Origin of the sequence: Adlercreutzia sp. ZJ176 (assembly GCF_011038975.1) — a bacterium.
In the GTDB taxonomy this organism is placed as follows: domain Bacteria; phylum Actinomycetota; class Coriobacteriia; order Coriobacteriales; family Eggerthellaceae; genus CAAEEV01.
In genome coordinates, this window is sequence record NZ_JAAKEC010000018.1 from 1 (window position 1) to 55,131 (window position 55,131).

General features: G+C 59.2%; 61 protein-coding genes and 1 rRNA gene (1 of these 62 only partly in view). 19 read left to right on the plus strand and 43 right to left on the minus strand.

All coding sequences use genetic code 11. From position 1 onward, the window contains the following. From rrf to G7Y50_RS09810, 8 genes are all read left to right on the plus strand, one after another. Positions 1–112: ribosomal RNA gene (gene rrf / locus G7Y50_RS09775) — 5S ribosomal RNA — on the plus strand; the annotation flags it as partial. 382 nt (positions 113–494) lie between these two features. Then, positions 495–1,073 (plus strand): HEAT repeat domain-containing protein, encoded by a 579-nt coding sequence (locus G7Y50_RS09780; protein ID WP_370458025.1) that lies wholly within the window; start codon positions 495–497, stop codon positions 1,071–1,073. 107 nt (positions 1,074–1,180) lie between these two features. Next, a complete protein-coding gene (locus G7Y50_RS09785) occupies positions 1,181–2,275 on the plus strand; it encodes an isocitrate/isopropylmalate dehydrogenase family protein (RefSeq protein WP_165054985.1) in 1,095 nt (364 codons plus the stop codon). Between the two features lie 12 nt (positions 2,276–2,287). Next, a complete protein-coding gene (gene acnA / locus G7Y50_RS09790) occupies positions 2,288–4,948 on the plus strand; it encodes an aconitate hydratase AcnA (RefSeq protein ID WP_165054987.1) in 2,661 nt (886 codons plus the stop codon). 104 nt (positions 4,949–5,052) lie between these two features. Continuing rightward, on the plus strand, positions 5,053–7,146 hold the full coding sequence (locus G7Y50_RS09795) for a Tat pathway signal sequence (protein WP_241156502.1): 2,094 nt from the start codon (positions 5,053–5,055) through the stop codon (positions 7,144–7,146). A gap of 300 nt (positions 7,147–7,446) precedes the next feature. Next, on the plus strand, positions 7,447–7,968 hold the full coding sequence (gene rplJ / locus G7Y50_RS09800; RefSeq protein ID WP_165054989.1) for a 50S ribosomal protein L10: 522 nt from the start codon (positions 7,447–7,449) through the stop codon (positions 7,966–7,968). Positions 7,969–8,067: 99 nt separating this feature from the next. After that, the gene (gene rplL, locus G7Y50_RS09805) at positions 8,068–8,445 is read left to right on the plus strand and encodes a 50S ribosomal protein L7/L12 (RefSeq protein ID WP_165054991.1); all 378 of its coding nucleotides are present in this window, start codon (positions 8,068–8,070) and stop codon (positions 8,443–8,445) included. An 82-nt stretch (positions 8,446–8,527) separates the two neighbouring features. After that, positions 8,528–9,247, plus strand: coding sequence for a ThiF family adenylyltransferase (locus G7Y50_RS09810; RefSeq protein WP_165054993.1), 720 nt, complete (start codon positions 8,528–8,530; stop codon positions 9,245–9,247). 98 nt (positions 9,248–9,345) lie between these two features. On the opposite strand, the gene G7Y50_RS09815 is transcribed toward G7Y50_RS09810, so the two are convergent. The 3 genes from G7Y50_RS09815 to G7Y50_RS09825 form a co-directional block, all read right to left on the minus strand. Continuing rightward, on the minus strand, positions 9,346–11,265 hold the full coding sequence (locus G7Y50_RS09815) for a heavy metal translocating P-type ATPase (protein ID WP_165054995.1): 1,920 nt from the start codon (positions 11,263–11,265) through the stop codon (positions 9,346–9,348). Between the two features lie 24 nt (positions 11,266–11,289). Beyond that, entirely contained in the window at positions 11,290–11,517 is a 228-nt protein-coding gene (locus G7Y50_RS09820; RefSeq protein ID WP_165054997.1) for a cation transporter, read from the minus strand. 187 nt (positions 11,518–11,704) lie between these two features. Continuing rightward, the gene (locus G7Y50_RS09825) at positions 11,705–11,989 is read right to left on the minus strand and encodes a helix-turn-helix transcriptional regulator (protein WP_165055110.1); all 285 of its coding nucleotides are present in this window, start codon (positions 11,987–11,989) and stop codon (positions 11,705–11,707) included. A gap of 628 nt (positions 11,990–12,617) precedes the next feature. Here G7Y50_RS09825 and guaA point away from each other — a divergent pair. Further along, positions 12,618–14,255 carry a glutamine-hydrolyzing GMP synthase gene (gene guaA, locus G7Y50_RS09830; protein WP_165054999.1) on the plus strand — a complete coding sequence of 546 codons (1,638 nt, stop codon included), beginning with the start codon at positions 12,618–12,620 and terminating at the stop codon, positions 14,253–14,255. Between the two features lie 270 nt (positions 14,256–14,525). Here the strand turns inward: guaA and G7Y50_RS09835 are convergent, their stop codons facing one another. The 4 genes from G7Y50_RS09835 to G7Y50_RS09850 form a co-directional block, all read right to left on the minus strand. Further along, on the minus strand, positions 14,526–15,326 hold the full coding sequence (locus G7Y50_RS09835; RefSeq protein WP_206214829.1) for a hypothetical protein: 801 nt from the start codon (positions 15,324–15,326) through the stop codon (positions 14,526–14,528). Between the two features lie 131 nt (positions 15,327–15,457). Further along, positions 15,458–15,931 carry a hypothetical protein gene (locus tag G7Y50_RS09840; RefSeq protein ID WP_165055001.1) on the minus strand — a complete coding sequence of 158 codons (474 nt, stop codon included), beginning with the start codon at positions 15,929–15,931 and terminating at the stop codon, positions 15,458–15,460. Positions 15,932–15,960: 29 nt separating this feature from the next. Beyond that, complete coding sequence (locus G7Y50_RS09845; RefSeq protein WP_165055004.1) at positions 15,961–16,263, minus strand: hypothetical protein; 303 nt, start codon at positions 16,261–16,263, stop codon at positions 15,961–15,963. 91 nt (positions 16,264–16,354) lie between these two features. After that, positions 16,355–16,600, minus strand: coding sequence for a helix-turn-helix domain-containing protein (locus G7Y50_RS09850; protein WP_165055006.1), 246 nt, complete (start codon positions 16,598–16,600; stop codon positions 16,355–16,357). Between the two features lie 137 nt (positions 16,601–16,737). Here G7Y50_RS09850 and G7Y50_RS09855 point away from each other — a divergent pair, with 137 nt between their 5' ends. Then, a complete protein-coding gene (locus G7Y50_RS09855; RefSeq protein WP_165055008.1) occupies positions 16,738–17,178 on the plus strand; it encodes an Arc family DNA-binding protein in 441 nt (146 codons plus the stop codon). Between the two features lie 35 nt (positions 17,179–17,213). Continuing rightward, entirely contained in the window at positions 17,214–17,504 is a 291-nt protein-coding gene (locus G7Y50_RS09860) for a hypothetical protein (RefSeq protein WP_165055010.1), read from the plus strand. A gap of 70 nt (positions 17,505–17,574) precedes the next feature. Here the strand turns inward: G7Y50_RS09860 and G7Y50_RS09865 are convergent, their stop codons facing one another. From G7Y50_RS09865 to G7Y50_RS10035, 34 genes are all read right to left on the minus strand, one after another. Next, on the minus strand, positions 17,575–17,823 hold the full coding sequence (locus G7Y50_RS09865) for a holin (protein ID WP_165055012.1): 249 nt from the start codon (positions 17,821–17,823) through the stop codon (positions 17,575–17,577). Between the two features lie 68 nt (positions 17,824–17,891). After that, positions 17,892–18,323, minus strand: coding sequence for a carbohydrate-binding protein (locus G7Y50_RS09870; protein WP_165055014.1), 432 nt, complete (start codon positions 18,321–18,323; stop codon positions 17,892–17,894). Between the two features lies 1 nt (position 18,324). Beyond that, positions 18,325–18,558: a hypothetical protein gene (locus G7Y50_RS09875; protein ID WP_165055016.1), complete on the minus strand. Its 234-nt coding sequence runs from the start codon at positions 18,556–18,558 to the stop codon at positions 18,325–18,327. Then, positions 18,558–19,694, minus strand: coding sequence for a hypothetical protein (locus G7Y50_RS09880; RefSeq protein WP_165055019.1), 1,137 nt, complete (start codon positions 19,692–19,694; stop codon positions 18,558–18,560). Before G7Y50_RS09880 ends, G7Y50_RS09875 begins: the two co-directional genes overlap by 1 nt. 375 nt (positions 19,695–20,069) lie before the next feature. Continuing rightward, positions 20,070–20,384: a hypothetical protein gene (locus G7Y50_RS09890; protein ID WP_165055023.1), complete on the minus strand. Its 315-nt coding sequence runs from the start codon at positions 20,382–20,384 to the stop codon at positions 20,070–20,072. A 9-nt stretch (positions 20,385–20,393) separates the two neighbouring features. Next, entirely contained in the window at positions 20,394–21,209 is an 816-nt protein-coding gene (locus G7Y50_RS09895) for an N-acetylmuramoyl-L-alanine amidase family protein (RefSeq protein ID WP_165055025.1), read from the minus strand. Positions 21,210–21,307: 98 nt separating this feature from the next. Further along, entirely contained in the window at positions 21,308–21,604 is a 297-nt protein-coding gene (locus G7Y50_RS09900) for a hypothetical protein (protein WP_165043655.1), read from the minus strand. Positions 21,605–21,633: 29 nt separating this feature from the next. Beyond that, positions 21,634–23,082, minus strand: coding sequence for a hypothetical protein (locus G7Y50_RS09905; protein WP_165055027.1), 1,449 nt, complete (start codon positions 23,080–23,082; stop codon positions 21,634–21,636). Beyond that, a complete protein-coding gene (locus G7Y50_RS09910) occupies positions 23,072–24,166 on the minus strand; it encodes a hypothetical protein (protein WP_165055029.1) in 1,095 nt (364 codons plus the stop codon). The genes G7Y50_RS09905 and G7Y50_RS09910 overlap by 11 nt, the downstream gene beginning before the upstream one ends. Positions 24,167–24,178: 12 nt before the next feature. Continuing rightward, complete coding sequence (locus G7Y50_RS09915; protein ID WP_165055031.1) at positions 24,179–26,476, minus strand: RICIN domain-containing protein; 2,298 nt, start codon at positions 26,474–26,476, stop codon at positions 24,179–24,181. Next, on the minus strand, positions 26,469–29,696 hold the full coding sequence (locus G7Y50_RS09920; protein ID WP_165055033.1) for a phage tail tape measure protein: 3,228 nt from the start codon (positions 29,694–29,696) through the stop codon (positions 26,469–26,471). The genes G7Y50_RS09915 and G7Y50_RS09920 overlap by 8 nt, the downstream gene beginning before the upstream one ends. 87 nt (positions 29,697–29,783) lie before the next feature. Next, the gene (locus G7Y50_RS09925) at positions 29,784–30,371 is read right to left on the minus strand and encodes a hypothetical protein (RefSeq protein ID WP_165055035.1); all 588 of its coding nucleotides are present in this window, start codon (positions 30,369–30,371) and stop codon (positions 29,784–29,786) included. Positions 30,372–30,381: 10 nt separating this feature from the next. Continuing rightward, complete coding sequence (locus G7Y50_RS09930; RefSeq protein ID WP_165055037.1) at positions 30,382–30,957, minus strand: major tail protein; 576 nt, start codon at positions 30,955–30,957, stop codon at positions 30,382–30,384. A gap of 84 nt (positions 30,958–31,041) precedes the next feature. Then, complete coding sequence (locus G7Y50_RS09935; RefSeq protein ID WP_165055039.1) at positions 31,042–31,377, minus strand: hypothetical protein; 336 nt, start codon at positions 31,375–31,377, stop codon at positions 31,042–31,044. Beyond that, entirely contained in the window at positions 31,370–31,762 is a 393-nt protein-coding gene (locus G7Y50_RS09940; RefSeq protein WP_165055041.1) for an HK97 gp10 family phage protein, read from the minus strand. Before G7Y50_RS09940 ends, G7Y50_RS09935 begins: the two co-directional genes overlap by 8 nt. Next, positions 31,755–32,372 (minus strand): head-tail adaptor protein, encoded by a 618-nt coding sequence (locus G7Y50_RS09945; protein ID WP_165055043.1) that lies wholly within the window; start codon positions 32,370–32,372, stop codon positions 31,755–31,757. Before G7Y50_RS09945 ends, G7Y50_RS09940 begins: the two co-directional genes overlap by 8 nt. A 9-nt stretch (positions 32,373–32,381) precedes the next feature. Continuing rightward, a complete protein-coding gene (locus tag G7Y50_RS09950) occupies positions 32,382–32,744 on the minus strand; it encodes a hypothetical protein (RefSeq protein ID WP_165055045.1) in 363 nt (120 codons plus the stop codon). A 99-nt stretch (positions 32,745–32,843) separates the two neighbouring features. Further along, positions 32,844–33,728, minus strand: coding sequence for a phage major capsid protein (locus tag G7Y50_RS09955; RefSeq protein ID WP_165055047.1), 885 nt, complete (start codon positions 33,726–33,728; stop codon positions 32,844–32,846). A 31-nt stretch (positions 33,729–33,759) separates the two neighbouring features. Then, positions 33,760–34,269, minus strand: a complete 510-nt coding sequence (locus tag G7Y50_RS09960; RefSeq protein ID WP_165055049.1) for a DUF4355 domain-containing protein — start codon at positions 34,267–34,269, stop codon at positions 33,760–33,762. A 164-nt stretch (positions 34,270–34,433) separates the two neighbouring features. After that, positions 34,434–35,816, minus strand: a complete 1,383-nt coding sequence (locus tag G7Y50_RS09965; protein WP_165057049.1) for a phage portal protein — start codon at positions 35,814–35,816, stop codon at positions 34,434–34,436. Next, positions 35,809–37,317 carry a hypothetical protein gene (locus tag G7Y50_RS09970; protein ID WP_165055053.1) on the minus strand — a complete coding sequence of 503 codons (1,509 nt, stop codon included), beginning with the start codon at positions 37,315–37,317 and terminating at the stop codon, positions 35,809–35,811. The genes G7Y50_RS09965 and G7Y50_RS09970 overlap by 8 nt, the downstream gene beginning before the upstream one ends. Next, positions 37,244–37,654 carry a hypothetical protein gene (locus G7Y50_RS09975; RefSeq protein WP_165055055.1) on the minus strand — a complete coding sequence of 137 codons (411 nt, stop codon included), beginning with the start codon at positions 37,652–37,654 and terminating at the stop codon, positions 37,244–37,246. Before G7Y50_RS09975 ends, G7Y50_RS09970 begins: the two co-directional genes overlap by 74 nt. 158 nt (positions 37,655–37,812) lie before the next feature. Continuing rightward, entirely contained in the window at positions 37,813–38,142 is a 330-nt protein-coding gene (locus tag G7Y50_RS09980) for a hypothetical protein (RefSeq protein WP_165055057.1), read from the minus strand. 135 nt (positions 38,143–38,277) lie between these two features. Beyond that, positions 38,278–39,597, minus strand: a complete 1,320-nt coding sequence (locus tag G7Y50_RS09985) for a site-specific DNA-methyltransferase (protein WP_165055059.1) — start codon at positions 39,595–39,597, stop codon at positions 38,278–38,280. 73 nt (positions 39,598–39,670) lie between these two features. Further along, positions 39,671–39,991: a hypothetical protein gene (locus G7Y50_RS09990; RefSeq protein WP_165043698.1), complete on the minus strand. Its 321-nt coding sequence runs from the start codon at positions 39,989–39,991 to the stop codon at positions 39,671–39,673. Positions 39,992–40,095: 104 nt separating this feature from the next. Further along, the gene (locus tag G7Y50_RS09995) at positions 40,096–40,425 is read right to left on the minus strand and encodes a hypothetical protein (RefSeq protein ID WP_165057051.1); all 330 of its coding nucleotides are present in this window, start codon (positions 40,423–40,425) and stop codon (positions 40,096–40,098) included. A gap of 221 nt (positions 40,426–40,646) precedes the next feature. Continuing rightward, positions 40,647–41,210 (minus strand): sigma factor-like helix-turn-helix DNA-binding protein, encoded by a 564-nt coding sequence (locus G7Y50_RS10000; RefSeq protein WP_165055063.1) that lies wholly within the window; start codon positions 41,208–41,210, stop codon positions 40,647–40,649. A 118-nt stretch (positions 41,211–41,328) separates the two neighbouring features. Next, a complete protein-coding gene (locus G7Y50_RS10005) occupies positions 41,329–41,691 on the minus strand; it encodes a hypothetical protein (RefSeq protein ID WP_165055064.1) in 363 nt (120 codons plus the stop codon). Between the two features lie 29 nt (positions 41,692–41,720). Then, a complete protein-coding gene (locus G7Y50_RS10010; RefSeq protein WP_165055066.1) occupies positions 41,721–41,951 on the minus strand; it encodes a hypothetical protein in 231 nt (76 codons plus the stop codon). A 34-nt stretch (positions 41,952–41,985) separates the two neighbouring features. Continuing rightward, complete coding sequence (locus G7Y50_RS10015) at positions 41,986–42,504, minus strand: hypothetical protein (protein WP_165055068.1); 519 nt, start codon at positions 42,502–42,504, stop codon at positions 41,986–41,988. A 34-nt stretch (positions 42,505–42,538) separates the two neighbouring features. Beyond that, positions 42,539–43,627, minus strand: a complete 1,089-nt coding sequence (locus G7Y50_RS10020; protein ID WP_165055070.1) for a hypothetical protein — start codon at positions 43,625–43,627, stop codon at positions 42,539–42,541. Between the two features lie 157 nt (positions 43,628–43,784). Continuing rightward, positions 43,785–44,033 carry a helix-turn-helix domain-containing protein gene (locus tag G7Y50_RS10025; RefSeq protein WP_165055072.1) on the minus strand — a complete coding sequence of 83 codons (249 nt, stop codon included), beginning with the start codon at positions 44,031–44,033 and terminating at the stop codon, positions 43,785–43,787. Positions 44,034–44,062: 29 nt separating this feature from the next. Then, positions 44,063–44,815 carry a hypothetical protein gene (locus G7Y50_RS10030; RefSeq protein ID WP_165055074.1) on the minus strand — a complete coding sequence of 251 codons (753 nt, stop codon included), beginning with the start codon at positions 44,813–44,815 and terminating at the stop codon, positions 44,063–44,065. A 172-nt stretch (positions 44,816–44,987) separates the two neighbouring features. Next, positions 44,988–45,371: a hypothetical protein gene (locus G7Y50_RS10035; RefSeq protein WP_165055076.1), complete on the minus strand. Its 384-nt coding sequence runs from the start codon at positions 45,369–45,371 to the stop codon at positions 44,988–44,990. A gap of 753 nt (positions 45,372–46,124) precedes the next feature. Between G7Y50_RS10035 and G7Y50_RS10040 the strand changes: the two genes are divergently transcribed. From G7Y50_RS10040 to G7Y50_RS10050, 3 genes are read left to right on the plus strand one after another with little or no spacing between them, the layout of a single operon-like run. Then, positions 46,125–47,312, plus strand: coding sequence for a site-specific integrase (locus G7Y50_RS10040; protein ID WP_165055078.1), 1,188 nt, complete (start codon positions 46,125–46,127; stop codon positions 47,310–47,312). Between the two features lie 2 nt (positions 47,313–47,314). Continuing rightward, positions 47,315–47,710: a hypothetical protein gene (locus G7Y50_RS10045; protein ID WP_165055080.1), complete on the plus strand. Its 396-nt coding sequence runs from the start codon at positions 47,315–47,317 to the stop codon at positions 47,708–47,710. Between the two features lie 21 nt (positions 47,711–47,731). Next, entirely contained in the window at positions 47,732–48,031 is a 300-nt protein-coding gene (locus G7Y50_RS10050) for a hypothetical protein (protein WP_165055082.1), read from the plus strand. A gap of 57 nt (positions 48,032–48,088) precedes the next feature. Here the strand turns inward: G7Y50_RS10050 and G7Y50_RS10055 are convergent, their stop codons facing one another. Next, positions 48,089–48,463, minus strand: a complete 375-nt coding sequence (locus G7Y50_RS10055) for a hypothetical protein (protein WP_165055084.1) — start codon at positions 48,461–48,463, stop codon at positions 48,089–48,091. Positions 48,464–49,065: 602 nt separating this feature from the next. On the opposite strand from G7Y50_RS10055, the gene G7Y50_RS10060 reads away from it, so the two are divergent. From G7Y50_RS10060 to G7Y50_RS10080, 5 genes are all read left to right on the plus strand, one after another. Continuing rightward, positions 49,066–49,689 (plus strand): SOS response-associated peptidase family protein, encoded by a 624-nt coding sequence (locus G7Y50_RS10060; protein WP_206214830.1) that lies wholly within the window; start codon positions 49,066–49,068, stop codon positions 49,687–49,689. A gap of 276 nt (positions 49,690–49,965) precedes the next feature. Next, complete coding sequence (locus G7Y50_RS10065) at positions 49,966–50,208, plus strand: helix-turn-helix domain-containing protein (protein ID WP_206214831.1); 243 nt, start codon at positions 49,966–49,968, stop codon at positions 50,206–50,208. An 861-nt stretch (positions 50,209–51,069) separates the two neighbouring features. Then, positions 51,070–51,675, plus strand: a complete 606-nt coding sequence (locus G7Y50_RS10070) for a DUF6088 family protein (protein ID WP_165055092.1) — start codon at positions 51,070–51,072, stop codon at positions 51,673–51,675. Position 51,676: 1 nt separating this feature from the next. Then, a complete protein-coding gene (locus G7Y50_RS10075; protein ID WP_165055095.1) occupies positions 51,677–52,687 on the plus strand; it encodes a nucleotidyl transferase AbiEii/AbiGii toxin family protein in 1,011 nt (336 codons plus the stop codon). A 553-nt stretch (positions 52,688–53,240) separates the two neighbouring features. Next, on the plus strand, positions 53,241–54,029 hold the full coding sequence (locus tag G7Y50_RS10080) for a hypothetical protein (RefSeq protein WP_165055098.1): 789 nt from the start codon (positions 53,241–53,243) through the stop codon (positions 54,027–54,029). Between the two features lie 850 nt (positions 54,030–54,879). Here G7Y50_RS10080 and G7Y50_RS10085 read toward each other — a convergent pair. Then, a protein-coding gene (locus tag G7Y50_RS10085; RefSeq protein ID WP_165055100.1) for a hypothetical protein crosses the window boundary here: on the minus strand, positions 54,880–55,131 show its final stretch. Its footprint extends 399 nt past the window's final position; the window shows 252 of its 651 coding nt (coding positions 400–651); the start codon falls outside the window, past its right edge; it ends in the stop codon at positions 54,880–54,882.

Here is a 55,131-nt window from a genome sequence, read left to right on the forward strand (position 1 = left end):
CGGAACCATGGAGCGGGGGATCACCCGATCCCATTCCGAACTCGGAAGTTAAGCCCCGCGTCGCCGAGAGTACTGCAGCGCCAGGCTGCGGGAGGCCAGGGAGTTCCGCTCATGAGGGGTGCTTTCTCTTTTGCGGGGGGCCTTGCGGGGCCCCTTCTTGCTTTGGGAGGGCCTTGCGGCCCCCTTCGTTCTTTTGGGGGAGGGCCGCGGGGTCCTTCTCGCTTTTACGGGGGCGGAGAGCCTCCTTGCTCCTTCATCGGCCCCTCGGGGCCTTTTCGCGTTTGGAGGCTTCTTTCCCTCCTCATGCCTCGGTCCTCGCATCGCCCCGCGGCCCGGGTACCTCTCGCGCCGCCGCTTGTCGGTTGCGGGGGTGTTAATTCTTCGTGCCTTCCCTTCGCGCCTCTGAACGGCACGTATAATGTGTGCGGACATATCTATCGCATGCAGAGCAGAGAGGGACGAGCACATTGACTGGAAAAGCGCAGGATTCGACGTTGTCGGCTGACGAGATCGCCGAGTATGAGAAGAAGGCGGAGAGCCTCGTCGAGGTGCTCTCGACTGGATCGCGAAGGGAGCGGCAGCAGGCTGCCCAGGTTCTCTCGGCGATCGGCAAGGCGAAGGCGGAGCTTCTCGTTCCCTATGCGAACGCGCTCGTCGACGCGCTCAACCGGCCTGAGGCCCAGACGCGCTGGGAGGTCCTTGACGCGTTGACCGAGCTCGTGCCGTACGAGTCGCGCACGTGTGACAAGGCGCTCGTCGGCGCCGAGACGGCGCTCTTCGACGAAGACAGCGGGCCTTTGCGCCTTGCGGCCATGCGCTTTCTGTGCAAGCTGGGCGCCACCACTGAGAACCGCTCGGAGAAGACGTGGCCCCTCATCGACGAGGGCATCCAGTGCTACCACGGCGACTTGGAGTTCCAGGACATGCTGCTTGCCGTGATCGACTTCTCGAACGGCAAGCTCTCGCCGTCGGTGAAGGAGTCGCTCGCGGCGCGCATGAAGTTCGACGCCGCGAACAGCAAGGGCTCGCTCAAGAAGCGCGCAGCCCAGATCATCGAGAACGTTTCCCGTTAGCTGTTGCTATAACGTGCCGGCGCGTGACGCGTGTCGGCTTCGCTGCCTCGGAATCGCCGAGGCGGGCATCTTTCGCTGAAAAGAGCTTAGAGGTTAAGGAGAGTGATATGGCTCGGCATACAGTGACCCTCATTCCCGGTGACGGCATCGGCCTGGAGACGTCGGCTGCCATGCAGCGGGTCGTCGCGGCGAGTGGCGCGGACGTCGAATGGGAGCTCGCCCCTGCGGGCGCGGCGTGCATGGAGGAGCATGGGACGCCCCTGCCGGAGAGCACGATCGAGGCGGTCGAGCGGAACAAGGTGGCCATCAAGGGCCCCATCACCACGCCGGTGGGCACGGGCTTCCGCAGCGTGAACGTGGCGCTGCGCAAGACGCTCGACCTGTACGTCTGCCTGCGTCCCGTGCTGTCCATCCCCGGCGCGGGAGGGCGCTACGAGGACGTCGACCTCGTGATCGTGCGCGAGAACTCAGAGGACCTCTATGCGGGCATCGAGTTCGAGGAGGGTTCCGAGGGCGCGCGCAAGCTCATCGACTTCGTGGAGGAAAGCGGCGCGGGCTCGATTCGCCCCGACTCCGGCATCTCCATCAAGCCCATCTCCGTCACGGCGACGCGCAACATCGTGGAGTACGCGTTCGAGTACGCGCTGAAGCACGGGCGGGCGAAGGTGACGGCGGCGCACAAGGCCAACATCATGAAGCACTCCGACGGGCTGTTTCTGCGCGAGGCTCGTGAGGTCGCCAAGCGCTACGAGGGCAAGGTCGCCTTCGAGGACAAGATCATCGACGCGTTCTGCATGAGCCTCGTGATGGACCCCTCCCAGTTCGACGTGATCGTGTTCCCCAACCTCTACGGCGACATCGCGAGCGACTTGGCGGCGGGCCTGGTGGGCGGCTTGGGCATCGCCCCGGGCGCGAACATCGGCAAGGACTGCGCGGTGTTCGAGGCGGTCCACGGCTCGGCGCCCGACATCGCGGGCAAGAACCTCGCCAATCCGACGGCGGAGATCCTCTCGGCGGCCATGATGCTCGACCACCTCGGCGAGCTCGAGGCGGCATCGCGCATCCGCCGCGCGGTGCGCAGCGTGTACGCGCGCGGGGAGCGCCTGACGGCTGACATCCGCCGCGCGACGGGTTCGGACGCCACCGTGGCAAGCTGCACCGAGTTCACCGAGGCGCTCATCGCCGCGCTTGAGGCCGAGTAGGGAGGACGTGGGATGATCGAGACGTTTCAGGCGCCGCTCGCCGCAGGCGAGGCGCGCTACACCTATGTGCCCGTCTCGGGCGTCGAGGGGCACGAGAAGCTCCCCTTCGCGCTGACGGTCCTTCTGGAGAACGTGCTGCGCAACGCAAGCGACGAGGCGCAGGCGCGCGAGCTGGCGCAGCGCATCGTGAGCGCGGGCGTGGCGGGGCACACGGGCGAGGAGGTCGAGTTCTCCCCAGCGCGCGTGCTGTTCCAGGACTTCACGGGCGTGCCGGTGTTCGTCGACTTCGCGGTGATGCGCGAGGCGTGCGCCGAGCTCGGCGGCGACGCGCGCAAGATCAACCCGCAGATCCCGTGCGATCTGGTGATCGACCACTCGGTCATCGCCGACGCGGCGGGCTGCGCGGGCTGCATGGACGAGAACATGCGCCTCGAGTTCGAGCGCAACGCGGAGCGCTACGACTTTCTCAAGTGGGCGCAGGCGTCGTTCGAGAACGTGCGCATCGTGCCGCCGGGACGCGGCATCTGCCACCAGCTCAACATCGAGCAGTTCGCCCACGTGTGCATGACCTCGCCTTCTGGCGAGGCGGGCGCCGACGGCACGCCGCTCGTGTACTTCGACACGCTCGTGGGCACCGACTCGCATACGCCCACGGCGAACGGCATCGGCGTTTTGGGCTGGGGTGTGGGCGGCATCGAGGCCGAGGCCGCGGCGCTCGGCCAGCCCATCACCACGCTCGTGCCGCAGTGCATCGGCGTGAAGCTCACCGGCAAGCTGGCGCCGGGCGTGTCGGCCATGGACGTGTCGCTCACGTTCGCCTCCATGCTGCGCGCCCGCGGCGTGGTGGGCTGCTTCGTCGAGTGCTTTGGGCCGGGCGTGGCGGAACTCTCGGCCACGCAGCGCGCCTGCATCTCCAACATGACGCCCGAGTACGGCTGCACCTGCACGCTGTTCCCGGTCGACGACAACACGCTCGACTTCTTGCGCCTGACGGGGCGCACTGACGAGCAGGTGGCGCTCGTGGAGGCGTACGCGAAGGCGCAGGGGCTGTGGAACGACCCCGACGCCGCGCCGCGCGTGTACGCCGACGTGCTCGAGCTCGACCTCTCGTGCGTGCTGCCGTCGGTGGCCGGGCCCTCGCGCCCGCATGACCGCATCGCGCGCGACGCGGCGGGCCTGCGCTTCCGCGAGATCTGCGAGAAGCGCGGGTTGGGCGACGAGCACGTGGAGGTCGAGATCGGCGGCGAGACCTACGCGTTCACGCACGGCACGCTCGCGATCGCGGCGGTGACGAGCTGCACGACGGCGACCGATCCCGCCATGATGCTGGCGTGCGGCCTGATCGCGCGCAACGCGGTGCGCGCGGGGCTCTCCACGCGCCCGTGGGTGAAGACCATCCTGGCCCCGGGCAGCCATGCCACCGAGCTTCTGCTCGCGCGCGCGGGGCTCCTTCCCGCGCTTGAGGCGCTCGGCTTCTACACCTGCGGCTTCGGCTGCATGAGCTGCATCGGCAACTCCGGGCCGCTCATGCCGGCCATGCACGACATCGCCGACGAGATCGAGCTGGCGAGCGTGCTGTCGGGCAACCGCAACTTCGAGGGGCGCATCTCGCCTGACGTGTCGCAGAACTACCTGACCGCGCCGGCGAACGTGGTGGCCTACGCGCTCGCGGGCACGATGGACATCGACCTGGCCGACGAGCCGCTCGGCTACAACGCGCAGGGCCAGCCGGTCTACCTGCGCGACATCGAGCCTGACGCAGACGAGCTCGACGAGCTGGTGCGCACCTACGTGACGGCCGACCTGTACGCCGAGGGCTCGGCGGGCCTGTACGAGGGCGACGCCGCCTGGCAGGCCCTCGGCGCGCAGCCGAGCGACGTCTTCACGTGGGACGAGGGCTCCACCTACGTGCGCCGCCCGCCGTACTTCGACGGCATGACGCGCGCGGTGACCGCTCCCGCCGCGGTCGAGGACGCGGCCGCCATCGGGTACTTCGGCGACTTCATCACCACCGACCACATCTCCCCGGCAGGCGCCATCGCGCCCGACTCGCCGGCGGCGCGCTACCTGCGCGAGCGCGGCGTGGCCGACGCCGACTTCAACACCTACGGGAGCCGCCGCGGCAACCACGAGGTGATGATGCGCGGCACCTTCGGCAACGTGAAGCTGGAGAACAAGCTGGCGGAGGGCCGCCGCGGCGGTTGGACGCTCGACGTGCTGCGCCATGAGGTGGGCAGCATCTTCGACGTGTCCGAGCGCTACGCCGACCATGACGTGCCGCTCGTGGTGGTCGCGGGCAAGATGTACGGCAGCGGGTCGTCGCGCGACTGGGCGGCGAAGGGTCCGGCGCTGCTCGGCGTGCGCGCCGTGATCGCCGAGAGCTTCGAGCGCATCCACCGCTCCAACCTGATCGGCATGGGCATCCTCCCGCTGCAGTTCAAGGAGGGCGAGGGCGCCGAGAGCCTGGGGCTCGACGGCACCGAGCGCTACACGGTGGCGCCGATCGACTTCTCCGCGGGGCTGCCCAGCCCGCGCGTGGTGGGCGTGCGCGCCTGCCGCGCGGACGGCTCGTGCGTCGAGTTCGACGCCGTCGTGCGCGTCGACACGCCGACGGAGGGCCGCTACTACGAGGGCGGCGGCATCCTGCAGTTCGTGCTGCGCAGCTTGGCGTAGTTTCTTCCAAAAGGGTGAAGAACGCGCCCGTCCCCGACGAGGGGGCGGGCGCGTTCGCGTATACTGGTCGGACAAGCTGAACTACGACGGAAGAAGGGGATGCCGTGAAGCAGACATCCGGATTAGAGGCCTTGCTCGAGGCGCTGAAGCAGTCAGGCATGAACACAGACGGCGTGGGAGGGTCGCCTTTCGGGGGGTCGCCTTTCGGCGGCGCGTCCGGTGGCGGCACGTCCGACGGCGACGAGGGGCCGGCGCGCCCCGCGGGCGGCGCGGGCGCAGGGCCGCACCGCGGCGGCGGGCATGGCGGACATGGCGGACACGGCGGCGGTGCCGCGCCGCACATCGACCTGTCGTTCATGGACAACATCAAGGGCCCGCAGAGCAAGGGCGCTGCCGTGGTGCTCGTCATCCTGGCGGTGGTCGTGCTGGCGGCGCTGTACTGGTGGTTCCACCCAGCGATCAACATCCACTCGGTTGACACCTGGACCTTCGTGGCCGTCTTCATCCTGCTGCCCATCTTCCTGTTTTTCGCGAACAAGTCGCGCAACTACAAGGCGGGCAGCGCGAAGGTGGAGAAGAACGCCGGGAAGGCCAAGACCTACAAGGTGCTGGCGTTCATCCCCGTGGCCGTGGCGCTCGTGGGCGTGCTCGGCGCGGTGCTGTCGCTGTCCTTCATCCCGGGCAACGCCGAGAAGTACGCCAGCGTGCTGAAGACTGACACGCTCGACTTCGCGACGGACATCCAGGAGGTCAACTACTCTGAGATCCCCGTGATCGACCGCGACTCGGCCATCCTTCTGGGTAACCGCGAGATGGGCTCGATCCCCGACTACGTGAGCCAGTTCGAGGTGTCCACGCTCTACAGCCAGATCAACTACAAGGGCGAGCCGGTTCGCGTGAGCCCGCTGGTCTACGCCGACCTGTTCAAGTGGTTCACTAACCGCGAGGGCGGCATCCCGGCGTACTCGCTCGTGAACATGACCACGCAGGACGCCGAGATCGTGCGCTTGGGCGACGCTCCCATCCACTACTCGCAGTCCGAGCCGCTTGTGCGCAACATCGACCGCCACGTGCAGCTGAAGTACCCCTTCTACATGTTCGACGAGAAGTCCTTCGAGATTGACGAGGACGGGCGCGCATGGTGGATCTGCCCCGTGAAGGAGTTCACCATCGGCCTGTTCGGCGGCACCACCATCAGCCGCGTCGTCCTGTGCGACGCGACCACGGGCGAGTGCACCGACCTCGCGGTTGGCGACGTGCCCCAGTGGGTTGACCGCGTGTACCCCGCTGACCTGCTCATCCAGCAGTACAACTGGTACGGCACCTACCACAACGGCTGGCTGAACTCGTTCTTGGGCCAGGAGGGCGTCGTGCGCACCACGCCGGGCACCGACGGCACGCTCGGCTACAACTACATCGCCAAGGACGACGACGTGTGGGTGTACACCGGCGTCACCTCGGCCACGGCCGACAACTCCATCATCGGCTTCGTGATGGTGAACCAGCGCACGCAGGAGTCGCACTTCTACAGCGTGTCGGGTGCCACCGAGGAGTCGGCCATGCAGTCGGCCGAGGGCCAGGTGCAGAACTTGCGCTACACGGCCACCTTCCCCATCCTCATCAACGTGGCTGACCAGCCCACCTACTTCATGGCGCTCAAGGACGGCGCGGGGCTGGTGAAGAAGTTCGCCATGGTGGACATCCAGCGCTACCAGAACGTGGCGGTGGGCGACACGGTGGCTGACACGCAGAAGACCTACGAGGCGCTGCTCGCCACCAACGGCGTGGTGACCGAGGGCGAAGGCTCGGCGCTGGCCGACGCGCTCACGGCCTCGGGGACCATCCGCTCGATGGCCCAGGCGGTCATCGAGGGCAACTCGCACTTCTACGTGACGCTCGACGGCAACTCCGCGATCTTCGACTTCGCGCTGCCGGGCCTGCTCGACATCGTGAGCTACCGCGTGGGCGACCCCATTGAGTTCACGTACGTCGAGGGCACGAGCGCGAACGTGGCGTACGAGATCCGCGGCGCGAACGCGGGCGGCTCGGGTTCGGGCGGCTCGGGAGCGACTGACGCCCAGGCCGAGCCTGCGGTGCGGGGCGCCTCGCAGGATGCCGGCGCGCCGCAGAACGCCGGCGCCTCGCAGGGCTCTTCGGGAGGCTCTTCGGGATCCTCGCAAGGAGCCGCGGGAGCGTAGGAGCGCAGGAAGGAGCCTTTCGGGGGCAAATAAGCCCTTGACAGGCGAAACGCAGGCGGTACAATAGACAGGCTGCATCGCTTGTGCGTTGCAGTGATTCGGATACATTGTTCCGCTGCTTAAGACAGCAGGTACCCGCAAGGGTTTAATCGCGCAAGCGGCCCGCCGAGGTGGTTGCAAACACGTTGCTTGCCGACCCCCGCCGTCTTGAGATGTGCGGGGGTCGTTCTTTTCTCAAGGAGCGATCCCACCCCGCAAGGGCGGAACGCGAGTTTGAGAAAAAGGAGGTGTACGTAGAAGATGCCCAATGCTCAGAATACCGAGATGCTTTCCAACATCAAGGCCGACCTCGACGGCGTGTCTGCCATGTGGATCGTAGACTATCGCGGCTTGACCGTGAAGGAGGTGCAGGCTCTGCGCGGTTCCATCCGCGAGGCCGGCGCAACCATGAAGGTCTACAAGAACACCCTCATGCACATCGCGCTGGAGCAGGCCGAGTTGCCCACGCTTGACGACATGCTGAAGGGCCCGAGCGCGTTCGTCTTCGCTGGCTCTGACGTGGCTGCTGCCGCCAAGGCCGTGAAGGAGTTCGCGAAGGGGAACGACAAGCTGGAGATCAAGGGTGGCTTGATGGAAGGCGCGGCAGTCACCGCTGCCGAGGTGGAGGCCATCGCCTCTCTGCCTTCTCGCGAGGAGCTCATCGCTCAGATCGCCGGCGCCATTTCCGGTGTCGCTCGTGGCCTCGCCGTTGCGCTCAACGGTGTGCCGCGTGGTCTGGCCCAGGTCACGAAGGCCGTGGCCGACCAGAAGGAAGCTGCCTAAGGGTGGCGAAGCGGGCGGCATAAGGTGTGCTGCCTGACGTGAAAAAACGCTATGGCCGAAGCGCAAAGGTGCGCCCGGCCGCTTTGAAAGGAAACTAACATGGCTGTTACTCGTGAAGAGATCATTGAGGCTCTGAAGGAGATGTCCCTGCTCGAGGCTTCCGAGCTCGTGAAGGACATCGAGGAGACCTTCGGCGTGTCCGCCGCCGCTCCCGTTGCCGTCGCTGCCGCTGCTCCTGCTGAGGGTGGCGCTGCTGCCGAGGAGAAGACCGAGTTCGACGTCGTGCTCGAGGGCTTCGGCGACAACAAGATCGCCGTCATCAAGGTTGTCCGCGAGATCACCGGCCTGGGCCTGAAGGAGGCCAAGGCCGCCGTCGAGGAGGCTCCCAAGGCCATCGTCGAGGGCGTCAACAAGGAGAAGGCTGACGAGGTCAAGACCAAGCTCGAGGAGGCTGGCGCGGCTGTCACCGTCAAGTAGCCCATCCGGGTTCGCTCAGGCAGACTTCAAGCGGGGCGCGCACCTTCGGGGTGCGCGCCCTTTTTTCTCAGGGAGGTGACACGTGGCTTGCGAGGACGCGAAGAGCCGGCTGCGGCGGGTGATAGGGGACGCGGGCGTCGAGCGGCTCGACCGGGCGTGCGTGGCGGTGTTCGGCGTCGGCGGCGTGGGGTCGAGCTGCGCCGAGGCGCTTGCGCGCGGCGGCGTGGGCACGCTGGTGCTGGTGGACCGCGACGTGGTGTCGCCGAGCAACGTCAACCGGCAGGCCATCGCGTTCGCGAGCACGATGGGGCGCGCGAAGGTCGACGTGATGGCGGCCATGGCGCGCGAGATCAACCCTGAGGTGCGCGTGGTGACGCGGGAGGCATTCGTGCTGGACAACGTGGACGAGGTGCTCGACGGCGCGCCGACCCCCGACTTCATCGTGGACGCGGTTGACACGGTGACGGCCAAGATCGCGCTGGCTCGCTATGCGCAGGAGCGCGGCATCCCGCTCGTGGCCTCGATGGGCGGCGCGAACAAGCTCGACCCTACGCAGCTGCGCTTCGCCGACCTGTTCGCCACGCAGGGCTGCCCGCTGTGCCGCGCGGTGCGCAAGGCCGCGCGCACGGCGGGCGTCGAGGCGCTGCGCGTGCTGTACTCGCCCGAGCAGCCGGTGCGCGTGGAGGCGGCGGCGGGAGCGGCGCGCGCCGAGCGCACCGAGCTGGGCACGATGTCGTACATGCCGCCGATCATGGGGCAGATGCTGGCCGGGTACGTGATCCGCGAGCTGCTGGGCATCTAGGACGCAGAGCGGCTTGTCGGCGCCCTGCGCGAAGAGGGACCCCGCGGGGTCCCTCTTCAGCTCTCTGGCTCTGCTCGCGTCTGGTTCGGTCGGATTCGCTAGAGCTTCTTCACGCTCATGGCGCGCATGGCGTTCAGGATGGCGAGGACGGCCACGCCCACGTCGGCGAACACGGCCATCCACATGTTGGCGATGCCGAAGGCGGCCAGGATGAGCACGGCGAACTTCAAGCCGAGCGCGAACACGATGTTCTGCCGCACGATGCTCATGGTCTTGCGGGCGACGCGGATGGCGCGCGCAATCTGCGAGGGGCGGTCGTCCATGAGGACGATGTCGGCGGCCTCGATGGCGGCGTCGGAGCCCATGGCGCCCATGGCGATGCCGACGTCGGCGCGGGTGAGCACGGGCGCGTCGTTGATGCCGTCGCCCACGAAGGCGAGCTTGCCCTTCGCGCTGGCGCGGGCGTTCGCCTCGAGCAGGCGTTCGACCTGCTCCACCTTGCCCTGCGGGAGGAGCTCGGCGTGGAACTCGTCGATGCGCAGGTCGGATGCCACGGCGCGCGCCACGTCGGCGCGGTCGCCGGTGAGCATGACGGTTCGCCGCACGCCTGCCTCGTGCAGGGCTGCGATGGCCGCCGCGGCGTCTTCCTTCAGCTCGTCGGCGATGACGACGCAGCCCGCGTACGCGCCGGCCTTCGCCACGTAGAGCACCGTGCCGGCGACGTCGTTCTCCTCCCAGGCCACGCCGTGGGCGCGCATGAGCTTGCCGTTGCCGACGAGCACCTCCTGCCCGTCGACGAGGGCCTTCACGCCGTGCCCGCTGACCTCTTCGACGCCCTCGATGCGCGCGTGGTCAAGGGCGCATCCGAGCGCTGCGCGCACCGACGCGGCGATGGGGTGGTTGGAGTAGGCCTCGGCGTGCGCGGCTAGGTCGAGCAGCTCCTCGCGCGTGAGCGCGCCGGCGCTCCGGACGGCGGTCACGGCGAACGTGCCGTTGGTGAGCGTGCCGGTTTTGTCGAACACGACCGTGTCGACCTGTGCGAGCGCCTCGAGGTAGTTGGAGCCCTTCACGAGGATGCCGACGCGCGACGCGCCGCCGATGCCGCCGAAGAACGACAGCGGCACGGAGATCACGAGCGCGCAGGGGCACGAGACCACGAGGAACACGAGCCCGCGCTGGATCCAGTCGGCCCAGCCGCCGCCGAGGATGACGGGCGGGATGACGGCGAGCAGCACGGCGATGCCCACGACCACGGGAGTGTAGTAGCGTGCGAAGCGGGTGATGAAGTTCTCGGTGCGCGCCTTCTTCTCGGAGGCGTTCTCCACCAGCTCGAGGATGCGGCTCACGGTGGAGTCCTCGAACGGCTTGGTCACGCGCACGGTGAGGGCGCCCGTGAGGTTCACGCAGCCGGAGATGACCTCGTCGTTCTCGCGCGCCTGGCGCGGGACGGACTCGCCGGTGAGCGCGGCGGTGTCAACCTGCGACGCGCCTTGCACGACAACGCCGTCAAGCGGGATGCGCTCGCCGGGCTTGACGATGATCTCGTCGCCCGGGCTCACCTCGTAGGGGTCGACCTGCGTGAGCTCGCCGTCCACCATGATGTTGGCGAACTCGGGCGCGATGTCCATCATGTCGGCGATGGACTTGCGGCTCTTGCCCACCGCGTAGCTCTGGAACAACTCGCCGACCTGGTAGAACAGCATGACGGCGGCGCCTTCGGCCATGTGCGGCTCGGTGTCGGGGAACAGCACCAGCGCGAACGCGCCCACGGTGGCCACGGTCATGAGGAAGCTCTCGTCCATGGCGTTGCCGCGCACGATGCCGCGCGCCGCCTTGACGAGCACGTCGTATCCGGCGACGAGGTAGGGGACGAGGAAGAGCGCGAACTCGGCGTAGAGCGCGCCGGGATACCCGAGCTGAGAGGCGAGCCAGCCGGACTCGGCGACGAGGTAGGAGAGCGCGAAGAGGACGAGCGCAACGATGATGCGGTTGCGCCAGCGCTTCTGCTTGGCGTTCATGAGGCGGGTCCTTCGGGCGGCTGCTTAGCGCAGGATGAGGCAGTCGGGCTCGTACTTGGAGCAGATCTGCTGGGCCCGGTCGACGATGGTGCCGAAGCTGGCGGCGTCGGGCACGTCGGCGTCAATCATGAGCTTCTGGGTCATGAAGTTGACGGTGGCCTTGCTCACGCCGTCAATGCTGTTGATGTCGGCCTCCATCTTGGCGGCGCAGTTGGCGCAGTCGAGGTCCTGGAGCTTGAATGCCTTGCGCATGGTGCTGTCCTTTCGGGTGGTTTGGTTGGCTGCGGGTCGCGGGCTGCGGGCTGCCTTCGGGCGACCCCTCGGTTGGTTGCTGGTTGGTGCTGGTTGGTGCTGGTCGGTTGGTCGGTTGGTCGGTTGGTCGGTCGGTTGGTTGTTGCTCGCCGTTGCTTGCGGACGCGTGGTGCGTGGGGCGTGCGCGCTACTCGCAGAGGTGCGTCATGCCCTGGGCGAGCATGGTGTAGACGTGGTTGTCCGACAGCGAGTAGATCACGTTCTTGCCGTCGCGCTGGAACTTCACGAGGCGCGCCTGCTTGAGCGTGCGCAGCTGGTGCGACACCGCGCTCTGCGTGGCGCCGATGATCTCGGCGATGTCAGCGACGCAGCGCTCGCGCTCCATGAGCGCGTAGAGGATCTTGATGCGCGTGGTGTCGGCGAACACCTTGAACAGGTCGGCGAGGTCGTAGAGCAGCTCCTCGTCGGGCATGGTGTCGAACAGGCATGCGGTCTCCTCGCGGTTGCAGCCGCAGGGGCAGTCGATGGCGCGCGCGGAAGGGGAGCGCTCCACGATGCGCGCCGCCTCGCGGATGGCGCCGTGCGAGGCGGCGCCGCTTGCGGCTTCCGGGACTATGCCGCTCGCGCCGCTGTGCGAGGTGGTGGCATGTGAGGCTTCGGCGGCCGTTGCGCTCGCGCTGGCGTGTGTGGCAGCGGCGGCTGATGCGCTCGATGCGGTTGTCATAGCTCGCCTCCGTTCAGATTTACAAGTAAACATATGAGCAACTGTTCATAAGTATAGGGACGAAAGCTTGCTTGTCAAGCACGCAGCATGATTATTTTCCGAAGGGAAGGGCGCCTTTTCGCGAAGGCATTCGCTGGCGCGTGCGGCGGAGGAATTCGCCGTCAGATGCTGGCCAGCGTTACGGAAGGATTCTCCGTCGGACGCTCGGGTGCGGCGAAGGTTCTTGCTGCCGGATGCAGCGGGGGACCCCGGCTTCGCACGCCGCAGGACCTTCAAATAGGGCAGGCGCTTCGGACTGAGCCGCCCCAGCGCGCGACTCTTCGGGTAAACTTGTCTGAGAGACGGAATCGCCGCCACGTGAGTCAAAGGAGCAACTGTGAGCACTGTGCCAACTGATCAGAAAGTAATCGTCGTCGACTTCGGCGCCCAGTACGGACAGCTCATCGCGCGCCGCGTGCGCGACCTGAACGTATACTCGGAGATCGTGCCGTGTGACGTCTCCGCCGACGAGGTGCGCGCCATCGCTCCGGCGGCCATCATCTTCTCTGGCGGCCCGGCGAGCGTGTATGCCGAGGACGCGCCGTCCATCGATCCGGAGATCCTCGAGCTGGGCATCCCGGTGCTCGGCTTCTGCTACGGGCAGCAGATCATGGCCGTCACGCTCGGCGGCAAGGTGGGGCACACCGAGAAGGGCGAGTACGGCCCGGCGCCGCTGACGCGCTGCGCGGACTCGGCGCTGTACGAGGGCACGCCCGAGGAGCAGACGGTGTGGATGAGCCATCGCGACGCCGTGACCGAGGTGCCCGAGGGCTTCGTCGTGACGGCGACCACCGATGTGTGCCCCGTGGCCTCCATGGAGTGCGCCGTGCGCAAGCTGTACGCCACGCAGTTCCACCCCGAGGTGCGCCACACCCCGCACGGCAACGAGCTGCTCGCGAACTTCCTGTTCGGCATCTGCGGGCTCGAGCGTAACTGGACCATGGACTCCATCATCGAGGACAGCGTGGCGGCCATCCGCGCGCAGGTGGGCGAGGACCGCGTGATTCTGGGCCTGTCGGGTGGCGTGGACTCCTCCGTGGTGGCCGCGCTGTGCGCACGCGCCATCGGCAAGCAGCTGACCTGCGTGTTCGTGAACCACGGGCTGCTGCGCAAGAACGAGCCCGAAGAGGTTGAGGAGGTGTTCTCGAAGCAGTTCGACGTCGACTTCGTGCACGTGCACGCCGAGGAGCGCTACGCTGGGCTGCTCGCGGGAGTCACCGAGCCCGAGCAGAAGCGCCGGATCATCGGCACGCAGTTCTGGAAGGAGTTCTTCGCCGTGGCGGAGGACCTCGCCGACGACGGCCGGCCGGTGAAGTTCCTGGCGCAGGGCACCATCTATCCCGACATCATCGAGAGCGGCGCACGCAAGACGGGCGGCAAGGCGTCCACCATCAAGAGCCACCACAACCTGATCCCGTTCCCCGAGGGCGTGCACTTCGACTTGATCGAGCCTTTGGACCACTTCTTCAAGGACGAGGTGCGCGCGCTCGGCACGGCGCTCGGGCTGCCGGACTACATCGTGCACCGCCAGCCGTTCCCCGGCCCGGGCCTGGCCATCCGCATCATCGGCGACGTGACGCCCGAGAAGCTCGAGATCCTCAAGGACGCCGACGCCATCGTGCGCGAGGAGCTCGACGCGTACAACGAGAGCCTGTTCGCGAAGACGGGCGAGCGCAACGGCGAGTGCGCGCGCGAGGCGGCGGGCGGCCCCGAGGTGGAGCGCGCCGTGTGGCAGTACTTCGCCGTGCTGCCCGACATCAAGAGCGTCGGCGTCATGGGCGATGAGCGCACCTACGCGCGTCCGGTCATCCTGCGCGCCGTGGAGAGCTCGGACGCCATGACCGCCGACTGGGCGAAGCTGCCCTACGAGGTGCTGGCCCGCGTGAGCGGCCGCATCGTGGCCGAGGTCCCCGGCGTGAACCGCGTGGTCTACGACATCACGTCAAAGCCCCCCGCCACGATCGAGTGGGAATAACCTGCTAGCAAAATGCACCCCGCCTGAACTGGCGTTTCCGCCCGCTGACCTGGGCAAACCTTACAATATATGATAGTCGCGCAGGTCAGGAGAGTGGTGTCATTGCCACCAGGTTGCCACCGCTTTTTGATAAAAATAATAATTTTGCACCGCGCAAGGCGGGCTGTATGTCAATAGGTTCTGCGCGCGGGTTTCGTGGAGAATGGGCTGATATAAAAAGAGCGCCGAAGGGGATTTCCTCCGGCGCTCTCGTGTGTTCTGTGGTTTTGTTTAGTAGCCGATGACTTCGCTTTCGACCTCTTGAATGACCTCCGCGGGAATCCTATCGACCGGGAGAGTATAGACGGTGCCGAGCCGCGGGTTGAAGAAGCCGAGTTTTTTGACTTGCTGATACTCGGGATGGATGGAGTGGAGCCCCAGCCTCCAGTAAATCAGCAGCTGAAGCGTGTGCTTGTTGGTCGGCGGCTTGACCGACACCTTGAAGTCCCAGATGGTGTCGGCGGTCATGAAGTCTCCGTCGCCTGTCGCTATGGTCGGGGTGTATCCGCCTTCGAATGTTATGCCATCCATGATGACCGGTCCGTATTGCTGGAAGAACTTGCGGGAGCGGGAGACCATCTCTTGGATGTTGTATATGGTCGCTTTGTTGGGCAGTATGTCCTCGACGGGTTTGTACCCCATCGGACCCACGCGGAATAGGACGTCATAGCCAACCGCCTGGCAGGCAGCGGTGATAGACGCTTCATCGTATCCGGTGATGTTTGCGAGTATGTTCTCGCATTTGTCGGTTTCGTCAATTTGCCCCGCGCCCGCATGGGATATTTTGAAGGCTTCTTTGACAGGCGAGCCCTCAAGGAATCGTGTCAGGTAGTCGACAGCCAGCCCGACGAGACCGGCATTGATGTTCTCTTCCGTGTGGTCGAGCAGCGGCTTCATATCGGGTAGCTCCACGCCGTCGAAGTCTTTGGGCTTGATATAGCCGCCTCGGGGCTGCTTGACTGCTGGGATTCCCATTCCCTTGATACCGTTGATTCTTTGAGTTACTGATACTCCATAAGCTGGTGCTGTCATAGTGCTTCCTATCGTCGAACTAACTGGTTAATTATCTCACGATGGGTGAGGCGCGTGTAGTCTAAATATAAAAGAACGGAGCGGCTTGCCTGCCCGCTCCGTCGTCGTGTGATGGTGTCCATCTGCCCGGATTATCCTTCAAGCCATTCTATCTGCTCGCGGGTGAGCTCGTAGATGCGATGACGTCTGTCGAGCTTCGACGGGGTGTCGCGTCGCTCCCGTGGGGGCTGTGGTTGATGGTGCCAGACGCAGACGCATGGGTCCTCCATTTCCCAGTTGGTCTCCTCGAGTAAGCGCCGGGAGTTTTTAGCTGCTCGGGCGACATCGCGTATGTAGGTATTGTCGCTGGTAAGGAGGTTCGTCGTGGGCGGCATCGGGGGAAGGTCGGCGAGAACGCCCTCCGTGATTTGGATGATTTTTCGTAGGTCCTTCTTGTACAGCTGTGCGATTTCGATGTCATAGCCTTCGAGGACGCCGATGCATACCATCAGCTCGTAGAGAAGGTTGTTATTGTGTAGGTCGGCGACCACTTTGCTGTTGTCTGTCGCAGCACTGGTCACGCCATAGCATTTGTTCGTCCTGAAATAGAGCATATCGAGTTCCATTTGACTTTCCTTTCGTGTCGCGAGGGTGGTTATGCTACGAGCGCCTCGAGCGCCGAGAGCTCGAGGAGGATGCGGTGAACGACCTCTGGGGTCGTCGGGCGGACATCCATGTCGAATCTGCTGATGAATACCGAGCCCGCATCGTGTCCAGTGAAGTGGAGCAGGGTCGCCGCGCTATCCGCCGTCGCTCGAACCTCGTCTCTGGTGAGGTGCTTGTCATAGAAGACCATGAGCTCCACCTCGTTGCGGCAGCAGATATAGGCGCTGATATTGTTAATTGGGATGAATTTAACAGCATAGGTCAAGCACTGGTCATAAGTCATCTTCGTCATTGACTTCCCTTTCGTGTGTAGTGTCCGAAGCAGCCCGGGCGGCTACCTCCTCTCGTGCCGCCCGGTTGGTGATGTTGTTGTCGTCGTAGTATTAGAGAGAGACGGTGCCAAGCACCATTTCGTTGAGATTGATGTTGATGCCGTATGCGGCATGGAACGCATTGACGAGGTGGAATAGCGTCTCCGCGCTCGGCGAGCACTTGCCGCTCTCCCAGATGCCGACCATCTGCTTGGTGCGTCCGGTCATCTTTGCGAACTCGTCGCGGCTGAGGTTGTAGTGCTTGCGAAGGATTGCGATGTTGGTCGCGGTATTGTCGAGGCTCTTGCACATTGTCATCACTCCTGTTCCTTGCTTACCTTGTGATTGTATTATATACGAATGTATTACATTAGGCAATAGGGAACGGGAATATATTTTGGAAATTCTTGCCGAATGTATTACTTCCGGTAGAATGGACTATGGAAGGAGGCGATATGACGAATAGCAGAGAAGAGAAGGTTCTCGACGCAGGCTCGGCGGAGCTGGTCAGCGTCGAGGAGAACAGACGGCACGGTCCTGCCGACGCCCGGGCGCGCGTTATGAATGACGCTAAACGGGGATACAGGAAGCGGGCTTCCACAGACGATAGCGTGATGGTGTCGTTTAGGATACCGCGGGAGCTGAAGGCTCGAGTGAAGGAGGAGGCGGACGCTAACGGACGTAGCCAGAGCGAGCAGATGATAAACAGCATTGAGGACGGACTGTCGCTTGGTAATGCTGTCGAGGCTGTGCGTGGGTGTTTGAGTAAGTTCCCGCCGCCGTTCGCCGCCGGGGGCTGGGAGCCGTCATCGAATGAGTGTATGTCCTTTATCTTGGAGGCGGTTGATAATGCTATCCGCCGCAGGGAGAGTCAGCTCGGGGAGGAGCGGGCATGAGCATTTGGTTGAGTGTGTCCTACGAGGATTGCGACTTGGAGAACGACGAGCCCGGCGAGGACTTCGACGAGGAGTACACCGTGGAGAGCGCGCGGGAGGCTGCTGACGCTGTCAATTCGTCATTGTATAACCTAACGCCGGAGGGGCATTCCGTCATTCTCTCCGGCTTGGTTATGCGTGTTGATGATGGACCGCTGCTCGAGCTGGACGAGCTTGCCAGCGCGTGCGACCACGAGGAGTATCTATACGATACCATCGACTACTTCCCGCCGGAGGACATGGAGGACTTTGTCGCCGCCGCCCGCCGACTGTCGCAGTCATCGTGAGTCTCCTGTCGTCTTAAGCACAAAAAGACCCCGCCGCTCGTTGATAGAGCAGCGGGGTCTTTTTGGTTGGTTAGTCTTCGAGCGGGTTGAAGTCGCGGTCGAGGAATTCCTCGGCTTCGCCCTCTGCTTTGACCTCCGGCAGTCCTGCGACGCTCGTGAGCACGGAGAGGATGCCGGCGAGAGCGGCGGTGCTTGCGACTACTATCCAGTCGACGTCCGTCAGCGCTGCCGAGACGCCGATGGTCGCGACCGCTGTCTGTGCCATCGTCTTGACCGCCCGGACGCCAGCCGCTTTTGCCCATGCTTTGATGTTATCCATTATTAACTCCTAACAATAAAGAAGCAGCCGTCAGCTGCTGTGAGTTTGTTCCCGTTTGCTTGGTGTGGTTATATGACGCGCTGCCAGCCCGCCGGATATGCCGCGGGAGACCATACATTGTTGTTGATTAAGCTCATGTACTTCACGCCGTTGAAGAGAACGATGTCGCCAGACATATATGCGTTCGTGCTGTCAGGCTGTTTCCACTCCGTCGGCTCGTCCTCTTCGACTACGAGCACGAGCGCAAAGAGGGACGGCGCGTCGGCGGGCGTCCAGTCCGTCTGCGAGGTGTGCTCTTGCAGGACTTTGTAGAACTCGCCATCATAGCGGACGCGGTCTCCTATTTTGTACTTGCTGCCGTCGGTCCATTCTGGGAAGGCTGTGGGCACGGTGAGTGCTGTCTCGTCGTCAAGCAGTTCGGCGTGCTCCTCGATGAATTGACGGAAGGTCCTTGCCATCGCGATTATCTCCTCGGGCGTCATGTCTTTGATGTTTGTCATGCTATTCACCCCCGAGCATTATCTCTGCCGCTTGGACGAACACCCTGTCATTGTCGATTGGGTCGGGCTCTGGGGCAACCTCGATGATGTGCGTGCTCTCCGTGTAGGTGCGCGGGTAGTCTATCGGGTCCCAAGCCTCCTGGTATTCGGCGCCGTTCTCGTCCTGGATAATGTAGTATCCAGCGTCCGAGTAGGTGCGGGTGAGCCCGTCGTGCTGTTCTATTTGTATAGCCATTATGCTGCCTCCTCGGTCGGGGGTTGCGGTGGGACCATTGCGTCGTTTATGCGTTGCCACAGCTCGTCTGTCATTTCGCTCTGGGGTTTTATGTGTTCGGCGTGCAGAACCCAGTTCGTTGCGTTTTTGTATTCTTCGAGCAGATGGTCCGGGACGAATATCTGTAAGCTGTCTGGTGTATAAGAGCCGGAAATGTAGACACCACCTTCGAGAGCGCATGCGCCGGTGCTGTTCTCGTTGCCGATGACTATGGTGAGTGATAAGCAGTTCGCATTATTTGTAAAGTTGGCGGCGAAGCTCTCGCACTTCGGTATGTATATGCAGCAGTCCTTTGTCGTCGTGGTGCCGGCATTATAATAGTAAACGAGCGGGCAGGATGCGTAATGTCTTGCCCTTACTTGCTTTACGAGTTCGGGATAGCAAGCGGTTTTGAAGTTATCGACTACCATCATCTGTCCGCCTGTTTGATACATCAATTTTGGAAAGCATGCAATTTCGAGTCCGAATTTATACCCGCCGGTAAAGGTGAAATAGCCCCGTTCGGTGCCTGTAGTTGCTGTAGCCGTACCGTCGCCAACGCGTTCGAGGTTTTCGAGATACAAGTTCTTGAGACCGGGGCAGTTATAGAGCAGTGGTCCGCCGCTAATTTTGGCAGACTCCAAGACGGTTATTGCCGGAAGTGATAGGTATTTTAGATTCAGGCAATCGCTCACTAATGTGTCGTTGTACCCGGTTTCGTTAAGGCTCGGCAGCGTTAGAGACTCTATCGGAGCGTGTGATAATAGAGCAGTATTACCGATACGTTTCAACTTCGGAAGATTGACATGCTTGACTGATTTAAATGTAGTTAGGGCGTCTGTATCGACTGTCTCCACGTTTGGTAGGTTGATGCTTATTATATTGCTACCAGATAAAGCAGGTGAAAGTGATGTCAATGCTCCGCAGTTTGTTTCATTCAGCTCGGTGAGTGTCCCTCGTGCATATTCTGCTAGATAGTTCTCGCCCCCGCCGGTCTCTATGCCGGCGATTTCCGTCGCCATGTCAGCGGGCGACATCTGTGCCGTGCCGCCGGTCTTCTCGCGGATAGCGTCGGCGATGTCCTGATAGTGTTGGCTGTCAGTGATTCCTATGGTCATTTAGAACACCCCCGCGTCGAGGTTGTTGAGCCGTGAATAGACAGCGTCGGCGATGGTGTTCGTGTCCTCCTGGGTAAGCACATAGGCAGGTCCCTGCGGACCGGTTTCTCCCCGTGGTCCCGGCTCTCCCTGGATACCTTGGATACCCTGGATACCCTGCTCGCCGCGCGGTCCCTGCTCGCCCGGGATACCCTGGGGTCCCTGGGGTCCGGGCTCTCCCTGCGGTCCCTGCTCGCCGCGCTCGCCCTGTGGTCCTTGTGGTCCGGGCGCGCCGTCAATTCCGTCTCGTCCGTCCTTACCGGGCAGTCCAGAGGCGCCGAGCTCGAGCAGCGGGTCCTTGCTAACTGTTAGTTCTATCTGCATATCTGCCGCCCCCTATAATATCTCTTGGTAGTTGAGTATTTCGTCGATGGATATGCTGCCGATGTTCGTGGCTATGACTTCCTCTCCCTTCGAGGCGCGGAGCTGAACCTTCGCCTGCGTGCCGGGTATCAGCGCGCGCGTGTCCTCCTGTGGGAGCGTACAGGTGATGAGACATCCGTTCTCCGTCGCCTGTGCCGTCAGCTGGTCGGCAGCATATACGAGCTTGATGTGCTTGTTCTGGACCGTGAGCTCGAGCTTGTAGGAGGTTATATCCTCATCAATAGATACATAGAGCGTCGGCGTGGTTGTCGGTCTTATGCTGTTCATGTCGTGCTCCTATCGGGTCTTCTTCTTCTCGAGGGCGTCGAGTCGCTTCAATATCTCATTGAGCGTGCCGACCATGCGAGCGGTGTCGAGGTTCGTCCAGGACTCATAGTCCTGTGCCCACATTTTTTGCCGAGAGCCGTCTTTCTTCTCGATTTGGTACTTCCAGACCGCATCGGCGGTCTTCTCGGGGGTGCGGTTCGCTCGACTCCATGCGCCGTCCTGGTGCGCCCAATAGAGATGTGCCCAGGCTGGTTCATTGTTGATGATGTGGTTCCATACCGCGTCGGATATGCGGTTGATGTCCTCCGGTGTCACGATGTCCTCCTTGCTCGTGATGGTCCTCCATAAGTTGAGCCATTTCTGCTCATTAGCGGGTCCGGCATACGGTGCCGGGCATAGCTTCCTTGATGCGTCGTAGTGCCGGACGACGCGGTGAGCCGGCACGCTGTAGTCCTCCATGAGTGCTACGACGAGAGCATGGAGGCTGTTGACCTGCGCCTGGGCGAAGTCCTCGCCGGCGCTTACGACTTCGATGCCGACTGAATAGGCGTTCGATATGCCGTAGCGCCCGCCGCCGTCTCCGCAGTGCCAGGAGTAGAAATTCCTGGGGTCGGCATTGAACTGCCATATGCTGCCGTCCTTGTCGATGAACCAGTCCGCCGACGCATTCCTGTTCGTCGAAGAGAAGTAATTGACATTGTTCTCTGCGGGTGCTGTCGTCCCGGTGTAATGGACGACTATATGGTTTATCTGCCTGCCGGGCTTGCTGCTGAGGTTGTACTTGGTCTGGGCTCGTGAGCGGTTAATGGGTGGATAGTTCGCCATTTCTGTGCTCCTATATAAAATTATTCAGGCAATGCGAAGCAACGCCCCCAGGGCTCGCTGCCTGCCGGGGGCGTCGTCTGTCTGGTGTGATGTTGTTGCTATTCGTGCGAGTGGTAGAGCCAGTCGATTCGCTGCTCGCAGGACATGATGCGCTCGTCGAGTTTGGCTATTGCGATACTGTGCTGGTCGTGGTTGTCATTCTTCTTCTCTTGCTTTTCCAGCTTCTTGTCTATCTCGTCGAGGCGATGCAGGATGAGTTCGTTGTTCTGGGTCATTGCGATTTGGTTGGTTTCTGCCTGGTTCTTCGCTTGCAGGTACATCGGTATGGCGCCTATCAGCGCGCCGAAGAGCGCGGATATGCCGCCGATGATTGCAACGATTACGTTCGCGTCCATATGCGCTCCTCGTGGTCGTTTGCTGTTGGTTATTCCGAGCTGATGTAAGTGAAGCCGCCCGTGATGACGCCGTTCGCGGCTATCGAGGTTTCGCGGGATACTATTTTCAGGTTGCCGTTCGTATCTACATTGGGAAAGCATGTTCCTGTGGTGTTGTCGATTTTCAGGATTCCGGTCTCGCCAGCCCTGATTGCTCTCGGGAGATTCGTGGCGACTGTGTTCAGTGCGGAGTAGGTTGCGAGCGCCTGTTTGAGTTTGAGCCATATAAAGACCTGAACGATATGTCCGCTCTTGACCCATCTTACTGTTCCAGATGAGAAGTATGCTGTCGATATGGTGCCATCGCCCTGCGTGATAGTGTCGAGCACCTGCCCGCGCGTGATATACAGGTCGTTGTCATATAGGTCTATACCTCCATCCGTAACGGAGAGCGTGTTCCTTCTGTCGGTGTTGCTTGTACCGCTTCCGACGGTGAAATATGCGCCGCCTATCGGCGTTGCGTTGTATTGCCCTACGACCATTCCCGTGCTTGCGTTTATGCCCGTGCCGTGAGCCCAGGCGCCTGAGCCGGTCGCCTTACTGTCGATGCCTGATGCATGTGAGAACGCGCCCGCTGCCGAGCAGTCCGCGCCGAATGCTTGTGCGTATGGTCCTTCCGCCTTGCAGCCCGCGCCGCCGACGAACGAGCCGCTGCCAGGACTTCCGTCTCCGTAGTCGACCTGCTCGCCAAAATGGAAGAACGGAATCCATTCGCCGCTCCTGGTGCCGTTGGCTGTCATTGCGTTGCCGATATGAGCTAGGAGCCCGTAAGCGCTGAACATGTCAATGCTGTCTTTATCAAGTATGACGCGCGGACCTGTCTTACGTCCGATTGTTGTGATATCCCCGAATAATGCGACGATGTTGCCATCCTCGTTGCCAACACCGTCATATACTGCGAACCCGCTCGGCGTCATAGCCGTACGAAGGATAGTACCGTCGCGAAGCATAATGCCGACCGAGTTCGCCAACAGGTTGGGTCCCTGGTCGGGCTCGCTCGGCGTGGTAGCAACATGCACGCCGTTATCATCAGTGAAGAAGTGCTGGTCGGTAGCCTTGGCTGCTGCCTGCGCTTCACCTGCGACCTTCTCCGCCTGCTCTGCCGCCTGTGCTGCTGCGTCGATGTCCGCCTGCGTCCTGTCCCCTCCGCCGATGACATCGGTGACCAGCGGAGTGGTGATGACCTTGTTGCCGCTCGTGGTGATGGTGACGGTGTCTCCTTCGATGACCTTGACGCTCGTCGGTACTTCGACTATGTTCCCGTTGTTGTCGTCGGTAATGACGGTGCCGTCGATTTTGACCTTGACCAAGCCGCCGGCGCTGTCGCTTACGGCGGTTCCGACGATGGTGTCAAGCGTCTTTGCCGACGACCTGCCTTCGAGCCTGCTGCCGCCGACGAGTGGGAGCACGTCGGCGATGGTGTTTTTTCTATTCGCCATAGTCGCCTCCGCTCGTCTCCTTTAATACCAGCTCCATGTCAAGGTAAGGTCCGTCGATAGTGATGGACCTTACCAGGCACTTTCTTATGCCGGTGTAGTCGTCCAGCTCGTCGTCAAGCTCGAGCTCGATGACGTCGCCCTCCCATAGTCCTGGGATGTACTTCGTGCTTATCGTCCATTCGTTGCGCTCGTTCGCCTGCTCCGTCAGCCGCTGCTTGGCTATCGCTTCCAGCCGCTCGGTAGTCCTTGGCGAGAGCTCGCTTACCGTCTCGTACTTTGCGACGACGAAGCCGCGTGCGGGAGCCGCCTGGTTGTTCGCGATGGCGAACATGTGGTGCTCGCTTGTCTTGCCGTCCTCGCTCGTCGTGTAGTCGTGGGCGACGATGTACTTCGATGGTATCTCCGCCCAGCGTGATTGTCTGCTGATGCCGTTCTTTATGACACCGCGCTCGTCGTTCTGTGCGAGCCGAAGCCTGGGGGACTTGCTGTCGGGTGATACATATTTATCAAGCCGGACGCGCCCGTGCCCGTCGACTTCGAGGCGGTTGCCGGATATGGAGCAGAGCTCGTATAGCCGAGCCAGCCTGGACGCTCCCGGCGGCAGCACCTGCGTGCTGCTGAATCGGTAGTCGTTCGCCTCCGTGAGCACGCTGTCCTGCTCGCTCTTGCCGCCCTCCTGCAGTGTCGTCCTTACCGCGTCGAGCAGGCGAGCACCGCTGCCTACGACCAGGTTGTCAGGACAGAAGTCGAGGGAGAGAGCATGGAGCTGTGATATGAGGTCGAGGGTTTGGATATATGCCCCGTTGATTCTCTGTCCACTGTCGTTATCGACGGCGAATGTGCCGAGCTCGTCCTCGTTGCCGTCCTCGTCCTCCACCGTGATGCGGATATAGCTGCCCCTGATGTAGTTGCCGTCGACCGTCGTGAGCGTCGCTGATACTCTCGTGTCCGTGTAGTAGTCGGCGTCGATGGAGAGAGATGACCAGTCGACCCCGGTCATCTCCTCGTAAATGTCATCGAGGTTCGTGGGCGGTATCATATAGGCGTGGAGCGTGTAGGTGATGGTCGTGTCTTTGTAGTCCATCGGCGCTCCCTCCTATATGGTCTCTTCTATCATTGAGATGTTTATCTCGTCGTATTGGCTATGTCTGCTGATGGACACGCCGGTGACCGCCACGTTGTGAATGCCGCCATATATGTCCCTGAATACCGCGTGCTTGCCGGTCAGTCCCTCGAAGTCTTCGACGGTCTCCGGGTCATCGTCGTCTTTGATGAGAATGCCGTATGCCATCAGGTCGTTCGAGTTGGTCCTGCTGAACGAGACCGAGCTGAACTTCCTGCTGTCGAGGTTGTCCGCCTGGTAGTTCGCCGAGCTCGTATATGAATAGGTCGGTCGCTCGTCGATGAACTTGCGGAGGTATATCGTGCTGTCGTCGGTCGTCCATGCGTAGGAGATATGCCGGAAGCGCGCCGTGGAGACATCCGTTCCCCATTGCGTGCCGTCAGCACTCCTCGCCTCCGTGTGGGCCTTGAAGTCGTCGCCGTTGGTCGGGTATAGGACTTCGAAGACGGTGTATGTCTTGCCGTTCTCCGTCCTCGTGTCGATGACCGAGCATTCGACCGTCGCATTGTTGTGGAGCACCCACAGCCGTTCCTCGCCGAGGTGAGGAACGTAGGCGAACAGGTGTGCCCCCTGCGCTTTGAATGTAGGCTCGACTGATACCGTGCCAGCGTCATATGTTGCCGTGATGGTGTCGTGGTATGTGCCGTCGCATGTCCGCTGCTGGTCGTATCCCGTGCGGTAGGTGATTTCGAGCGCCGCCCCGTCTGCTATGAATGACAGGCACTTGTCCCTGTTGATGACGCCAGAGAGCGTCGTGCCCTGCCCCGACAACTCGACGGGTTCCCGAAGGACTTCCGTCCCGTCGCATTTGATGCTGTCGATGGTGAGGTAGGTCATGCCGTAGGGATAGTCGGTCGAGAACTCCATCAGTATTCCGCCGGGCGTCCAGCCCGCCCGAGTGATATCCACGACGGGCTTGCGGTATATGTTGATGGTCTGGGTGAGGCTCTTCGAGTGTAGGAGGGACAGCTCTTCCGCTCCGACGCTCCGGAGCTCCAGCTCGATTTGCTGGTTCTTCGCCGCCTGCCATTGGTACTCGTCGAGGATATCCTCCGCGTATGCCAGCACGCGCTGTCCCGTTGCCTCTATCGCAGGTATCGTCCATGCGGTCCAAGCCGACCACGACCTCCATGCGGAGGTGAGTGGGTTCATCGTGCGGGTGCGATACCTGATTTCGTAGTGGTTAGCCCCGTTGTCGGAGCACCAAGCAGCCGAGCACCCCCATTTCAAATAGGCGTCGTCCGTCGTATATCCGTAGGACTTCTGCGCGCCGCCCCTGCCGTCGGCTATACCAAGGGAATGGGGGACGGGCATATGGGAGTCTTCTGCCGTTGTTGGGAGCAGGACGAAGCGCTGTGCCTGCGAGTTGTTCGCTTCGAATATCTGCAGGTTGGTTCCAATGGTCGTGCCCGCGGCGAGGACGTCCATCATGTAGGTGTTGCCGTTGCCGGAGACCATCGAGCCGAAGGATACTATCTTCCCTTCCGTGCTGCCGATAGTCTGCTTACCGTATTCGGGCACCCGCCAGTCTTGTGCTCGTGTGCTGTTAGCGTCCCATATTTGGACATTGGTTCCGTTCTGCGCCCGGGCGCTGTCGACATCGAGGTATCTGCCCGAGCTGATGTCTCTTATCGTGTAGATGTCCCCCGATTTCTTGCTGATGTGAAACTTCTGGGCGTTCGTGCCGTTAGCCGTCCATATGCGGACATTGGTTCCGTTGTATTGCCCCGCCGCCTCTACATCAACAGCCATGTCTGTTTTGAGGGAGGAGCGTATCTCGTAGAGCCCGCCGTCGTCGATTTGACCAATTGGGATAAAGTACCATTGGGAGTTAGTTCCCGTGCTCGAGGACATCCTTATGACCGAGCCGTTCGACGTGCCTGCCGCGTATAGGTAGTATGCGCCGGTCTTCAAGGTGAAGCAGTTGTAGGAGACGCCGCCGTGGGTTGCCGTCGTGCTCGTCGCGCCGACCTCCCATTTGATGTTGGTCTCGACGCCCGTCGCTCTTACATTGAGCTTGACCTCCGCCGTCGAGCTTGACGATATGGGACCGAAGCGGTTGCCGTAGAGGCGGGAGGTGATGATGAGCCTCCCGCCTGAATTGCGGACCTGGAATGCCTGCGCGTTGTTGCGAAGCATGTCATATAGTTGAACCTTCGCGTTCTCTTTCAGCAGCTGCGAGCCGCTGATGTCTATGCAGCGGGGAGAGCCAGCGATGTTGGTGGCGGCATTGAGAATGTAGTACTCGCCGTCCGGTATCAAGTTAGCCACGGTTCATCCCTGCCCTTCGATTTACCTCGACAGCAAAGTCAATTGCCGCCTGTCTCATCGCTTCGTTGTCGTTTGCTATTAGGTCGCCGTCGATGATTATTTGGAGCGTCCTGCTGTTGTCGGTGTTGCCCGCCGTCATCTGTTGGGCGACTGCCCGGGCGAACGGGCTTACATACTTCGCATTAGTCAGCGGTATGATTGCTTCCGCTCCTGCCTCGCCGACCCAGCCAGCCTTGGTGAGCGTTGGGTGGGCGATGATGCCACCATCAGCGTGCTTTGGAATGACTATGCCGCCGGCGGCGTTTTGAGGGACCATTATCGGTCCGAGGAATGGAGCACCAAGTCTTTGTGAGTAGAGGTCATATAGCTTCTGTATCTTTGTTTTTACATCGTCGGCGTTCGTCGTTATTTCGAGGTATTTTTGCTGGAACTGCTGTTTATCGACCTCTTGAAGCTTCTGTATCATTAGCCCGACATCGCCGTTGCATTCCTCATACATTTGCTGAAAGTTCTCTTCCGACATATCTTTCAGCACTTGCGTATTCACGCCGGCATTGATGAGCTTCTGGGCGAAGTCCTGTATAGATAGACCGCTGTTCTCGAATGCCGTTCTCGTGTCGCCCTCGAAGGTATTGAACTTCTCTGTGAGCAGCTGGGTTGCCCCTTGAAGTTGTTGCTGCTGGAGCGTGAGTTCGGCTACTTTGTCGGTGCCGTCTTTGACGGTAGTATTAGCGTTTCGAAGCCCCGCCTCCGCGTCCTTAACCGCTTGGTCGCATTTTGCGAGCTCCATCTGCGCGGTCATCAGCACGCCATAGTATCCTTCGCCGTAGAGCGCGGCGTCTTCCATGACTTGGTTCAGGTACTCCTGCGCCCGCTGCTGTGCCGACTGGGCATCGACGAGGTTCTCCTCCGCTGTTATGCGTTCTTTGATAGCGTCTTTGATTCGCTCCTGATATATTTCTATTTCTGCCTGTGCGAGGAAGGCATTAGTGTTCGCTATGACCTCGTCAGTGTTCTTTGAGAGCGCTCCCTTCTGCTTGTCGATTATCTCCAAGGAGTCGCCCGTGATATCGTTGTATCCGCTTACTGCCAGCGTAAGCTGTGCCTGCTGCTCGGCGGTGAGCGGTATCGCCGAGTTCCCGAGCTCCCTGATGGTGTCGAGGTATGTGCCGAGCATTTCTTTGTCGACCGTGAAGTCCTTGAAGGAGTTAATGAAGGTGTCGTTGGACTTTGCCTGGTTCTCCCGGAGCTCGTCTATCTTGCCTATGGTGTCGTTGATGTTTCCCTGATAGGTTTTTAGCCCGTCGCCGGCAGTGCCGAGAGCGTCCTGCGAGTTATCGAGCTCGCCCCGGACCTGTGCCTCCATATCCCGGAAGGACATGGCGGCTTTCTCCGTCTTCTCGAGCTTGTCCTTGTAGTCCATCCACTTGCTGATAGCAAACGCTGCGACCGCTGTCGCGGCTGCGACTCCTATGCCGATTAGCCCGCCTTTCAGTCCGCCGAACGCACTCGACATCGTTGTCGTGCCGTCCTTGACCTCGCCGAGTTTTTTCGCGAAGTCGCCGAACGCCGCCGTCGCGCTGCCTATGCCCTTAACCGCCGCGCCGCCCACCGTGCCGACTTTTCCGAGGATAGTCAGCAGCGGTCCCAGTGAGGCGACCATTGCGATGTTCTTCAGGACGGTCTGCTGCTCCTCTTTCGACATATTGGAGAAGGCTTCCGCGCCGTTCTCGACGATTTCAACGAGCGGTCCCGCCGCGTCCACCGCGTCGAGGAGAGCGTCCGCCAGAGGTTCGCCAACCTGGTCGGCGACGGCGGTCACCTTGTTCTTCAATATCTCAAATTTCGAGGCGAGAGACTGGTTCCTGTTATCGACCTCACTTTGAAGCGCCGAGTTCTTGTTCCAGCCGTCGTTAGCAGTCTTCAACGCGGCCGATACCAGGTCGGTGTTGCCCGCCAGTCTCTTTAAGATATCGCTCTGCCGGATGCCCTCGACGCCCATCGACTCCAGGGCGAGCGTCATGTTTTCGGCGCTGTCCACGCCGGAGAGAAGCTCCTGGAATGCCTGCGTGGAGTTGCTTCTCCATGAGGCTGCGAACTCCTCGGATGACTTGCCGGCTATCTTGGCGAACCTCTCCAGGTTCTCGCCGCCGGTCGCTACCGCCGCGTCAATAGTTGATATCGTCGTGGAGAACGCCGTGCCGCCTGCCTCCGCTTCGATGCCGAGGGAGGACATAGCGCCAGCCCAGCCGAGGATATCGGCTTGGCTCATCTTGGTTTGAGTGCCCGCTGCCGCTATGCGCTGCGACATCGAGGAGACCTTGGACTCGGTCGTCGCCATATTGTTTCCGATATTGACGATAGCAGAGCCGTAGCGTTCGATATCCCCGTGCGCCATTCTGGTGATGTTCGCGAACTGTGCCATCTCCGTGGACGCCATCTCGGCGTCCATATCGGTTGCTATGTCGAGACCGGAAGCAACCTGCCCGAACAGCTCGAGCTCGTCGATGGTGAAGCCCAGCTGCGCGCCAAGGGCGTCGATTTCCAACATCTGTGCGGCTGATACCGCGTTGGTCTTTGAAAAGTCGATAGCCGCCTGCTTCAGCTGCGAGTATTGCTCCTCGGTTCCATCGACCGTCTTCTTCACGCTCGTGAGCCCGCTGTCGATATCGGTCGCCGCTTTAACCGTCGCCGCGCCTGCCGCCACGATTGGCATGGTCACAGCAGCGGTGAGAGCGCCACCGATGTTTGACACGCCGCCGCTGATTCCCTGAATCTTCTCGCCAGCAGTCCGCGCCTTGTCGCCAGCCGCGTCGAGCTTCTCTCCCAGCGCATTGGCTCCGCTCGCTGCGAGATGCTCCTGCCTTGCCGTCTCGGCGAGCTCGGCTTTCAACTTGGAGAGTCCCGTCTCCGTCCGGGATATATCCGATATCAGCTGCGTCCACTGCTCGCTCGTGATGTCCTCTTTGGATACCTGCGACATCGTTTCTTTTAGGATTTCGAGCTTCTCTGTCGACGCCGCTATTTGCCGGGTCAGCAGCTCCTGCTTCTTCTTCAGCAGGTCCGCGTTGGTGGGGTCGTTTTTGAGTGCTCCGTTGATTTGCCGGAGCTCCTTGTAAGTCCCTTCCGCCGCCTTGCCAGCCTGCCGGAGAGCCGAGGTCAGTTTCGTGGTGTCCGCGCCGATTTGTATGGTGAGCCCCTTGTATACGGTTGCTGCCATGCGAGCTCCTTATGTGAATAATCCGCGGGGCTCCACTCGTCATGTAATGAGTAGAGCCCCGCGGATGCTGTTGTCTTTGTTAGGTTGTTAGAAGAAGAGACGGTCTATCGCCGCCTGGTCCGCCTCGACGACGGTGTCCTGTTGTTTGCCGCCCGGATACTCCGCTGCGATGAGGTCCGTGTAGCCGATGAAGTCCTTCATCGGCATGTGCTTGATATCGTCGAAGGAGAAGCCGAGCCGAAGGAGGGAGAGGATGTTCTTCCACTCGACCCATTCTGTTGAGTCGTGTTTGCCCGCCCTGCCCGCTCCGTCTTGCTTGTCGGCGTCCGGGCATGGGCGCTCGTAGACCATCAGCTCCTGCTCGACCGCTGTCCATATCTGGTCGAGGGCTATCACTGCCTCCCCGATATCGTCAGGAATTTCGCCGCCCTTGAAGTTGAAGTCGGCATACCATTGGTCGAAGCCGGGGGTGTTGTGGTCGTCGAATGACTTGCACATAGCCCAGCAGATGCCGAGCAGCGACGGGATATCAATCTCCTCTGCCGTCGCATACCGAAGCTGAACGAGCCTTGCGATATTGGGAAGGCTCTCCCCGAACTCCCGCTTGAATGCGAGGAGAGCATAGGGAGAGCCAGCCATGCAGAGGTCCCGCCCGTAGACGATGCCCCTATACATTTTTATTCACCTATTCAGTGGGGGTTGTGGGGGTCTCCGCTGCGGGGAGGACGACCGTCTTGTAGAAGTCGGCGTACTCCTGGTCGCCTTCATAGCACCAAGTCGAAACGACCTTTTTGTCGATATCGGCGAAGTGCTTCGGCACCACGGTAAGGTTCAGGGTGTCGGTGTCAGGCTCGACGTTCTCCTGGACTCCGTTCGCCGTCTTGGAGGGACGGGAGAGCAGGCAGTCATAGCACCAGGTCCGGCGGTTCTTCTCGTCGCCCTGAATACGATATGCCATAGCGAAGTGGCGAGGCTTGCCGTCGGCGACCTCGACATACTTGCCTTTGTTGTCCTTGTACCAGCCGAGCGCTTCGCAGAGGAAGTCGTCCGGGAAGACGTCAGCGTTCACGCTGCCGGTGTAGCCGTTGTTGGTGTTAATTTCGGCAATTTTGCTGTCATCGCCGTAGACCGCCTGGGAGGAGCCTTCCGGGTCGAGCGTCAGGGACAGCACATTGGGAATGCTGATGGGCGTCTCGTAGCCCTCCTCGGTTGCGAAGGCGACGTGAAGCTCTGCGAAGCCATACTTGTAGAGGTTAGCCATTGTTGTCTCCTTAAAAAGAAAAGACCCTCGAGGGGTCTGCTGGTTAGTTATATATTCACCGCGCCTTGTGGCTCGGGAGTTGGTTTAGCGCGGGAGCGTCATCGTGTAGATGCAATACATGCAGTCATCGAAAAGGATGTCCCCGCTCCGGGAATAGGACAGGCGGCGAGCATCGAGCACATCCTCCAGGTCGTTCATCTTGCCCCAGAATTCAAATGCGTCTTTCTGCTTACCATACAGGGAGAGCTCCCAGATATCCCTCTTCGCCGCTATACCGTCATCACCTGCGACATCATCAGCGTCTTGCCGGTGGTATTCGAGGTATGGCTCGTTGGGAACGATTTCATCTTCCTGCCAGGACCCGATGCAGGTCGGCATGTTCAGCTCTTCGAGGATATCGTCGAGTGTTGTGTTAGCCATCGCCGAGCCTCCTCTTCAACTCTTTCATAGCGGTTTCAGCCGCGGGAGCGATGTGTGGAAAGGCTCGTGCCCGCCCCTTGCCGTTGGCATTGACATGCCCCTCTTCGAGCAGGTGAGTGAGACTTGCTTTCTTCTTATTGCCGATGGTTATCGTCAAGTCGCCGAGCGCGCTCTTGTCCGCATGCATGGAGAATCCCCGTTGGTATTCTCCCCAGTCGTGGTATTGTCCCGCGCCCTCCGGCGTGTCGCTCCGTAGTTGCTTTTTTGCTTGTAGTCCCGCCTTGCGAACCTCTTCGTTCACCGCTTCCTGTTCCTGCTTTTTGAAGTCAGTGAGTATCGCGTCAAATTCGCGGAGGAAGCCGTCATAGCTTACTTTGTTAGCCACGCAATTCACCTCTCAATATCGCGGTCTCGTTCTTCTCGTCCTTGTTCTCGACGCTCGTTATGTCGTAGGTCTTGCCGTCATAGTCGACAAACAGCTCCTGCGTCTGGTAGTCGTTTAGAGCGTCCAGCCAGTCCATGACGAACACGTAGCCCGTAAGGGAATTCGTTCCGCCTTCTTCATCCGCTTCTGCTCCTGAACTCTTGCGAGCCTGCAGTAAGCCCTCATATAGCGTCACGGTCTCTTCCGTGCGCCTACCGGTATGGTCGCGCCGGACTGTCTTCGCATATACGCGCGCGTGCTCTGCCGGGACGCCGATAATGCGCCGGACCCTTACGGGCATATCCCACTTGCCGCGCCATCGCCTGCCGAAGACCTGCTCCGGGCGCTGGTGGTCAGGGTGTCCAAGGACATCGCATAGAATGCCCCGGACGAGAACCTGCCTGCCTGTGAGGTCGTTCTCGTAGGTTGCCGGGAAGTGTAGGGTGTAGTCCGCTATCGCCCCCTGATACTCGTCGAGGTTGCTCTGTTGTGAGTTGGTCTCGCCGACCTGGACGACGACATCGAGGACCGGCTCCGTGCCGTCCACGAATACTGTCTCTCCGTGTATCATCGACATCACCTACCACATCGGGAGGAGTCTCATGCTCCGCTTGGATATGCCGAGCAGTCTCTTGTCCTCGTCAGTGAGCCGCCATGAATACGAGCCCTTGACACCGTAGTTGGTGGTCTCCGAATAGGTTCCGGTCGTCATCGTCTCTGATACGATGCGAGCTGATGTAGCGTGTTCCATCCGGCGCTGTGTCAGGTCGCAGCAGACTATCCGCAGGGCGTCCGCCTTCTCGCCGGTGTCGATACCGTATTGCTCGACTATCGTGTCGAGGTATATCGACGACCGCATGAGCAGCTCTTCCGCCTGTGAGACCTCGTCTGGGTCCATCTCGCGCCACCCAGCCTCTAAATCCGTTATTTCCGCGTACATCATCGTCTCTACTCCTAAAGGGGGCTTAAAACGCGACGTGGGACCTCGTAGAGGCATTCGAGCCGCAGGAGGTCCCATCTATTCGCGCTGCTTTCGTTATTCCTATGCGCCAGCCGTCGTGTCAGTGCCGTCGGTGAGCACGACGAATGCGTCCTCGTCAGCGATAGCGAAGCCGAGCTCGGCGGTCACCTTCACGGCGAACATGCCCTGCTCGAACAGGTTCACGCCGTTGACGGTCGCGGACTTGTCAATTTCGACATTGATGTCGTCGACGGTTCCATACATAGCCTTCGTCCAGTCGCCGAATACGCCGCAGATGTTGGCGTGAGTTTCATCGCCCGCGCCATAGACGCCACGAGCCACGACTGCCTTGTTGCCGAGAATCATCGGGATGGCTCCCTCGGCGGTGTTGTTGATGAACAGCGGACGCTTGTTCCCGTCCACAGCAGAGAGCAGGATGCCCTTCGCCTGGGGAGCGAGAGCGTAGCCGTCGCCCATGTAGCCAGCGACAGCGACAGCGGTGTCAGCGTCGACGAGCGACTGGTAAGTCTTGTCAGCGATGTTCACGCGGGTGCAGCCGGAGAGGTTATCGAAGTTGTTGTTAGGCTTCTCAACCGTGCCGATGACCGTCTCGTCGAATTTCTTGGAGAGAGAGTAAGGAAGCCTACGAGCGAGCTCGCCATAGAGACCAGGAAGGTCGCGGCGGAACTCGTTGGAGAATACCTCGATGACGGATATCTTCGAAGCCTGGATGTGCTTCAAGGTCCCGGTGTGCTCGGAGGTGGGAGCCTTCTCCGTCTCGCCTATCCACTTTGCCTCGGGCTCGCCGGTGATTACCGGAATTGCCGTGCCATTAGACGGCAGGGAGATTTGACGAGCCAGCTGCATGAATGCCGAAGCCTCGACGGTCTTCGCGATGATATCGCTGGACAGCTCCTCGGGGAGCTGCCCGAAGGAATCAGTGTTCAGTTCTACTTTGGTAGCCATTTTGATAGCCTTTCGTTAGTGAGTTTTGTGGTTACAGTTGCCCGTTGAAGAAGTCCTCGAAGATTTGCCCTTTCGTCTTCTTCGTCCTGGTTTCCGCGGGCGGTTGCCCTTCGTTGAGCGAGGGCTCGGCGAACCTCTCGGCGAGCTTTGCGGCTTGCTCCGTCAGCCCGTCCTCGTCGTCCGCCGTCAGGAAGCAGCGATAGTCTGTTGGCACCTTGTGCTCGTCTGCTATGCGAGCGACGAGCTCTGCTCTTTCATCAGCCGCTTTGCGTGCCGCTATCTGGGATTCCAGTTCGGCTATACGCTCCGTTGCTTTCTGCAAGTCCGTCTTGTTCGCGTCCTCTATCTCGTCGAGCTTCTCCGCCTTCGCGCGGAGCTCGTCGTAGTCAGCGAACTTCTTCTTCTCGCGGGCGAGCCGTTCCTTGATTGCTGCGTCCAGCAGTCGTTGGTGCTCCTCCTGCGTGTAGGTCTTGCCCTGCTCCGCCTGGGGCGTTGTCTCCGCTCCAGTCGATTCAGTCGTTGCCTGTGTCGTCTCTTCCATCTCTGCCTGCCTTTCCGCCCGTACGGGCGTAAGAAAGGGGCGCCAGCTCCGCCGCCGAATGCGCCCCGTTTTCCCCGGCGATTGACCGCTCGCCGTCCTGCGTAGATATGAAAAGAGCGCCCGGAGGCGCTCGAGTCATCTATATGCTGTTGAGTCTTGTGTCGTTAGCCGACGAAGCCAGCCGGCAGCCTGTCGCCGCCCCGCTCCTTGTTCTCTTTGATTTCTGCCATGATGTCCGTTATCTGGGAATCGTTATAGCCGAGCATATGCCAGTAAGTTGGCGTGCCAGCGAAGCCCTCGACGGTGGAAGCCAGCTTTTGGGCAGCATCAGCAGATGCTGCGAGAGAGGGCAATGTCGGGTTCTTCCACTGAACAGAGAACGTCCTCTCGGTATCGCCGAGCAGCTCGACGGGAACCTCCTGCTGAATGCTCATGCATAGCAAGGCAAGCTTCTTTATGGTCGCCCCAGCCAAGCGGTTCAGCCTGTCGATTTTTTCAACAAGGTCATGCCGTGAAGCGTCCATCGCCTCCGCGCTCGCCGGATTTGCTTCCGTATAGAGCAGCGAGTGAATGGGAATGCTCGCCTCCGCTGCGAACTGGTTCGCCAGCTGCCGCTCGTAGTTGATGAGCGGCTGGAGGTCTTGCCCGTTCAGCTGCCCGACCGTTGGAATGTTGCCGTCCTCGTCGATAGGCGGGAGGGCGAGCCACTTGTTCAGCGCTACCTTTGCGTCAGCGCCGAGCACGTCCTCGTTCGCCCCTGATATGTATTTAGTCGGGTAAGTGTATACCTCGCTCGCTACGACGAGCCGGAGGGCAGTCCTGTTCGCCTCGTCCTCGATGTCCTTGATAGCTTTGGTTATCATCGACTTGCCGAGCGGGTGCCGTTTGTCGGGGTTGTTCCTGAATGCGACTATGCATGGACGCCCCGTCCCGCATTTGATGCGCCTGGTCTTCACGGTGTCGCCCGTCGCGTCCACCTCGACGATATCCCCGCACGGGGTATGGAAGTTAACCACGGTCGGCACCAGCACATCGGTGGTCACGTCGATATCTACGATGACTATGCCGCATAGCTCGCGGTCTTGACGATAGTCCCACAGGACGCCAGCGTGGTTAGCATCGTAGGTCGATATGACGAAGTCTGGTTCTCCATCAGTCCCCTTCGTCGCCGTAGCGAATGCGACGCCGTGCGTCCCCAGCGAGGGAAGCGTCTCGTCATACTTCTCTATGAAGTGATTCCTGTCCATCGCCTCCAGGAAGCCGCTGGGCGCGCTCCCGGAGAATTTGTAGCCGTCGATGACGCTGCCGTTGACGACACGGTCGACCGCTTGCTGGGACCACATCATGAGCGGCATGTTGATTAACTTCGCCACCTCGGGCGGGATTGCTATGCCGAGGTTCTTCACCTTGAAGTTCCCGTCATAGCGTTCAGTGAGCTCGTCGTTGCGAGCAGCGACCGACCTCCATTTATCGACGCATGCGATGAGGAGCCTCGACTCGTAGTCAGTCATAAAAGGAAAGCGAATGTAGTCTGTGATATTAACCATGCGAGAACCCCTTCGGTCGTCCCGGATTTCGTTTAGTTGTACGGACAGCCCAATGAGCAGCAGCCATAGCCTCGACGGGAAGCTCTTCGCCCCCTCCGAACCCGTAGCCGTCCTGTCCTATCTTTCGTTTCTTGGAGGTCATCGCCGACTTGTCCAAGCACGGGTCTTCCACATGCTTGAATTTGTTCTCGTCGATGTAGGAGTTGAGCATCGTCGCAGCCGCCACAACCTCCGCTGTGGTCATTACGGTGAGCGCTTTCTTGCTCATGCCCCGCTTGATGAGCCTGTTTTTCAAGTCCTCCGCGCCACTCTTGCCGTCGATAGCGACGAGCGCCACCTTGTCCTTCTGCCTGTATATGTCATTGACAAGCCATTCGATGCCCGTCGCCGTCTCCTTGGTTTCGTATTTAATTAGCGCGCCGTAAGCCTCATCGCCTGCCAGCGTCGCCGTCGTGATGGCGACCGCCGAGCCGCCTGGGGCGAACTTGACACCGACGCACATCTTGTCAAAGTCTGTTGGGATTTCCTTGACGCTTGCGATGCGAGTGTCCAGCCAGCCGGACTTGCTGATAGCGTCCTCCGTCGCCTTGCCAGCCCACCAGCCAAGCCGTTCGCGGGCGAATTTCTCCTCGCCCATCGAGTAGAGCTCCTGCTCCTCGATGTATCGAGCGGAGAGCGTGAAGCCGAGCATGGGGTTAGTCGCATACCATCTGGTTTTGTCGTAGATGTCGCCTATCTCTTCGACTCCCCATTCGTGCCAGCAAGTCGAGGGTCGTGGGCTCTTGATGACGCTCCGTCTGATTTCACTGATGACCTCGCCGGGAGCGTCCTCGTAGTCCGGCGGGGTGAATGCGTATATGGTCTGGGGGTTGCCCAACTTCGCCGCTGACTGGGACGGAGCGATGTCAGCTTGCTGCCGGAAGGTCAGGTATTGTGCCTCGTCGATGATGTTCACGTCGACCGTCTTGCCGCGCGTGTTGCCTTTCGAGCGAGCGACGAACGAGCAGGAGCCGCCGTTCTTCATCTCCAATTTGAGGTGCCCGTTCGCATAGTTTCGACGCTTGACGAGCTTCGCGAGCTCTGGGTAAGGAAAGTCAGTATTGTTGTTTCTGGTGTCGCCGAATATCTCCATGACGATGTCGAAGACGTCCGTCATCGTATCGACGATGTGGGAGGAGAAGCGAATGGTCTCTCCGTAGATAATTAAGCCGATGAGGATGCGAGCGACGAGAATCGCCTTCGACTTGCCATTCTGTCTTGGAACCTGTAAGCAGCACATCGAGTGGGCGTATAGTCCGTCATCGCGCTTTGCCAGCCAGCAGAGGATAATGTCCTCCTGCCAGTCGAGCAGCACGACCCCGCAGTAAGCGTTAGCGAGTTCGAGGCATATGCGAGCCTCCTCTATGCTCGCGCCGACCGCGACGTTCCTAATCCTCGGCGGGCATTTCAGTGCCAGTTCTTCCAGGCTTTTTAGCGTTGAGGAATCGGAGAGCGATGTCATATAGCGGTGCCTCCTCGTCCTCGTTGCTGCCGTCGTCCTCGACAGAGACGGCGATGTCCTTGTTGTCGTTCTGCCCGAGGTATTGCTTGCCCAGCCATATCAACATTGTCGAATTGCCGGAGAGCGCCTTCTCGAATTGTGCCTCCCGTAATGCCTGCCGTCCTGCCTCTGAATAGACGGCGAACGCCTCCTCAAAGGTGAGGGGGCTGTCGTCGTCAGGTTTGATTTCGTCGTGTAGGTGCTCGTTGATGAGCTTGTTGAGTGTCTTCGGCGAGATGCCGAATATCGCCGCTATGCCGTCCCGTGTCCCGAAGCGGGAGCACATTCTCTTGAACATATCGACGTCCTTCTTGGTCCAGGTCGCCGCGGGGCGTCCTCTCTTTGCGATGGGGACCACCCCCTTTTTACTCGGTAAATTCTTTTTATAGAGCGGGGAGAAAAAGACCCCCGCCGCCGGTCCCCCAAGGGGGACAGGGAGGGGGCTACCCCCACCCATCAGCACCAAAAAGACGGCAACTCCCTCGGCTGATAGCTCTCTCTTGTCATATGGTTCTCCTCGAACCATTCGGCGAGACCATACTGCGGGAGAATCCGTCCGCTTTTCTCGTTGTTGCAGACGCGGTGGACCAGATGGCACGGCGTATAGACTCCATATACATCGCCGCCGAGGGAAGCGGGAACCTCCTCATCGACCTCGGTCGCGTAGTCAGTCATCGGCTCCGCGTCCGGCACGAGAGCATAGCCGCATAACCAGCAGGTGTCCTCGACCTGCTCCAGCCGGCGCTTCAACGCTCGCCGCTTGCTATCGCTGCCCCGGTTGCCCATGAGTCTGCTCCCTTATTTCTTCTTGTCTTTCTTCCTGTCCTGCTCGTCGTCATCATCGAAGACGCCGAGCGTCCAGAGCAGGAACAGAATGGCGGCGGCGATAGCGCAGGCGTCAGCGAAAGATATGTCCATGACCTACTCCTCTATGACCTCCGCCGTGTCGCCCGTCAGCTCCTCCCAACGCTTGATGATGACATCGCAGTAGTGGGGGTCGAGCTCCATCAGGTATGCCGTCCGCCCCATCTGCTCGGCGGCGATGAGTGTCGTGCCGCTGCCACCAAACGCGTCATAGATGACCTCGCCGGGTTTGCTGCTATTGCGTATCAGGTGCGCGAACAGCTTGACTGGTTTCATTGTCGGGTGGAGGTCATTGACCAGCGGCTTGTTGTATCGCAGGACGTCCGTCTGTATGCCGGCTTCGAGCAGGCGGTGAATCTCGGCGATGAGCTCGCCGCGGGACATCTTGTTGAGGTCTGTGTCCTCGATGATGTTAGTCTCTTTGCGCGTCGGGGCGAAGTAATGTGCCTCGCCGAGCTTCCAGCCATACACGCACGGCTCGCTCTTTGCTTGGTAATCGCACCTGCCGATGACGATGTTATTCTTTATCCAGGTTATTTCCTGTGCTCGATATAAAGATGGTATGCCGTCTATCACGCTTGCGGTGGTGATATCGCCGCCGCCATACCAAGCATAGAGCGCACCGCCCGGTTTCAAATGCGCGTCAATTTGTATAAAAACCGAGGAGAGGAACTTGTGGAATGCCTCGTCGGTCATCAGGTCGTTCTCGATATCAACCTCAATGCGATTGCCACCGTATGCCTTGTTTAGATGTTCGTTCTTACTTGCGTAGTCGCAATTGTACGGCGGGTCGGTGAGAACCATGTCGGCGAGTCGTCCGGCGAAGAGCTTGTCCACGTCGTCTTGCCTTGTGCTGTCGCCGCACATCAAGCGATGCTCGCCGAGTCGCCAGACCTGCCCGGGCTGTGCCGTCGTCGGTTCGTCATAGTCAGGCTCGGGAGGCGTGTCCTCGTCAACCGCTTCATAGTCCTCGAGCGTCTCGCCAGCGCCGAAGCCGAACTGCTCCATATCGAAGTCACCGAGAGCCTCGAGCTCGGCGGCGAGAATATCCTCGTCGTATCCCGTGTTGGTCGTCAGCTTGTTATGAACCAGCGTGTATGCCCGCCGAGCCTCGTCATCAAGGTGGTCGAGACGGATGCAGGGAACGGTGTCAATACCAAGTTGCCGGGCGGCGAGCAGTCGTCCGTGTCCTTCGACGATGACCGTCTCTCCGTCCTCGTTAGTCCAGACGGCGATGGGGTCGTCGAAGCCGAACTCCTCGATGGAGTTGCATATCTGGTCGACCTGCCATTCCGGGTGCTCCTTCGCGTTACCTGCGTAAGGGACGAGAGCGTCTGTTGGAATGCTCTCAACTTTGAGCCTCGGCGTCATTGTCATATGTTTCTCCTCAACAAATGAAAAGACCCGCCGTTGCCAGCGGGTCGTGTTGATGTTTGTGGTTTTGGTTTTGCTATACGAGCCAGCTCGGGAAGCCGTTTGCCTGCCGCTCGGGCTCGCGCATAGCGTCTAACCGCTCCTGTGTTGCGAGGTATGTCTTCCAGAGCTTCTGGTATGCGACGAGCGCCGGGTTCTCGCGGATGCCCGCCTGCCCGCCGCCATTGTTATAGGAGATGGCGACTCCGGTCGACCCGATGAGCTGCTTCGCGTTGCTTATCTTGTCCTCCATGTAGATAAGCTCCTCAGCGAGGCGTGTCGCCTCCTCCTTGCGTTCTGCCGGTATGCGATACAGCAGGCGCTTGACGCGCGTGCTCTGCGTAATCTTCCGCGCCATGGTGCCTCCTGGTGTGTCGCCTATATCGTCGAGCAGATGACGGCAGCGGCGATGGAGAGCCAGCAGCCGGCGAAGCATACGATGGCGAATACTTGGTGCCTCATCTATTTCTCCTTGAATTTGCTGATGGTTTCCACATTCTCGCGCTTCCACTTGAGCGCGTCGATGCGAGTCCCCTCGAAGAGGACCTCCCCAGTCGCTTTCAGCTTGTATCGCACGGTGTCGCCGTCCGCGCTGCGCTCCACCTCGTCCGGCTTGTATTTCTTATTGTTGCCGCTGCTTGACTTCTTTGATGCGGCGCCGCCTCCCGCGCATATTAGGAGAAGCAGGAGTCCGCCGAGGAACATCAGCCAGGGATTGCTGGTATCGACGGGAATGCCGCCCGGTGCGCCGACGCTTGTCAGCTGCGAGACCATTATGTCGAGTCCGTTCATATGCTTCTCCTCCGTGTCTTGTTTGAGATAAAGAGACTTTGAGGCGATGGTTTCGTTGCGCATGATGGTTAATATTGATGACATCACGCTGTTGAGCAGCGTGTGTCCAGAGTAAAAGAAGCGGCGAAAGCACCGCCTCGCCTCTTTGACATGAAATGTCAATTTAATGTATAGGAGAAACAGAGGCGGCAGATACTGCCACGGACCGCCAAGTTGCCGTGCTATGCCGCGCGCTCCCTGTTTATGCGATACTCCGCTGGGAGTCCAGCGTCATATAGGTTCGCCAGCCCGTCGTTGATTCGCCGTGCGGCGGTGCGCTCCGACATATACAAGCCCGTCGCTATCTCTTTAACGGTAAGACCAAGGATGTATCTCATGCGAAGCACGGATGCTTCCTCGAAGCTTAAGCCGCTGATGAGATTCAGCGCCGTATCGACCGCTTCCTCCGCTATTGCTGTTAGCTGGATAGCGGTGTCAAGCAGGTCATCATATTTGATTATCGCGTTGGGGATAGCGTCAGGAGAAACGCTTGTCATCACCTTGTCACGCGCGTAGTCGATACCAGAGACCCCGCCTGCGTGCTCGACGGCGAGACGGTATTCTGTCTGCGCCTGCTCGGCACGCTTATGGAGTCGGACGACATCGTTGAGATAGGAGCGTGCCGCGTCGGTCTTTGCGATGCGCATCTGCTCTGCGTTGCTTGCGATATGCATGTGTATCACCCCGGAGAAGAAAGAGAAGCGGCGGAGATACGAAAGGAAAGAAGAAACTCCGCCGCCTGTCATAAAGTTTCAGCGAATTGAGGGCATAAAATGGAAATATATAAAATTATTTGGAAATATTTTTGCAAAGAGAAGAGCCCCCTCACGGGGGCTCTTCGTGTCGTGTCTTTTTGCTTATGTGCTATGCGAGTATATCTTCGAGAGGCACCCCAGCTGCGAGAGCGTCCAGCATTGACTCCACTCCCGCGTCTATCGCCTCGCCGGTGTCGATGATGTTGGAATAGACGACGAGCCAGTGTAGTGGCGCCTCGAGGAATACATCCCTGCCGTTGAGAAACAGCGCGGGCACCTGTGTTGCTTTCCCGCCGATTCTTGCGACGAGGTAGTGCTCGCGGACGAAGTGCTCGAAGGTGTAGGAGAGGCAGGTGCTGTATAACTTGATGATGTTGCGGTAGTTAGTCATACCGCTCTCCCGGTCGAAATAACCGAGAGCGAGCGAGACTGCGCTCTCGGCAGCTCGTGCCTCCGCGTCTGCTTGCGTCATGATGTCCTCCTGTTTTATGCGTCCCATCGCTATTCCACCTCCTCGTCCTCGATTTCGCTGATGATGACGGGGGCGGACTCTGTGATGACGCCGGCGGCTTCCAGGCAGGCATTGTAGGTTGCGAATGCGCGGAGGAAGGCTGTCGCGTTTGTGCCGCATGTCCTGTCGACGATGACAGGGAGTTCTTGGGAGAGAGCCGCTTCCAGGTTGTCGAAGTCGGTGTAGTCGATGTCCAACTCTGTGTCTATCCGGATTTTCATTTTGGTCTCCTTCGCGTTTTGGGTGGTAGTGGTCTTACAGCGCGCCGAGGTCGCGGCTGATATCTACGTCGAGGTCGCAGAATGAGAATGCTGGTGGAGTATCACGCGGTTCGGACGAATAATCGTATCCATCATCAGGGACTTGTGCTTGCTCGTAGTCCTCGGGGGATACTCCATGCTCGAGCGCCTTCTCGTATGCTGTCCGCGCGTTCTTCTCGTCGCCAGCGTCGTGGAATTGGTGGAACTTGCGCGCGTAGTAGTCGCCCTTCGGCTCGCCCTCTGGGCGGCGCCCCCACCCGCTGCCGGACTTGCCTTTGAGATAGCGCCCGCGTCCTTCGTCGATGTTCCAGCGGCAAGCCTCGAATATCGCCTTGAATGCGATGGCAGGGAAGGTCTTGGTGTCGACGAACTTCGGCTCCTTCCCGAGCGCGCCATACTCGACGATGGCGAGGGCGAGCATTGCTTTATCTGTCGTCGACGGCAGGCTCTCGAGAGCGTTGGTGTAGGTCTCCAGCCATGTAAATTGCGCCAGCTCTTCGTTCTTCTTCGTCATTTTTATCATTCCCTTCGTTTTTTTTGTCGGCAAGTTAGTGACAGTGAGGGCAGTCAGGGTGCTCGTCGCTTGCGATGAATCCCTTCTTGCATTTCTTACAGGTGTGGAAATGCGCCGGGCGCATAGTCGCTCCGTGAAGGCGCTCCGTGATGAACATCCCTTTTGGTGTCAAAAAGACGAACGCGTCGATGGGTGTCTCTTTGTCCGCCGCGTGCCGGACGAGCGCCTGGATGAGCTCCTCGTCGCGCTCGGGGTCGGTAAAGATACCGATGTGGGTTTGGAGCTGCGGGGTGTTGTTGTAGCTCCGGCAGGACCTGTCCTGCGAGATGTAAGCAAAATCTGATTCGTAGTATTGCGACGGGAATTCAGGGAGCTCGATGCGGAGCAGTTTCTGCTCGACGGCGAGCTTGCGGTTAGACAGGTCATATGCGTCGATGTTGTACTCCCTGCAGCGCTGGACGAAGCGGGCGCGATACTTGTCGGTCAGTTCTGTTCGCGTAGCGTCGCGCCGGGCATACTGGACCATCGCCTCTGCTGGCGAGCAGAACTGGTCGTCGATGTCATATGCATGCCCGCATTTCGTACAGACGAGACGGTGTGCTGGTAGTATTTCCACTTTGCCGCATGAGGGGCACTTGTATATGCGCGCGGGAACGCCGTCCGGGTCGTCGGTGGTGGTGTCGTAGTAATACAGACGGGACGCTGTTGCGATGATAAATGCGCGCGGGTAGATGGACTTGTTCGCGCGCTTGTAGTCGTGGATATTGCCGAGGATTCCCGCCTGGACGTCGACGGCAAGCTGCTGAACTTTGTGGTCAGCGTCAGGTCCCTTTGCTTTGATGTCGACGAGGTCGGCGATGATGTTGCCGCTCGCGTCCTTACCGTAATACATATTAAAGTCCGGCGTATACCGCGGAGAGGATACGGGAATGGAAGGGTCGTAGGCATACTCTACGGTGTCCGTGTCGTAATCGAGATGGAGTCTGCCGTGGTCGCCGAGAAACTTTCCGAAGGGAGCCTCCGACATCGAGTGGTAGTAGCCGCCGGTATGACGGGAGAGAATGCGCGCGGGCTTAATGCGCGGATAGAAGCAGGGGTTAAAGAGGTCGTGAGTGTTAGCCATTTTTATCACTCCTTGGATGGCTAACGCTCGCTGCTATGTCATTACCTTGACTCCTGTTCTTTGCTGTTGCTTACCTTGTCGTTATTTCACTTACCGTGTGCGAGCTGGCTGGTAGAATCTCCGGCGCGTTTAGCCTCCTGCCGGTCAGAGGAGGTTGTTATGCTGTGATGACGCTCCTTTCCTTGCGCCCGCTCGGGGCGAAGATGAACTTGGTGTAGTAGCTGTTATAGAGACGGAAGAGCTTGTTGAACGCTTCGACGCTCGGCGGCGTGATACCGTTTTCATAGCGGTAGATGTCATCAGGTGTCAGTCCAGTCTTGTATGCTGCCGAGGGGATTGATAGACCGACTGTCTTGCGTGCCGAGCGGAGGTTGCTGGCGATGGTTGCGTAGTCATTGCTGTTCATGGTTCTTCCTTCCGTGCTGGTGCTGGTGCTTACAGGCGCTCGAGCTCGCGGCGGATGGCGTGTGCGAGAGCCTGCTCGAAGTCCTCGCGGTCGCAGGCACCGTCGGTTGCCGTGCTGATAGCCTCGGAGAGGTCGATGTCTGTGTCGGTCTCGTTGCGATATAGGTCATTGTCGCCGGCAAGCTGCCACTCTCCGGTCTCCGTGTCGATGACGAGCGTCTGGTTGTTGGTGCTATCAAATCCCCAGACGCATTCGCCGAGCTCCTCGATGTCGTACATGATGTTGCGGACGATATCGTTGATATACTCGTCGGTGATGTTGATTCCGCTCTCCGCGGTTTCTGTCTCCTCGTCGTCCTCTGCGTAGTCGAGCTCGCGGCGGATAGCCCCGGCGAGGTCGCTGTCATCGTATGCGACTTCCTCGTCCTGCTCGCGGGCGATGAAGTCATAAATGTCTTCCCTCCAGTCCGGGAGGTCCATATCATAGACGGCGCGGCAGATGTAGTTCGCGAGCTCGCGCTCGAGGTCTTCTGGGTCCCAGTGCTCCTCGTTCGCCGTCCGGATGGCTTCGTCGATGTTGAAATACCCTTCCGTGTCGAAGCAGTAGTCGTCTTGTTCCTCTGCGGTCCTCCACTCGCCCGAGCGCCGGTTGAGGACGACGGTCATCGGTGCGTCGGTCCAAGCGTAGTCGTAGACGCCGGCGCTGTGGTAGATGTCAGGCACGATGTTGCGGACGATGTCCTTGATGTATGTGCTGATGTAGATGGTGTCGTAGTTCTTCATTTTTTATTTCCTTTCGTGTTTGCGAGGTTCCTTCTCTCTCGCGCTTACATTTTTAAGTTTAGGTGGATTTCGCTTGATATTTACTTGCTTGCGATTTCCCCGACAGTTTTATTAAATATTGCTCTTGACCTGGTCTTTCTTGCCTTTGATTGCTTTCAGGTTTCTTTCAGGTTTAGCACCCGAGCAGTAAGGCACAGGCGCGGGCGGCGGCTTCTTCTTTTTTCCTGGCGACTGCCGCGCGCTCGTCGTCCGTCATCGTCGCCTGCTTGTAGATGCTGTCAAAACCACGGTCGCGTCCATCAATCCACGCCTTGGCGCTGGTGATGGCGATGGCTTTGTCAGCGTTGCTGTCGCTTACCATTCCGCGGCGGATGTCGCGTGCCCAGGCGATTTGCTTCTCGCTGCCCTCGAGCTCCGGCAGGTGATGACGAGCCTCGAAGCAGTCCAGGCACTCGCAGGACTCCTCCTGCTTGATGATGTACTCGCGCTTGCTGCCAGGTCCGTAGAGCTCGATGGTCTCCGTGCATCCGCAGGTGTGTGTGATTTCGTACTTCATGGTTCCGTTCCTTTCGTGTTTGCGAGGTTCCTCTTCCTCGCGCTTACATATACAAGTTTCGGCGAATTTTGGTAATAACCGGCATACCTGAAAAATCCCCGACAAAAATAATTTTTATAGGGTTTGACCTGGGCTTTCTTGTTTAAGGTTTCTTTCAGGTTTCTTTCGGGGTAGTGTTTGGACGCTGTTTATCACCGGCACCTCCTCGACCGTCGGAGGCTGTGATGTGTTTGACTACGAGATGACGAGACTGATGTATATGTCCCGCCCGCGCCTGGTGCTCGCGGACTGGTGGAGCGCCGGCAGCGGAGAGGGCGAGCACGAGCATATATTGTGTTATCTATGATGGAAATAATTCCATCGGCTCGGGGCTCTCGTCAGTATGTTGCCGGATATGGAGAGTATCGACGGCTGTGTGCTTGCTAATACATCTACTTCTTCCTCTCGCCAGCCCTAAAAATCGAGCTACATATACGCGCGGGCAGGATACAGAGAGTCGGGTGTGATGTTGTTTCTGGTTTCGGTTTCTTTTCTTTTCTTTTCGGATAATCCGTCCTTTGAAACGGGGATAAAGGGGGTTTATAAAGGGGTTTAAAGGGGTTTATTAAAGGGGTTTACCTTGTAGGTTAATTAAAGGTATTTATGCCCGCGCGGTATCGCCGCCGGCGAGTTTATTGTCATCGAATGCTTGCTTAATGTATTACATTGGTATATAATACAGGAGGACGAAGGCAATGTCAAAGAGGAGTGAGCATGGCGACGATATCACCTACCGAAAAAGGCAAGTCCCGGAGCAAATGCCGGAAATGGCGCATTTTTGTGTCCTGCGGGACCGACGAGTATGGTCGGCGCATACAGCGTAGCAAGCGGGTTAGGGATATGACCTACTCGGAGGCGAAGGAGGAGGCAGTCCGCTTCGAATGCGAATGTCTTGGTATCAGCAAAAGGGACACGACTTTCGCTGACTACGCCCGGAATTACCTCGAGCGCCGGCGCCCGTTGCTGAAGGAGAGCACCTACAATAACCGCCGGAGCGTGGTGGCGACCCTCGTCAAAATCTTCGGCGAGTCTGTCAAAATGAGCGGCATGACGAGCGAGCTCGTCGAATCAAAGATGAACGAGTTGCTGGTGAGAGGAGTCAGGTCGAATACCAAACCTAAACCATGTAAAGCGTCCTATGTATCGTCGCTATACACCTACCTGTCCTCCATTATGATGGACGCTGTGCGCGCTGGTATTATCACCCGCTCGCCGCTGGACGGTATCAAGCGCCCCAGCGGTAAAATCGAGAAGCGGGAAGCGCCGACGATGAAGCAGCTCGCGGACCTGGTCGATGAGATGGATGTCTCTAACGCGCACGAGATGGCCATCATCTTGCAGTGCTTGCTGGGCGTCCGTCGCGGGGAGGCGTTGGCACTCCGCTGGCAGGATATTGACTTCGACGAGAGTATTGTCCATATCCGTCATAACCTGGCGCCGAATTGCGTGCTAACATCGACGAAGACGGAGAGCAGCCGCCGGGACCTGCCGATGCCGGCGACCTTGGCGGAGAAGCTGCGGGAGAGACAAAAGGTTGTCAAAAAGGGGCTTCGCCGCGCCGTCCGGGGCGGAATGCTGGACGAGATGCCGGAGCTGGGCGATGTGTTTGTATGCTGTGACGAGATGGGACGCCCCGTCGGTCCGGGGAGTCAGACCTGCTGGTGGGCTAACCATCGTGATAGGTTTGGGATGGAAGGCTATACGGAGCACGACTTGCGGCACGGGTATTTGACGGCGCTCGCCCGCTCGGGCGTTCACCCGTCTGTTGCCCAGGCGCTCGCCGGGCACCAGACGAGCGCCATAACGATGGAGATATACACAAGTGTTGATATGTCGGCGAAGGCAAGCGGCGCGGAGGTCTTTGACGGCGCGCTGGGCGAGTTGATGGACGGAGAGGAGTAAGCATGCCGAACTGGGCTTGGAATCAGGTGGAGGTTAGGACGCGGGAGGAAGCGGAGTTTGTCAAGGAGTTCTTGGAGGCTCGCCTCGACCGCCCGCAGGTACAGGGTATCGGCGGGTCGGACGGTAAGTGGAACTACACGGTGGAGACCCGCTGGAATATCGCGGAGGACGAGATACAGGAGCTCGTGGAGCAGCGTCCTGACTTGGAGTTCATGGTGTATTTCGAGGAATGCGAGGACCGTGTCGTCGGCAGCATATACGCGCCGGGCGACGGGAGTGCTTGGATTGTCGCGGAGTATGAGCCGGACTTTGGCGATGATGACGCCGCACGAGACGCTTGGTGGGCAGACGATGAGCGGGATGCGAGGAGGAGCAGCAGGCGAGAGCGCTTTGTGTAGCGACGATAAGGAGAGGACGAAATGATAAGCATCAAGATTTACATAAATGCGAGCGACAGGGAGTGCGACATAAGTCCGGCTGATTGCGATTACTTCGAACGGTCGTTTGACGATGTCGCCGGGCTGGTTAGTTTCATAGGCGAGCAGACGGCGGAGCCGATGCGTACTGTCGAGCATTTGAGCATATCGGTTGATGGCGGGGAGATGATAGACGCGTACGACATATGCGAGTGCTGGGACGGTCCCGGCATTGACGAGTGGGAATTCACGGAGCAAACGGTGACCGAGCTTATCGAGGACTACCGGAAGCGGGTTTCGTAGCGTTTGCTATCCATTATTGTGATGACCGGCGAGCCGTTGGTGCTCGCCGGTTTTTGTTTATGCGTTCTGCTCGCAGGCACTGATGATGTCCTCGAGCTCGTCCGTCAAGATGTTCTCGTCCTCGGTGACCTCGCGGAGATAGTCCGGGTCCCAGGTGTCCTCGTCCTGGACCGCGGAGAATTGCTCGTCGTATGCTTCGAGCCAGCGGCAGAAGTCCCAGCCGTCGGCTCCCGTGGCTTCGAGAGCGGCGGCGACGCTCGTCCCGCTGCCAACTTCTTCGCCATCGAAGGAGAGGACGGTGTAGGTGTCGCCGTCGTTGGTGATGTATACCTCGCGCTCGCCGGTGCTCGTGAAGAGCTGCCCGTCGGCGATTCCTTGCTCGGGCTCGCCGAAGACGGCATGCATTGCTTCGTATGGCTTGTAGTCTGTCATTTTGGGACCTGCTCTCGTTCGACTTTGATGGTATTATATTAGTACCTGTGCTTACTGGTTGAGTATGTCATCAGGTTTCTTTGATAGTGTCAAACGAGGGATGGAGCGAGCAGTGTCTTTCTGCAACCGACTTGCATCCTCCTCGGGCATTTATTCCCGTTTTGACCTGGGGTTATATCCCGTCTATGTTATCGAGTGGGAATAGAACATTTGTTCTAAAACTGCTGTTTAAATTAGTAGAAAGATGGTGACAATAGGGTCAGGTCATTTTGTCGCACACACATTTCGCCCGACTGGTGATGTCTCTGCCAATATCTGCGATTCGCTCGATCTGACGAACTGGCATACCGAATGCACGAAGGGTTGCAAGAGCGTGATTCCTTGCTTCTTTGGGTCGTTCCTTTAGATGGCAGAAGGCTTCCTTTCCGAGAAGGGTAATGGCGTGTTCTATCAGCTCATTGTTTCCGAGTTCTCGGTGACTCTGTGGCAAAATACCCCCATTGTCACCGCTAAGGGCGGCGCAACTTCGAAGATGTTCACAGCAACGATAACAACGGGCTTCAAGTGCAAGGCACCACCATCGTGCTGCTATCATGTGCGCTATGTGCGGAAGATGCGTCATACTCACCTTCGACGAGGTGCTCGAAGTCATCCGGGAGATCGAGGTCAACTCGCCCGTGAACATCGAGCCGGATTGGCCTGCCCGAAGGCCTCTTGCATACCCGAAGGCATCTGCCCCGCTCATCGTTCCTAAGTTCGACACTGCCCTTGCGTCGCCCGCCCTCGCTTCCGAAGCGCTTTCCGCCCGTGAGCTCTCGTGGGGGTTTGAGGAGTCGTGGAAGCCCGGCGTCGTGTTCAACACGCGCATCGAGAGCACGGAAAAGCCCACGTGGCGCGACTCCATGGAACATCGCCGCTGCGTCATCCCGGTGCGCGCGTTCTTCGAAACGCACCGCGAGGAGACCTATCCTTCGCCGAAGACTGGCAGGCCCGTCAAGCGCCAGTACGAGTTTTGTGTTCCTGGTCAAAACGTCGTCCTCATCGGCTGCATCTGGAGGAGCAGCACGTTTTCCATGGTGACCACCGAGGCGAACGCCGACATGGCGCCAATCCACCACCGCATGCCGCTCATCGTGCGTCAAGAGGAGCTTCCGCTGTGGTTTGGCCCCGGCTATCGCAAGCTCGCCGACCGCTCTTCCATCAGGCTCGAAGCCAAGCGCGCCTAGATCGCAACTGACGACTGCGCTCTACGCCCACCTCTTCTGATCACCATTCCCTTCACCCGCCCCCACGCAGAGCACTCTCGCATGGAGTCGGCTCGCCGCAAGGCGCGGCTTCCTGCGCAAAACCCGCACAAGCACGGTTGGCATTGTGCAGGTTGCGGGCGAGGCCGCCCTTTGCGAAGAAGGCGCTTTGGCCCTTGCGGCTTGCGCCAGCTCCATGCCGTGTCTGCCATGGGGCGGAAGCGAAGGGCATGCCGCCAGGAAGAAGGAGGTACTTCCATGAACAGTTCGACAATCGCAAGCAACGCGCACGTAGACTTTCGCAGGATGGAGCGACAGAGCGCGCCTAAGGGCCAGGTGCAGCTCTTGAGCCCGGAAGAGGTCGCGTTACTTCTCCAGGTCTCGAAGAGCATGGTCTACAAGCTCGTTCGCGGAGGCAGGCTTGAGGCCGTGCATGTGGGACGCCTCGTGCGCATCGCGCCGAAGAGCTACGAAGACCTGCTCGCAAGACGCGGCGCCTGAGGGCGTCAGCTGGCGCGCCGATCGCGGCGAGCCAGCCATTTCTCAAGCATCATCCCAGTTCAGACCAACGGTGCCAATTTGTCACCGTAGTTTTCTGATTCGCGCCACTGGCAGTATGCGCTCTTCCCGAAATCACCGATGCGCCTTGATGACGAGCTTCTGCGAAGCTTGGTTTGCGCATAGTTGCAACTGTAGGTTGCAGATTGATTGTCAGAGCAAGCGTGTCGGGGCTGTTGCGGAATACCATGCGCAACCAATAGAAACATTTATGGCTGCATGACTCTGCTTGCAGCATGAAGTTCGTCGAGTGCGTATCGATACGCTAAGTGTTTGCGGCCGCTGACAGAAGAGATCAACGAACGGGTGCTTCCGATGTGCCCATCAGGGTCATGATCTCCTTCGTCGTTCGGCATGCGTCGGCAAGGGAAATGCCCCCCACGTAAGAATGCTCCGCAGCGTAATCGTCACATCTGCGAGTCATGGCATCATTGGATTCGATGGTGCCTAGTATCTTCTTGTAATATCGAATGACATCTGTGCTGCCACGAGAACCTGTCTTACTCCGCCTTACTCCGCCTTACTCCGTCATTTCGCGAGCATGTAGCGCTGCGAGGGGTTGTTTGATGTTGTTTCGTGCCAGGCAAGGGTCTGTTTGTTGACGAGTCGCCGCAAAGTTCGGGCGTATAGTTTGTTGCCTTTGCCGGTTCGGCCGGAGAACCCCTTCGTCGTGATGTGCCCGCGTGCCATGACAAACTGCACAACAGAGATCCCATACGGCCAATTGAACTATTTGAAGTTAACCACTGTAGTTTCTATGTCACAAAAATGATATAGTATTTGTGACATAGAAAGGATTACGGAGTGCGCGAGCGAAGAACAATAGCGGAAATACTTTACGAAGCAGAGCCAGGAGAGGTTTTTGTGCCAGCCGATTTTATTGAGGCGGGATCAGCAGATGCTGTCCGTAAGGCGCTGTCTCGAATGGTGGAGACTGGTGAGTTGGAACGGCCCATACGTGGGCTTTATCGTAAGCCGCGGCGGAGCGTGTTTTTGGATGAGGCGGTACCGGCGAGTCCAGATGAGATAGCGGAGACCCTTGCTCGGAAGTTCGGGTGGCATATTGCTCCGTATGGGGATACGGCTCTTAATCGACTAGGCGTTGATTCTCAAGTACCTTCGATTATGCGCTATGTGAGCGACGGGCCGTATCGGACTTATCAGTACGGTCCTTATACGATTGAGTTTCGGCATGCAGCAAATCGCGACCTTTCGAGATTGAATCCGATTTCCGCTACCGTGGTACAGGCGTTGAAGGCGCTTGGCAAAAACGGCGTGACGAAGGACAAGCTCGACATCATCTCGTCCCGGCTTGACGATTCTCAGATGGAAAAGCTTGAGTACGAGACTCGTAACGCCACGGCATGGGTGCGGGAGGCAGTAAAGGATATGAAGAAAAGGAGGGAGTAGCATGCGTGAGTTTGCGGTATTGCCGCAGCAGGATCGTGCGGATGCGCTAATCATAGCTGCGCGAAAGAAAGGAATGCACCCTGCCATTGTCGAGAAGGATTTCTGGGTTTGCTGGACTCTCGATTACCTGTTCGGGAAGTCTGCATACAAGGACTCGTTCGCTTTCAAAGGTGGCACGAGCCTGTCAAAGGGCTTTAACCTCATCGAGCGCTTTTCGGAAGACATTGACCTGATTTTTGATTGGAGACTTCTTGGGTATGGAGCTGAAGAGCCTTGGGAGAAAAGGAGCAACACCAAGCAGGATGCGTTCATAAAGCAGATTAACGAGGATGCCGCATCGTTTCTGCGCGAAAAGTTGATGCTCGAAATGCAGACGTACCTTGAGGAGCAAAATATCGCCAACTCTACGCTGAGGATCGACGAAGAAGATTCTCAAACGCTCAGATTCTTTTACCCCCAGTCCTTTTCTGATGATTCCATTCTGCAGGAGATAAGGCTGGAGACGGGCGCTCTCGCAGCATGGACGCCCACGACAGTGGCACGTATCAGCCCTTATATTGCCCAAGAGTTCCCGGAAGCTTTTGCGCAGTCAGAAACATCCGTGCGTACGGTATCTCCCGAGAGGACGTTCTGGGAAAAGGCGACTATCTTGCACAAGGAGGCATTCCGCACAAACGGCAGGTTCCCTTCCAGGTATTCCCGTCACTACTACGACCTCTACAGGCTGGCGCATTCCAATGTCAAAGAGAGGGCGCTAAGTGATACGGGTCTCCTTAAGAGCGTAGTTGATTTCAAGATGACGTTTTGGCGGTCGAACGCCGCTCGATATGATCTATGCGCTCCTGGAACGTTGAGGCTTGTACCTCCGGAAATTGCCATGCCTCTGGTTGAGCAAGACTATGCATCCATGCAAAACATGATATTTGGCAGTGCTCCTGATTTCAGTGAACTGATGTCGGGCATTTCGGAGCTTGAATCAGAGATCAATGACCTTGCGTCTGCAGAGGATTAGTTTTATGCGTATATCCGATGCCGATGTTAATTCCTAAGCGCTGTTTCGCAATGTATTGAGCGGTATGGAGTTAATCCTTGAGCACGGGTACGTCAATTCCTGGGCACTCTCATGATCATCCTGCATGGTAAAGACGACCGTGCTCGAGGCCGTACACGTGGGACGCCTCGTGCGCATTGCGCCGAAGAGCTACGAGGACCTGCTCGCAAGGCGCGGCGCCTGAGGGTGCGAAGGGGCCTGCGAAAGCGTGCAGCCCTCATTTTCTCGAAGAATCACCAGGTCAGACCAGCGGTGCCAATTTGGCACCGTAATTTCGAAGTCATTAGGATCTTCTGCTAATCGCTCGCATAAACTCAACCTGGACTCACTACCTCACGTTTTCATCTACATAGCACTCGCGCTTCTCTTATGTGAGGCGATTGTATAATTCGACTACCTCAAGATACAGTTGTGTCCGTGGGACATCGATTGTTCGTGCAGGTATTATCCGGTAGCTTGAGGTAGGGCAAAAGACGCTGCTCGTCTGATGAACACTCCGATTGAAGGATTATCAGTGGCAAAATACGAAATGCTGACACTTATCATTTCCTGTATCGCGATCATTACCTCTATTGCGATTCCCTTGGCTGGCCATATCTACAGAAAGCTACAGAAGCCAAAGCTCGATATCTACGAGTTCGAGCATCAGCCATTGACGGTTATGTATTCGACATTGGGCAATCGCATAAGGTTCAATTTCTCGATACTATGCCAAAACGCCCCATGCGTAGTCCGGAGCATAGAGGCAGAGGTTTTTCATGAGGCTAGTGGCGAGCTTATGAGGATGCGATGGGTCATCATGGAGCCCGTTCGTTCGGACTGGGCAAACGGCATGGGAAGCATTATCAACCTCAATAGCATGACCCCTGCTCATCCATTGCTGATAGACGCTAATGCTCTAGTTCCGCTCTCTGTCCATTTTGAGCCTCTCGATAATTCAGCGTTCCACGATGCCTATAACCGCAGGCTAGCTTTGGGCGATGTCGAACTGCCCGAAACCCTAGAAAAGCAGAGACCAAGCGATCGGTTCGATGGGCTTCCGCATGCTGGCGGTATTGATGCCCTGATGCGACAGCTAAAGGAGTTGTGCTTTTGGGATCACGGACGTTATAGATTACGCGTAAGGTTGATCTATGATGCAAACAAATCACACGAAAAGGACTTCTACTTCGATCTAGCCGCTGAGGAATCGGATCAGCTTCGCTCCAATGCGAAGAAGCTGCTTCTTTGCGAAGTATGCCCCAGGAGCTCCAATCCCGTGGTGGCGCAGTGCATTTCGATTGCAAAGGATGTCGAGAAGTAGAGTGAGGCAAGATATTTGCGCTCAAATAACCTCAATCGATCTCGTTGGCGCCACGTCTTTCATGCAGCTGTCGGTGCCGCGGGTAAGCTTCTCCGATGACATACCTGCATTGCTTGCAGGGGCGAACTCAATCTGAACTCACTTTGAACTCAGCGTTTCTCGTTTGAGCTGGTCGTCGTTTTACTCCGCTATGCGGAATTTACTCCTTAGCTATTCCAGGAGAGTTAATCTTCGGGAAATAGGAGCCCTCCTTCTGAGCCGTGAACTCAGATAGCGGGAAGACATAGTAAAAATACCAGCTCAGAGAACTGGTATTGATGCTTGGAATTTATTCCGGTGTCGTGCCGTCTTGCTAGCTGATCTGGGTGAGTTCAAAACGATACTGTAACATCTGAACACGCATAGGAATGAGCGATACGAGATAGACGAAGTAATACGCATAGCACGGAAATCAAACGTTGCGACGATCGAATGGGAATGAAATTCCCAGGCCAGAACCGCAATCCACCATCGTTGACTCCTAGTGAACACAAGTGAACATGGGTGAGCATAGGGCATGAAAGCTATCTGCAACTTGAAGGAGTAAAACGCCTTGAGAACCCTCCGAATCACGCCGATACGGAGAGTTTCTTCATGCTCTCTCACCAGGGGAAATGATTCGTTTTATCCTAAAAAGGTGTTAGCGGTTCGTGTCGGTTGTCCACCCATGCGCACCCATGCACAACCATGTTGGGCGATGCAAGCCACCCTCGACTATCCCTTTTGGCGATTTCGGCCGCCTTGCCCGGATTTGTAATCACTTTGTAATCACCCCCGGTTCCTTTGGGTGGCTTGCAGAGGAAAGCCCTGCTCAGCGTTGGGGGATAAATGATGCGCCGCAACTTGCAGAATAAGACCGACCTGGATGGGCTCGGAGCGGAATGATGAGCAGTTCCGAGGGTGTTTTTACTCCAAAAACGGCTTGCTCTTGGCATGACGAGTCGCCGCTCTTTCCCTTCGTGTGCTCGCGTATCCCGCAGTTTTCGGCGTCATGGCTGCGCATGCCCTCGGCCTTCGCCGCCTCGCAGATGTCGCAAACGTCTTGGACGCGCTTGAGAAGCTC

Coding starts and splice junctions, on each gene's coding strand:
- G7Y50_RS09875 (WP_165055016.1), bottom strand. CDS start 18,558: ATGGCTATACAAATAGAACAGCACGACGGGCTCACCCGCACCTACTCG.
- G7Y50_RS10015 (WP_165055068.1), bottom strand. CDS start 42,504: ATGACGAAGAAGAACGAAGAGCTGGCGCAATTTACATGGCTGGAGACC.
- rplJ (WP_165054989.1), top strand. CDS start 7,447: ATGCCCAATGCTCAGAATACCGAGATGCTTTCCAACATCAAGGCCGAC.
- G7Y50_RS09865 (WP_165055012.1), bottom strand. CDS start 17,823: ATGGATAACATCAAAGCATGGGCAAAAGCGGCTGGCGTCCGGGCGGTC.
- G7Y50_RS09960 (WP_165055049.1), bottom strand. CDS start 34,269: ATGGAAGAGACGACACAGGCAACGACTGAATCGACTGGAGCGGAGACA.
- G7Y50_RS10000 (WP_165055063.1), bottom strand. CDS start 41,210: ATGACAGGCGGCGGAGTTTCTTCTTTCCTTTCGTATCTCCGCCGCTTC.
- G7Y50_RS09870 (WP_165055014.1), bottom strand. CDS start 18,323: ATGACAAACATCAAAGACATGACGCCCGAGGAGATAATCGCGATGGCA.
- acnA (WP_165054987.1), top strand. CDS start 2,288: ATGATCGAGACGTTTCAGGCGCCGCTCGCCGCAGGCGAGGCGCGCTAC.
- G7Y50_RS10030 (WP_165055074.1), bottom strand. CDS start 44,815: ATGAAGAACTACGACACCATCTACATCAGCACATACATCAAGGACATC.
- G7Y50_RS09855 (WP_165055008.1), top strand. CDS start 16,738: ATGACGAATAGCAGAGAAGAGAAGGTTCTCGACGCAGGCTCGGCGGAG.
- G7Y50_RS09985 (WP_165055059.1), bottom strand. CDS start 39,597: ATGACAATGACGCCGAGGCTCAAAGTTGAGAGCATTCCAACAGACGCT.
- G7Y50_RS10035 (WP_165055076.1), bottom strand. CDS start 45,371: ATGAAGTACGAAATCACACACACCTGCGGATGCACGGAGACCATCGAG.
- G7Y50_RS09995 (WP_165057051.1), bottom strand. CDS start 40,425: ATGAACGGACTCGACATAATGGTCTCGCAGCTGACAAGCGTCGGCGCA.
- G7Y50_RS10040 (WP_165055078.1), top strand. CDS start 46,125: ATGGCGACGATATCACCTACCGAAAAAGGCAAGTCCCGGAGCAAATGC.
- G7Y50_RS09920 (WP_165055033.1), bottom strand. CDS start 29,696: ATGGCAGCAACCGTATACAAGGGGCTCACCATACAAATCGGCGCGGAC.
- G7Y50_RS09895 (WP_165055025.1), bottom strand. CDS start 21,209: ATGGCGAACTATCCACCCATTAACCGCTCACGAGCCCAGACCAAGTAC.
- G7Y50_RS10060 (WP_206214830.1), top strand. CDS start 49,066: ATGTGCGGAAGATGCGTCATACTCACCTTCGACGAGGTGCTCGAAGTC.
- G7Y50_RS09925 (WP_165055035.1), bottom strand. CDS start 30,371: ATGTATAGGGGCATCGTCTACGGGCGGGACCTCTGCATGGCTGGCTCT.
- G7Y50_RS09825 (WP_165055110.1), bottom strand. CDS start 11,989: ATGCCCGACGAGGAGCTGCTCTACGACCTCGCCGACCTGTTCAAGGTG.
- G7Y50_RS10055 (WP_165055084.1), bottom strand. CDS start 48,463: ATGACAGACTACAAGCCATACGAAGCAATGCATGCCGTCTTCGGCGAG.
- G7Y50_RS09955 (WP_165055047.1), bottom strand. CDS start 33,728: ATGGCTACCAAAGTAGAACTGAACACTGATTCCTTCGGGCAGCTCCCC.
- G7Y50_RS09935 (WP_165055039.1), bottom strand. CDS start 31,377: ATGGCTAACACAACACTCGACGATATCCTCGAAGAGCTGAACATGCCG.
- G7Y50_RS10065 (WP_206214831.1), top strand. CDS start 49,966: ATGAACAGTTCGACAATCGCAAGCAACGCGCACGTAGACTTTCGCAGG.
- G7Y50_RS09820 (WP_165054997.1), bottom strand. CDS start 11,517: ATGCGCAAGGCATTCAAGCTCCAGGACCTCGACTGCGCCAACTGCGCC.
- G7Y50_RS09880 (WP_165055019.1), bottom strand. CDS start 19,694: ATGACCATAGGAATCACTGACAGCCAACACTATCAGGACATCGCCGAC.
- G7Y50_RS10075 (WP_165055095.1), top strand. CDS start 51,677: ATGCGTGAGTTTGCGGTATTGCCGCAGCAGGATCGTGCGGATGCGCTA.
- G7Y50_RS09900 (WP_165043655.1), bottom strand. CDS start 21,604: ATGGACGCGAACGTAATCGTTGCAATCATCGGCGGCATATCCGCGCTC.
- G7Y50_RS09975 (WP_165055055.1), bottom strand. CDS start 37,654: ATGTTCAAGAGAATGTGCTCCCGCTTCGGGACACGGGACGGCATAGCG.
- G7Y50_RS09890 (WP_165055023.1), bottom strand. CDS start 20,384: ATGAACAGCATAAGACCGACAACCACGCCGACGCTCTATGTATCTATT.
- G7Y50_RS09905 (WP_165055027.1), bottom strand. CDS start 23,082: ATGGCGAATAGAAAAAACACCATCGCCGACGTGCTCCCACTCGTCGGC.
- G7Y50_RS09970 (WP_165055053.1), bottom strand. CDS start 37,317: ATGACATCGCTCTCCGATTCCTCAACGCTAAAAAGCCTGGAAGAACTG.
- G7Y50_RS09965 (WP_165057049.1), bottom strand. CDS start 35,816: ATGGTTAATATCACAGACTACATTCGCTTTCCTTTTATGACTGACTAC.
- G7Y50_RS09840 (WP_165055001.1), bottom strand. CDS start 15,931: ATGGAACTCGATATGCTCTATTTCAGGACGAACAAATGCTATGGCGTG.
- G7Y50_RS09850 (WP_165055006.1), bottom strand. CDS start 16,600: ATGACAATGTGCAAGAGCCTCGACAATACCGCGACCAACATCGCAATC.
- rplL (WP_165054991.1), top strand. CDS start 8,068: ATGGCTGTTACTCGTGAAGAGATCATTGAGGCTCTGAAGGAGATGTCC.
- G7Y50_RS09945 (WP_165055043.1), bottom strand. CDS start 32,372: ATGATACACGGAGAGACAGTATTCGTGGACGGCACGGAGCCGGTCCTC.
- G7Y50_RS10050 (WP_165055082.1), top strand. CDS start 47,732: ATGATAAGCATCAAGATTTACATAAATGCGAGCGACAGGGAGTGCGAC.
- G7Y50_RS10005 (WP_165055064.1), bottom strand. CDS start 41,691: ATGACGCAAGCAGACGCGGAGGCACGAGCTGCCGAGAGCGCAGTCTCG.
- G7Y50_RS09815 (WP_165054995.1), bottom strand. CDS start 11,265: ATGAACGCCAAGCAGAAGCGCTGGCGCAACCGCATCATCGTTGCGCTC.
- G7Y50_RS09930 (WP_165055037.1), bottom strand. CDS start 30,957: ATGGCTAACCTCTACAAGTATGGCTTCGCAGAGCTTCACGTCGCCTTC.
- G7Y50_RS09845 (WP_165055004.1), bottom strand. CDS start 16,263: ATGACGAAGATGACTTATGACCAGTGCTTGACCTATGCTGTTAAATTC.
- G7Y50_RS09950 (WP_165055045.1), bottom strand. CDS start 32,744: ATGATGTACGCGGAAATAACGGATTTAGAGGCTGGGTGGCGCGAGATG.
- G7Y50_RS10020 (WP_165055070.1), bottom strand. CDS start 43,627: ATGGCTAACACTCACGACCTCTTTAACCCCTGCTTCTATCCGCGCATT.
- G7Y50_RS09835 (WP_206214829.1), bottom strand. CDS start 15,326: ATGACAGCACCAGCTTATGGAGTATCAGTAACTCAAAGAATCAACGGT.
- G7Y50_RS10025 (WP_165055072.1), bottom strand. CDS start 44,033: ATGAACAGCAATGACTACGCAACCATCGCCAGCAACCTCCGCTCGGCA.
- G7Y50_RS10010 (WP_165055066.1), bottom strand. CDS start 41,951: ATGAAAATCCGGATAGACACAGAGTTGGACATCGACTACACCGACTTC.
- G7Y50_RS09980 (WP_165055057.1), bottom strand. CDS start 38,142: ATGGGCAACCGGGGCAGCGATAGCAAGCGGCGAGCGTTGAAGCGCCGG.
- G7Y50_RS10045 (WP_165055080.1), top strand. CDS start 47,315: ATGCCGAACTGGGCTTGGAATCAGGTGGAGGTTAGGACGCGGGAGGAA.
- G7Y50_RS09785 (WP_165054985.1), top strand. CDS start 1,181: ATGGCTCGGCATACAGTGACCCTCATTCCCGGTGACGGCATCGGCCTG.
- G7Y50_RS09990 (WP_165043698.1), bottom strand. CDS start 39,991: ATGGCGCGGAAGATTACGCAGAGCACGCGCGTCAAGCGCCTGCTGTAT.
- G7Y50_RS09910 (WP_165055029.1), bottom strand. CDS start 24,166: ATGGACTACAAAGACACGACCATCACCTACACGCTCCACGCCTATATG.